Origin of the sequence: Paenibacillus sp. FSL K6-1330, assembly GCF_037976825.1 — a bacterium.
Taxonomy (GTDB): Bacteria; Bacillota; Bacilli; order Paenibacillales; family Paenibacillaceae; genus Paenibacillus_AQ.
Window position 1 is genome coordinate 779,384 of the sequence record NZ_CP150269.1, and the last position, 57,671, is coordinate 837,054.

General features: G+C 48.7%; 55 protein-coding genes, 1 tRNA gene, 1 pseudogene and 1 riboswitch (2 of these 58 running past the window's edge). Of the genes and pseudogenes, 39 read left to right on the top strand and 18 right to left on the bottom strand.

Annotation, left to right across the window (positions count from 1 at the left end; translation table 11 throughout):
- Together NYE54_RS03410 and NYE54_RS03415 are read left to right on the top strand one after the other, a co-directional pair.
- Positions 1-310, top strand: the 3' portion of a protein-coding gene (locus tag NYE54_RS03410) for a sigma-70 family RNA polymerase sigma factor (protein WP_339270030.1). It extends 221 nt beyond the left edge of the window; 310 of the gene's 531 nt are visible here — the last part of the coding sequence; its start codon lies beyond the left edge, outside the window; the stop codon is at positions 308-310.
- The gene (locus NYE54_RS03415) at positions 303-1,700 is read left to right on the top strand and encodes a DUF4179 domain-containing protein (RefSeq protein WP_339270032.1); all 1,398 of its coding nucleotides are present in this window, start codon (positions 303-305) and stop codon (positions 1,698-1,700) included. Before NYE54_RS03410 ends, NYE54_RS03415 begins: the two co-directional genes overlap by 8 nt.
- Before the next feature lie 116 nt (positions 1,701-1,816).
- On the opposite strand, the gene NYE54_RS03420 is transcribed toward NYE54_RS03415, so the two are convergent.
- From NYE54_RS03420 to NYE54_RS03430, 3 genes are all read right to left on the bottom strand, one after another.
- Entirely contained in the window at positions 1,817-2,263 is a 447-nt protein-coding gene (locus NYE54_RS03420; RefSeq protein ID WP_339270034.1) for a hypothetical protein, read from the bottom strand.
- A 146-nt stretch (positions 2,264-2,409) separates the two neighbouring features.
- Entirely contained in the window at positions 2,410-2,793 is a 384-nt protein-coding gene (locus tag NYE54_RS03425; protein WP_339270036.1) for a cytochrome-c oxidase, read from the bottom strand.
- A 176-nt stretch (positions 2,794-2,969) separates the two neighbouring features.
- The gene (locus NYE54_RS03430) at positions 2,970-4,130 is read right to left on the bottom strand and encodes a copper amine oxidase N-terminal domain-containing protein (protein WP_339270037.1); all 1,161 of its coding nucleotides are present in this window, start codon (positions 4,128-4,130) and stop codon (positions 2,970-2,972) included.
- A 235-nt stretch (positions 4,131-4,365) separates the two neighbouring features.
- Between NYE54_RS03430 and NYE54_RS03435 the strand changes: the two genes are divergently transcribed.
- Entirely contained in the window at positions 4,366-5,439 is a 1,074-nt protein-coding gene (locus NYE54_RS03435; RefSeq protein WP_339270039.1) for a lactonase family protein, read from the top strand.
- Positions 5,440-5,613: 174 nt separating this feature from the next.
- Here NYE54_RS03435 and sleB read toward each other — a convergent pair whose 3' ends face one another.
- Positions 5,614-6,273, bottom strand: coding sequence for a spore cortex-lytic enzyme (gene sleB / locus NYE54_RS03440; RefSeq protein ID WP_339270041.1), 660 nt, complete (start codon positions 6,271-6,273; stop codon positions 5,614-5,616).
- A 360-nt stretch (positions 6,274-6,633) separates the two neighbouring features.
- Here sleB and NYE54_RS03445 point away from each other — a divergent pair, with 360 nt between their 5' ends.
- From NYE54_RS03445 to NYE54_RS03460, 4 genes are all read left to right on the top strand, one after another.
- Positions 6,634-7,710: a sulfate ABC transporter substrate-binding protein gene (locus NYE54_RS03445; RefSeq protein WP_076322263.1), complete on the top strand. Its 1,077-nt coding sequence runs from the start codon at positions 6,634-6,636 to the stop codon at positions 7,708-7,710.
- A gap of 38 nt (positions 7,711-7,748) precedes the next feature.
- Positions 7,749-8,597, top strand: coding sequence for a sulfate ABC transporter permease subunit CysT (cysT, locus tag NYE54_RS03450; protein ID WP_339270044.1), 849 nt, complete (start codon positions 7,749-7,751; stop codon positions 8,595-8,597).
- A 13-nt stretch (positions 8,598-8,610) separates the two neighbouring features.
- The gene (cysW, locus tag NYE54_RS03455; protein WP_339270046.1) at positions 8,611-9,474 is read left to right on the top strand and encodes a sulfate ABC transporter permease subunit CysW; all 864 of its coding nucleotides are present in this window, start codon (positions 8,611-8,613) and stop codon (positions 9,472-9,474) included.
- A gap of 144 nt (positions 9,475-9,618) precedes the next feature.
- A complete protein-coding gene (locus NYE54_RS03460) occupies positions 9,619-9,840 on the top strand; it encodes a YezD family protein (RefSeq protein WP_339270048.1) in 222 nt (73 codons plus the stop codon).
- A 299-nt stretch (positions 9,841-10,139) separates the two neighbouring features.
- On the opposite strand, the gene NYE54_RS03465 is transcribed toward NYE54_RS03460, so the two are convergent.
- Positions 10,140-11,051, bottom strand: a complete 912-nt coding sequence (locus NYE54_RS03465) for a hypothetical protein (protein WP_339270049.1) — start codon at positions 11,049-11,051, stop codon at positions 10,140-10,142.
- A 149-nt stretch (positions 11,052-11,200) separates the two neighbouring features.
- Between NYE54_RS03465 and NYE54_RS03470 the strand changes: the two genes are divergently transcribed.
- Together NYE54_RS03470 and NYE54_RS03475 are read left to right on the top strand one after the other, a co-directional pair.
- Complete coding sequence (locus NYE54_RS03470; protein ID WP_339270051.1) at positions 11,201-12,184, top strand: alpha/beta hydrolase; 984 nt, start codon at positions 11,201-11,203, stop codon at positions 12,182-12,184.
- Positions 12,185-12,205: 21 nt separating this feature from the next.
- A complete protein-coding gene (locus NYE54_RS03475) occupies positions 12,206-12,958 on the top strand; it encodes a MerR family transcriptional regulator (protein WP_339270053.1) in 753 nt (250 codons plus the stop codon).
- Between the two features lie 391 nt (positions 12,959-13,349).
- Here the strand turns inward: NYE54_RS03475 and NYE54_RS03480 are convergent, their stop codons facing one another.
- The gene (locus tag NYE54_RS03480; protein WP_339270055.1) at positions 13,350-14,240 is read right to left on the bottom strand and encodes a hypothetical protein; all 891 of its coding nucleotides are present in this window, start codon (positions 14,238-14,240) and stop codon (positions 13,350-13,352) included.
- 365 nt (positions 14,241-14,605) lie between these two features.
- Between NYE54_RS03480 and NYE54_RS03485 the strand changes: the two genes are divergently transcribed.
- Together NYE54_RS03485 and NYE54_RS03490 are read left to right on the top strand one after the other, a co-directional pair.
- Positions 14,606-15,238 (top strand): NAD(P)-dependent oxidoreductase, encoded by a 633-nt coding sequence (locus tag NYE54_RS03485; protein WP_076322255.1) that lies wholly within the window; start codon positions 14,606-14,608, stop codon positions 15,236-15,238.
- 66 nt (positions 15,239-15,304) lie between these two features.
- Positions 15,305-17,047 (top strand): NAD(P)H-hydrate dehydratase, encoded by a 1,743-nt coding sequence (locus NYE54_RS03490; RefSeq protein ID WP_339270058.1) that lies wholly within the window; start codon positions 15,305-15,307, stop codon positions 17,045-17,047.
- A gap of 67 nt (positions 17,048-17,114) precedes the next feature.
- Here the strand turns inward: NYE54_RS03490 and NYE54_RS03495 are convergent, their stop codons facing one another.
- Together NYE54_RS03495 and NYE54_RS03500 are read right to left on the bottom strand one after the other, a co-directional pair.
- Positions 17,115-17,570 carry a hypothetical protein gene (locus NYE54_RS03495; protein ID WP_076322252.1) on the bottom strand — a complete coding sequence of 152 codons (456 nt, stop codon included), beginning with the start codon at positions 17,568-17,570 and terminating at the stop codon, positions 17,115-17,117.
- Between the two features lie 56 nt (positions 17,571-17,626).
- Entirely contained in the window at positions 17,627-18,535 is a 909-nt protein-coding gene (locus tag NYE54_RS03500; protein WP_339270061.1) for an SDR family oxidoreductase, read from the bottom strand.
- Between the two features lie 539 nt (positions 18,536-19,074).
- Here NYE54_RS03500 and ssuE point away from each other — a divergent pair.
- The 14 genes from ssuE (at position 19,075) to NYE54_RS03570 (ending at position 31,644) form a co-directional block, all read left to right on the top strand.
- Positions 19,075-19,620 (top strand): NADPH-dependent FMN reductase, encoded by a 546-nt coding sequence (gene ssuE / locus NYE54_RS03505; protein WP_339270063.1) that lies wholly within the window; start codon positions 19,075-19,077, stop codon positions 19,618-19,620.
- 60 nt (positions 19,621-19,680) lie between these two features.
- Positions 19,681-20,271, top strand: a complete 591-nt coding sequence (locus tag NYE54_RS03510) for an AAA family ATPase (RefSeq protein WP_339270065.1) — start codon at positions 19,681-19,683, stop codon at positions 20,269-20,271.
- Positions 20,272-20,558: 287 nt separating this feature from the next.
- Entirely contained in the window at positions 20,559-21,302 is a 744-nt protein-coding gene (locus NYE54_RS03515) for an AAA family ATPase (protein ID WP_339270067.1), read from the top strand.
- 311 nt (positions 21,303-21,613) lie between these two features.
- A complete protein-coding gene (locus tag NYE54_RS03520; RefSeq protein WP_237566273.1) occupies positions 21,614-22,039 on the top strand; it encodes a MarR family transcriptional regulator in 426 nt (141 codons plus the stop codon).
- Positions 22,040-22,121: 82 nt separating this feature from the next.
- Positions 22,122-23,540, top strand: a complete 1,419-nt coding sequence (locus NYE54_RS03525) for an MDR family MFS transporter (protein ID WP_339270070.1) — start codon at positions 22,122-22,124, stop codon at positions 23,538-23,540.
- A 311-nt stretch (positions 23,541-23,851) separates the two neighbouring features.
- Complete coding sequence (locus tag NYE54_RS03530) at positions 23,852-24,649, top strand: DUF817 domain-containing protein (RefSeq protein WP_339270072.1); 798 nt, start codon at positions 23,852-23,854, stop codon at positions 24,647-24,649.
- Positions 24,650-24,814: 165 nt separating this feature from the next.
- Positions 24,815-24,949 (top strand): hypothetical protein, encoded by a 135-nt coding sequence (locus NYE54_RS03535; protein WP_272914349.1) that lies wholly within the window; start codon positions 24,815-24,817, stop codon positions 24,947-24,949.
- Positions 24,950-25,080: 131 nt separating this feature from the next.
- Positions 25,081-26,022: a GNAT family N-acetyltransferase gene (locus NYE54_RS03540; RefSeq protein WP_339270074.1), complete on the top strand. Its 942-nt coding sequence runs from the start codon at positions 25,081-25,083 to the stop codon at positions 26,020-26,022.
- A gap of 211 nt (positions 26,023-26,233) precedes the next feature.
- Positions 26,234-27,085 (top strand): CPBP family intramembrane glutamic endopeptidase, encoded by an 852-nt coding sequence (locus NYE54_RS03545; protein ID WP_339270076.1) that lies wholly within the window; start codon positions 26,234-26,236, stop codon positions 27,083-27,085.
- Positions 27,086-27,103: 18 nt separating this feature from the next.
- Positions 27,104-27,712 carry a TetR/AcrR family transcriptional regulator gene (locus NYE54_RS03550; protein WP_339270078.1) on the top strand — a complete coding sequence of 203 codons (609 nt, stop codon included), beginning with the start codon at positions 27,104-27,106 and terminating at the stop codon, positions 27,710-27,712.
- 338 nt (positions 27,713-28,050) lie between these two features.
- Positions 28,051-28,452, top strand: a complete 402-nt coding sequence (locus tag NYE54_RS03555) for an Rrf2 family transcriptional regulator (RefSeq protein ID WP_076322244.1) — start codon at positions 28,051-28,053, stop codon at positions 28,450-28,452.
- Positions 28,453-28,688: 236 nt separating this feature from the next.
- On the top strand, positions 28,689-29,330 hold the full coding sequence (locus tag NYE54_RS03560) for a ThuA domain-containing protein (RefSeq protein ID WP_339270080.1): 642 nt from the start codon (positions 28,689-28,691) through the stop codon (positions 29,328-29,330).
- A 142-nt stretch (positions 29,331-29,472) separates the two neighbouring features.
- On the top strand, positions 29,473-29,943 hold the full coding sequence (locus tag NYE54_RS03565) for a DinB family protein (protein WP_076322243.1): 471 nt from the start codon (positions 29,473-29,475) through the stop codon (positions 29,941-29,943).
- A gap of 246 nt (positions 29,944-30,189) precedes the next feature.
- On the top strand, positions 30,190-31,644 hold the full coding sequence (locus tag NYE54_RS03570; RefSeq protein ID WP_339270082.1) for an MDR family MFS transporter: 1,455 nt from the start codon (positions 30,190-30,192) through the stop codon (positions 31,642-31,644).
- Between the two features lie 201 nt (positions 31,645-31,845).
- Here the strand turns inward: NYE54_RS03570 and NYE54_RS03575 are convergent, their stop codons facing one another.
- Positions 31,846-32,877 carry a ribonucleotide-diphosphate reductase subunit beta gene (locus NYE54_RS03575; protein ID WP_076322241.1) on the bottom strand — a complete coding sequence of 344 codons (1,032 nt, stop codon included), beginning with the start codon at positions 32,875-32,877 and terminating at the stop codon, positions 31,846-31,848.
- Between the two features lie 654 nt (positions 32,878-33,531).
- Positions 33,532-35,865, bottom strand: coding sequence for a ribonucleoside-diphosphate reductase subunit alpha (locus NYE54_RS03580; protein ID WP_098741781.1), 2,334 nt, complete (start codon positions 35,863-35,865; stop codon positions 33,532-33,534).
- Between the two features lie 193 nt (positions 35,866-36,058).
- A riboswitch (cobalamin riboswitch) is annotated at positions 36,059-36,292 on the bottom strand.
- Positions 36,293-36,648: 356 nt separating this feature from the next.
- Here NYE54_RS03580 and NYE54_RS03585 point away from each other — a divergent pair.
- Both NYE54_RS03585 and NYE54_RS03590 read left to right on the top strand, forming a co-directional pair.
- On the top strand, positions 36,649-36,954 hold the full coding sequence (locus NYE54_RS03585; protein ID WP_076322239.1) for an MTH1187 family thiamine-binding protein: 306 nt from the start codon (positions 36,649-36,651) through the stop codon (positions 36,952-36,954).
- 108 nt (positions 36,955-37,062) lie between these two features.
- Positions 37,063-37,134, top strand: a tRNA-Thr gene (locus tag NYE54_RS03590).
- Positions 37,135-37,250: 116 nt separating this feature from the next.
- Here NYE54_RS03590 and NYE54_RS03595 read toward each other — a convergent pair.
- Together NYE54_RS03595 and NYE54_RS03600 are read right to left on the bottom strand one after the other, a co-directional pair.
- Positions 37,251-37,458, bottom strand: a pseudogene (locus tag NYE54_RS03595) (tyrosine-type recombinase/integrase); the annotation flags it as partial.
- 109 nt (positions 37,459-37,567) lie between these two features.
- Positions 37,568-38,416: an ATP-dependent DNA ligase gene (locus tag NYE54_RS03600; protein ID WP_339270086.1), complete on the bottom strand. Its 849-nt coding sequence runs from the start codon at positions 38,414-38,416 to the stop codon at positions 37,568-37,570.
- A gap of 268 nt (positions 38,417-38,684) precedes the next feature.
- Between NYE54_RS03600 and NYE54_RS03605 the strand changes: the two genes are divergently transcribed.
- Entirely contained in the window at positions 38,685-39,566 is an 882-nt protein-coding gene (locus NYE54_RS03605) for a DUF4183 domain-containing protein (protein ID WP_339270087.1), read from the top strand.
- A 129-nt stretch (positions 39,567-39,695) separates the two neighbouring features.
- Positions 39,696-39,980 carry a DUF4183 domain-containing protein gene (locus tag NYE54_RS03610; protein ID WP_339273382.1) on the top strand — a complete coding sequence of 95 codons (285 nt, stop codon included), beginning with the start codon at positions 39,696-39,698 and terminating at the stop codon, positions 39,978-39,980.
- Between the two features lie 1,054 nt (positions 39,981-41,034).
- Here the strand turns inward: NYE54_RS03610 and NYE54_RS03615 are convergent.
- From NYE54_RS03615 to NYE54_RS03625, 3 genes are all read right to left on the bottom strand, one after another.
- Positions 41,035-41,580, bottom strand: a complete 546-nt coding sequence (locus tag NYE54_RS03615; protein WP_339270089.1) for a cupin domain-containing protein — start codon at positions 41,578-41,580, stop codon at positions 41,035-41,037.
- A gap of 506 nt (positions 41,581-42,086) precedes the next feature.
- A complete protein-coding gene (locus NYE54_RS03620; protein WP_339270091.1) occupies positions 42,087-43,895 on the bottom strand; it encodes a LamG-like jellyroll fold domain-containing protein in 1,809 nt (602 codons plus the stop codon).
- A 491-nt stretch (positions 43,896-44,386) separates the two neighbouring features.
- Entirely contained in the window at positions 44,387-44,590 is a 204-nt protein-coding gene (locus tag NYE54_RS03625; protein ID WP_339270093.1) for a hypothetical protein, read from the bottom strand.
- Positions 44,591-44,896: 306 nt separating this feature from the next.
- On the opposite strand from NYE54_RS03625, the gene NYE54_RS03630 reads away from it, so the two are divergent.
- A complete protein-coding gene (locus tag NYE54_RS03630; RefSeq protein ID WP_339270095.1) occupies positions 44,897-45,628 on the top strand; it encodes an N-acetylmuramoyl-L-alanine amidase in 732 nt (243 codons plus the stop codon).
- A 560-nt stretch (positions 45,629-46,188) separates the two neighbouring features.
- Here NYE54_RS03630 and NYE54_RS03635 read toward each other — a convergent pair.
- A complete protein-coding gene (locus NYE54_RS03635; protein ID WP_076322226.1) occupies positions 46,189-46,521 on the bottom strand; it encodes a hypothetical protein in 333 nt (110 codons plus the stop codon).
- A 246-nt stretch (positions 46,522-46,767) separates the two neighbouring features.
- Here NYE54_RS03635 and NYE54_RS03640 point away from each other — a divergent pair, with 246 nt between their 5' ends.
- The 7 genes from NYE54_RS03640 (at position 46,768) to NYE54_RS03670 (ending at position 53,342) form a co-directional block, all read left to right on the top strand.
- Complete coding sequence (locus NYE54_RS03640) at positions 46,768-47,394, top strand: DUF4352 domain-containing protein (RefSeq protein ID WP_339270097.1); 627 nt, start codon at positions 46,768-46,770, stop codon at positions 47,392-47,394.
- Between the two features lie 233 nt (positions 47,395-47,627).
- Positions 47,628-49,373, top strand: a complete 1,746-nt coding sequence (locus NYE54_RS03645; RefSeq protein ID WP_339270099.1) for an ABC transporter ATP-binding protein — start codon at positions 47,628-47,630, stop codon at positions 49,371-49,373.
- Positions 49,370-51,175, top strand: coding sequence for an ABC transporter ATP-binding protein (locus tag NYE54_RS03650; RefSeq protein WP_339270101.1), 1,806 nt, complete (start codon positions 49,370-49,372; stop codon positions 51,173-51,175). Before NYE54_RS03645 ends, NYE54_RS03650 begins: the two co-directional genes overlap by 4 nt.
- A gap of 143 nt (positions 51,176-51,318) precedes the next feature.
- Positions 51,319-51,876, top strand: coding sequence for a hypothetical protein (locus NYE54_RS03655; RefSeq protein WP_339270103.1), 558 nt, complete (start codon positions 51,319-51,321; stop codon positions 51,874-51,876).
- 188 nt (positions 51,877-52,064) lie between these two features.
- Positions 52,065-52,364, top strand: a complete 300-nt coding sequence (locus NYE54_RS03660; protein WP_339270105.1) for a phage holin family protein — start codon at positions 52,065-52,067, stop codon at positions 52,362-52,364.
- 113 nt (positions 52,365-52,477) lie between these two features.
- Positions 52,478-52,996: a DinB family protein gene (locus tag NYE54_RS03665; RefSeq protein WP_339270107.1), complete on the top strand. Its 519-nt coding sequence runs from the start codon at positions 52,478-52,480 to the stop codon at positions 52,994-52,996.
- Between the two features lie 190 nt (positions 52,997-53,186).
- Positions 53,187-53,342, top strand: coding sequence for a hypothetical protein (locus tag NYE54_RS03670; RefSeq protein ID WP_006208027.1), 156 nt, complete (start codon positions 53,187-53,189; stop codon positions 53,340-53,342).
- Between the two features lie 51 nt (positions 53,343-53,393).
- Here NYE54_RS03670 and NYE54_RS03675 read toward each other — a convergent pair whose 3' ends face one another.
- Positions 53,394-53,624, bottom strand: coding sequence for a hypothetical protein (locus tag NYE54_RS03675; protein WP_071222107.1), 231 nt, complete (start codon positions 53,622-53,624; stop codon positions 53,394-53,396).
- Positions 53,625-54,200, bottom strand: a complete 576-nt coding sequence (locus tag NYE54_RS03680; protein WP_339270110.1) for a hypothetical protein — start codon at positions 54,198-54,200, stop codon at positions 53,625-53,627. It lies immediately after the preceding gene.
- A 288-nt stretch (positions 54,201-54,488) separates the two neighbouring features.
- On the opposite strand from NYE54_RS03680, the gene NYE54_RS03685 reads away from it, so the two are divergent.
- Complete coding sequence (locus NYE54_RS03685) at positions 54,489-56,741, top strand: excinuclease ABC subunit UvrA (protein WP_339270111.1); 2,253 nt, start codon at positions 54,489-54,491, stop codon at positions 56,739-56,741.
- A 298-nt stretch (positions 56,742-57,039) separates the two neighbouring features.
- Positions 57,040-57,671: the start of an alpha-glucosidase gene (locus NYE54_RS03690; RefSeq protein ID WP_339270113.1), read on the top strand. Its footprint extends 1,045 nt past the window's final position; 632 of the gene's 1,677 nt are visible here — the first part of the coding sequence; the start codon lies at positions 57,040-57,042; its stop codon lies beyond the right edge, outside the window.

The window sequence follows — 57,671 nt, forward strand, 5'->3', positions numbered from 1 at the left end:
GATCCTGATTAACTGCTGCGTGGATGAGCAAAAACGAAAAAAGCGCATGGTTCCGGTTGAAGAAGTTCACAGCCGGGAGACGGCTACCGAGATGGTCAGCGATAGCAAGCTGGATCTGGAGCGTGGGCTCAGCCGCATGAAGCCTAAATACCGCCATGTGCTGATTTTGAAATATTATCAGGACATGACGATTAGTGATATCGCCAAGATTCTCGATGTTCCGGAGGGTACAGTCAAAACCCGGCTGTATCAAGGATTAAAGATGCTTCGGCAAAAAATCGAGCCAGGAGGTGCCATATTCCATGTTTGAGAAGGAAGAGCGAATGCTGAAGGAGATGAATAGGGACGCGGAGATCAGCGCAGCTGTTGTATCCGATGAAGCATTGGACGCGGCGGTGCGAAGCGGGATGCGAAGAGGACGGCGCACGCAGCGGGGCCGGGCACGAATGGCTACCGTCTCTGCCGTGCTTGTAACCGTAGCGGCTGCGCTGCTGTTCGTGGTATGGAGCGGGAACGAAGGGCTGGTGAATCCTCAAAAGCAAATGGCGGCTCAAGGGCCGTATCCGCCATTGACCGGGTTTGATTTCGGAGAAGATATTACGCTGAATACAGCCAACAAACACGGCATGATTCAGCCGGTGAATCAATCGGTGACCAAGGGGGATTATACGGTAACGGTGAACGGGATACTTGTAGGCTCCCAGCAGATGGAGGTGTTCTATACGGTCCAAAACCATGCGGAGAATCCCGCAGACTTAAAGAGGGTGGAGATGAAGCGCCGGGAATCCAGCGAATCGCTACCTTACAGTATCGGGTCATCTGGTGGAACTGAGATTAAGCCCGGCAAACTGTTCCGTTCACGATCAGACATTCAGATGGGCGAGAATCACCTTATACCTGAGGAACTGACGTTATCTTTTAGGATCGCCCCCTATTCGACGAATACGGTTTATGAATCCGCTACAGAGAACGAGCAGGTGCTCGATATTAACGTATCCGTTGATATGGAGACCGTTCAGAAGTATACCAGCACCGTTCCGCTCAACAAAATGCTGCAGATTGAGAGCCAGAGGTTCTATTTGAAAGAAGCTGTGTTGTCTCCTGTCGGAATCGTCTTGAAAGCGAACGTCCCGTCCAGTAATACGATGAAGGTAACCGGCTTATGGGATGTATATTTGGAAGCTGTGGTTAACGGCGAGAAGATCAGATTGAACAGTGATTCCGCATTCTTACCCGGTGCCGGGGGAGGGGATATGACTTACTTCTTCGACAGCAATATATTGGAGAAGCCAGAATCAATCACGCTGAAAGCAAGCGGATTCCAGGCGGTGGACCCCTCGAAGATGAAACTCGTGGTGGATACGGATAAGAAAGAGATCATCCGTTCACCGGACGGCGACCTTCGGTTCGGAGAGTACACGGGGCATACCCTGACATTTGAATACGAAGAACAGACTGACCGGCATATGGGCAGTGTGTCAATTGAGCCGGAGTTTGTGGATGGAGAGGGGAAAAAGCATAGGATCAATGAAGATGCTGGGGGGCTCAGTTCCTCGTCCCGATCCTCTTCGGATACCGAGGTAAGCCTCATCACACAGTATATCCACCTTAAACCCGGGGATTACCCGCAGCCGCTCACGTTTACGTTAAGCAGCTACCCTGGTGTCATGGAGCAGGCATTCGAGGTGCCGATTCAATAAATTTAGAGATGCTGAAAGCTCATCAGGATAACCACAACGCCGAATGCGATGGTCATTTTGCCGGCGCGAATAAGGAACCGCCCCCGACCATGTTGGCCGGAGGACGGTTCCTTTTTTCATTTATGATATCTTGTATCATGGGATTGATTACACGATTCCCTATGCTCGGTAGAGGAGCTGCCTTCAGGTCCCTTAGCATCCAGGAGTTCAATGAGCGCTTTGGGCACCCCGTTAAGCAGCAGCCACTCACGAAGCGTTTCGATGGCGCGGATATGGCCATTTCCTTCATCCCGCCAAGTCAGCAGCTCGACGACCTTGATGACGAGGAGCATCAGTTCCATTTTGTCATGCTCGGTTTGATCCGCGCGGATTTTTTGGAATACGGCTTCTTTCTCCCAATCTAGCAGGATCTCTTCCCCAATGGTTGGTCTCATGAGTGAATAGCTATAATCGCACTGCGGGCAGAGTACCGTGGTGAACTGTTCTGATTTGAACGTAACCCCGATATCCGCTTGGCACTGACGGCAGTGAAATTGGACTTCAATTGCTGAGTTTGTTTCCATGTCTATGATGCCTCCTTCGAAGAGAAAGGTATCTACTTATACCCATTAGTCGGTAACTATGACCCATCTTCCGATGAAAGAGGCGCATGAAACATGAAGAAGGAACCGTCAAATAGAGGCGATTCCTTGAGGATCCAAGCCTAAAATCAGCGTTTCCTTCTATGCGTACTTTTAACATGGGTAAGCACATTATATAGGAAAGCCAGAATGCCCAGCGTTACCAGAACGCCGCCAACAGCAATGACCGGCTCTACCGATTCCATACCGCTTACCAGCAGTGCGAGACCGATCATCATGACAGGCAGACCGATATTGTGCAGCCAGAAATGCACTTTGCCTGCGGTGGATTCTCCGGCTGCGGGGAACAGAACATAAATAACACCTGCAAGACCCAGGGATGCCCAGCCCAGAAGGTTGACGTGTGTGTGAACTGAGGCGTAATCGTAGCTGTGGGAGATCGACATGTACATGCCGAGCAATATCCCCAGTACGAAGTATACAGCGGCGATCTTGATTAATTTAACACCCATATAAGCCCTCCTCTTATGGATTACTACTATGATATATGTCAGCTATGGTGAAGTAGACCAAGAGGGAGGAAGATTTAATGAAGAACGATGTGTTTTATAGCCAGCAAAAAAAGAAACCGTGAACTCCCTCGCCGGGAAATTCACGGTTCATTTGTACGATTCGTTATGCCAGTGACCTATTCAAGCTCCAGCACATCATAGATCAGCCATTTGCCTTCGGCTTTCTTGAGCCAGTAAAGAGAGGTCGAACGGATGATTTCACCGTCTGCATCATCGCTTTCTTTGGCATAAACAACGGCGTCTTCCCCTTGGAAAAAGACCGTCCGAATCTCCTCGGACTTGATGTTGAAATTTACCTCATCAAAGATGCCTTCCGCAATGCTGGTTCGGAATATCTCGTGGTAGGCTGATTCCGGATGAATAACCGACATAAGCAGCGGACCATCCTCCTCATTGAAGCCCTTGGACTGGGTGTCAATGGTCGTCACGATGGCTGTTTGTTCCGCTACCGGCACTTCTGGACGAGCTTCCAGCAGTTCATCTCCGACCAAATATTCCGTCTCGTAATGGACCAGATCATAGATTTTCCATGCTCCCGAAGCATCTTTCTTCAAGAGATTCTCATAATGGAGTGTAGCATCCCAAGCAAAAGGTCCGCCGGTGCGGTCGAGGGTCACGCTGGTGTAGGCATGGATTGACGTTCCGGCTACCGTTACTTCCCATACATCAGCAGATACATGCAGATCGTTCTTAAATTGGCTCTGATAATATTCTTGCATTTCCGCAAAAATAGGAGATTTCGGATGGAAGGCGCTCATGACAGCATCCAGTTTCTTGGCACTTCCAGCTTCTTCAATTGTATGGTAAAGCTTCTTTACCTCATCGGTGGCTTTATCGATTGAACCCTCGCGGTCGATCTTGATGGTACGTGCCTTGGAGTCCCACTTCACGGGCAGTCCGGTGGCTTCAGCTACGAAACGAAGGGGAACCAGCGTGTTGCCGCCATCGGTGAATGGGGCAATCTGAAGCGAGGTTTTTGCACCATTGACATAAGCGGTTTTCTGTCCGATGGTCATCTGCAGCTTCTGATCGAGGTATGTACCCGTCACCTGTTTATTCGTGCTGTTCCAATTGACTTTATAATCCAAGGCCTGGAACAGAGGGCGGAATTGCACGAAGGTGACTCCATTCTTCATAATAGGCGCTGCCTGAAATTTGATTTCCTGGTTATCGAGGTAGACCCGGATATTCCCTTGATTCTTTGCCGGAGCTGCTTGCGCCGCAGTAGCGAGCAAGAACAGGAAAGCGATCGTCAGTAGGCTGATTTTTTTCTTCAATTGGCTGTCATCTCCTTCAACGAATGATAGAATAGAGTGGTAATTGTGGTAATCGTACATGATAAAACCAATGCTAGCAATACATTTCTTTATGAGTAATAATTGGTAGAGCAACGCGGGACGGCTTGCCGGATCGAATTGAAAAAAGGCGGTAAGCGCGGAGCCCTGATGGGTAATACATAATAAGAATTAGACCGGTTCACCGGATCATTCATTAGACAAAGGAGTGGATCACATGACAGCAGGACAGGAACTGATATTTTACATAGGAACCTATGGTTCGGAGGAAGAGAATCGAATTCATTGGGGGGCGATGGATCGAGGTACGGGCGAGCTGCGTATCTTAGGTGGTACGGCTGGAATAGAAAACCCTACCTATCTGGATTTCGATGATTCGATCTCTGTATTGTATGCAGCGAGCGAGAAGGGCGAAAGCGATGTGTCGGCTTATTCGGCCAATCTGGTCACCGGTGAATTAACGCTGCTGAACGTTCAGTCTACCGGCTCGTCCGGTGCATGTCATGTATCCCGTACATCGGACGGGAAGTATCTGCTTACGACAGGGTATAGTGATGGACATATATCGGTGCTGGCATTAGAAGAAGACGGCCGGGTTGGAGAGCTGGCCTCCAAGATCAAGCACAGCGGACGCGGCCTTCACGATGACCGTCAATCCGAAGCTCATCCGCATTCAATATTTGAAGACCCCGTCAGCAAGTATATCGTGGTCAGTGACCTGGGCATGGATGATGTGAACCTGTATCGGCTGGAGGAAGGCAAGCTGGTGACCCACCGCGAGATCAGTTTGCCGCCAGGCTCGGGCCCGAGGCATGTGTCTTTTCATCCATCAGGCAAGTGGGTGTATGGCACGAATGAACTGAACAGTACGGTAACGGCATATGCAAACGATGGAACATTTGGGGATTTGAAAATATTGCAGCATATATCGACCTTACCAGAAGACGTCGTGATGGATAACAACACATCTGCCCATCTGCTGGTATCTCCATGCGGGCGTTATCTGTACGCCTCCAACCGGGGCCATGACAGCATCGTTCAATATGTAATCGACCAGGAGACCGGTATGCTCCGTGCCGTCAACTGGGTGTCTTCCGGTGGTAAAACGCCGCGCCACTTCAATATCATGCCGGACGGCTTCCTGCTGACGGCGAATCAGGACAATGGTTTGATCGCAAGTTATCGGATCGATCCGGACACGGGCAACCTGGTTTCTACGGGTTATACACTAGAAGTGACGCGCCCGGTATGCATCTGTCCCGTGGAGAAGGCGAAAGCTAATAAACGTTAACGTATATAAAGAAGAAGCAGCTCGAAGACCCGAAAATGGGACTTGAGCTGCTTCTTTTGTTAAGCGTTCTGCCGGTAGCACTGACTAGAACGCGGTGTTCAATCTCCAACTAGCGAGGAAGCTGGCTGCAAGGTTATAGGAATTCATTGGTTTAAAGATTCATTCCATGAATCATTAATGCGCAAAGATATGATTGCCGATCTGCAGCACTTGCGGTCTGGACCAGATCCATTGGCTGGTTGCTGTTTTCGGATTGAAATAATAAAGGGATTCATAAGTCGGATCCCAGCCGCGAACGGCATCCAATGCGGCAAGATAGGCAGCCCGGTTCGGAGTCAACCAGTATTGTCCGTCATCTACGGCTGTAAAGGCCCCTTTTTGAAAGACGACGCCCCGAATATCATTCGGAAATTCGCTGGATTGAATGCGGTTCATGACAACAGCCCCGACGGCAACTTGTCCTTTGTAAGGCTCACCGCGGGCTTCGCTATAAATGACTCTGGCCATGACATCCATTTCGGATTGATTTAACGTATATTTTTTCAGCTGTCTCCAGGTTTGTGCGCCGGTAACTCCATCGGCTGGCACACCGTATTCTTTTTGGAAACGGGTAACGGCTGTTTTCGTGTTTGCGCCATATTTGCCATCCAGCGGCTGCGTGTAGAAGTCCAGCGTTTTCAGGCGATATTGAAGCTCCCAGACATCCCCGTTTTCATTGCCAGGCTTTAACACCGGAGCTGCCTCCGTCGTTTGGGCAAATACAGGCATGAACAGAAGAATACTAAGGAAAAGAGCAGAAATTATTTTTCGATTTGGCTTTGTTATGGTGATCAACTCCCTTTGGGGTAGAATTATAAGGTTGGAAGCGGGTTCATACAACCATCAGTAAATGGAAGTCCGCGTCGTGACTGCGTTCGTTGCACCAAAAATGGTTCTATGGTCCGTGTGGTCCTAAACTTGAAATTTTTTGAAAAAAGGTTTGACAGCAGGAGAGGGACTTATTACAATAGCAACATAACATACTAAACAGGTAGGAATTATAATGTATTGTTCTCACCGTATCGACGGAGGAACGCTCGAAGACTAAGAGCAGGCACGGTTGCAAACCGGCTTGACTCTGTTCTGATGAGCTTTCCTCCGTCTTTTTTTGCCATACGGCCTGTTTAGTAGAGAATAATAGGGGGAGTGATCCATATGAAAAAGGTGTTGAAGCAAGGGGTTCTCATCGGATTAACAGTGATGCTGACGGCGGCACTTACAGCTTGCGGTGCAGAGAAAACAGAGACAGTCGCAACCGCCAATGGAGACGCGCCTGCTTCGGGTTCAAGCAAGCCGAGCGTGGAACTGCTCAATGTTTCTTACGATCCGACCCGAGAGTTATATGACCAATACAATAAAGCATTCGCGGCGCATTGGGAGAAGGAACAAGGCCAGAAAGTAACATTTAAGCAATCGCACGGGGGTTCAGGCAAGCAAAGCCGTTCGGTTATCGACGGTTTGGAGGCGGATGTGGTGACACTGGCCCTCGGATACGATATCGATGCGATCCGTCAGGCCGGATTGATCAATGAAGGCTGGGAGAGCAAGTTTGAGCATAACAGTGCGCCTTATACCTCAACCATCGTTTTCCTCGTCCGCAAAGGCAACCCGAAAGGCATCAAGGATTGGCCGGACCTGATCAAGGAGGGCGTGGAGGTGATCACGCCGAACCCACAGACCTCCGGCGGTGCTCGGTGGAACTACCTGGCGGCGTGGGGGTACGCACTCAAGGTTAACAATAACGATGAAGCGAAGGCACAGGAATTTGTGAAAGAGCTGTTCACCCACGTACCGGTGCTGGACAGCGGAGCCCGCGGTGCGACAACCACTTTTGTAGAGCGCGGAATCGGGGACGTGCTGTTGGCTTGGGAGAATGAAGCTTATCTCTCGATTAACGAGCTGGGACCCGACAAATTCGAGATCGTGAATCCGTCCGTCAGTATTTTGGCGGAGCCTCCGGTTGCCGTCGTGGATAAGAACGTTGACAAACGTGGGACCCGCGAGGTAGCGGAAGCCTACCTGCAATATCTCTACAGTGAAGAGGGGCAGACGATTGCGGCTGAGAACTACTACCGTCCAACGCTTGCCAGCGTGGCTGACAAGTACAAGGAGAAATTCCCGGCTATCGAGTTGTTTACGCTCAAGGATGTGTTTGGAACATGGGAAGAGACACAAACGAAGCATTTCAATGACGGCGGCATCTTTAATCAGATTTACGTGCCAGGCAGCTGATCGGCATAACCGCCGAAGGCAGGAAAGGATGAGTGGATATGGCAGTACTCCCCGTACAGAAGCAAAGCAGAAACAATCGCAGCGTACTCCCGGGTTTTGGAATCGGCATGGGACTGACCGTCCTTTATATGAGCTTGGTTGTGCTCGTGCCGCTGTCGGCGCTGCTTCTCAATCAAACCGGACTAACCTGGGAGAAGTTCTGGTCGGTTGCAACCGATCCGAGGGTACTGGCCTCCTACCGGGTTAGTCTGACGACAGCGGCGCTGGCCGCATTCGCGGATACGATATTGGGGCTGCTGCTGGCTTGGGTGCTGGTGCGGTATGATTTCCCCGGCAAAAAATTGTGGGATGCCCTGATCGATTTGCCCTTCGCCCTGCCAACGGCAGTAGCGGGGGTGGCTTTAACCGCGATCTATTCCGCTAACGGCTGGATTGGATCGCTGCTGGAGCCGCTGGGGATCAAGGCGGCATTTTCTCCCTTAGGCATCACGCTGGCCCTCATGTTCATCGGCATACCGTTCGTTGTGCGGACGGTACAGCCGGTGCTGGAGGACGCGGAGCGGGATACGGAAGAGGCGGCTGCAACGCTCGGGGCACGCCGATGGCGCACGTTTTGCACCATCATTCTGCCGACCTTGATTCCGCCGCTGCTGACCGGATTTGCGCTTGCTTTTGCCAGGGGCATCGGTGAATATGGCTCCGTGGTTTTCATATCGGGGAATATGCCGATGAAGACGGAGATTGCGCCGCTGTTAATCATGACGAAGCTGGAGCAGTTTGATTATGCCGGCGCGACGGCGGTTGCCTTGATCTTGCTGCTCATCTCTTTCGCACTGCTGCTTGGCATCAATATACTACAACATTGGACACGAAAAACCGCCCGTTAAGGAGGGGATACTAATGGCTGGAACTGTACCTGCCGTTCCTGCAGCGAAACGAAACACGCCGTCCTCTCCGGCGGCAGCGGAGAAGCCGTGGGTGAAATGGACATTCATAAGCTTGGCTGGGCTTGTGCTGCTGTGGCTTATTGTGCTGCCTCTGATTACGGTGATGTCCGAGGCGCTTAAGAAGGGCTGGGAGGTCTATGTAGCCGCCTTATCCGATCCTGATGCTCTTTCTGCGCTTCAGCTGACTTTACTGGTGGCGGCAATTGCAGTACCGCTGAATTCGATATTCGGCGTTATTGCAGCATGGACCATAACGAAGTTTCGATTTAAAGGCAAAAATCTGTTGATTACGCTGCTGGATCTGCCGTTTGCGGTATCTCCTGTGATCGGAGGTTTAATCTTCGTGCTGATCTTCGGGCGGCAGGGATGGTTTGGCCCTTGGCTTGAAAGCCATGATATCAAGATTATTTTTGCCGTGCCCGGCATTGTTCTGGCTACATTATTTGTCACGTTTCCCTTTGTGGCAAAGGAACTGATCCCGCTGATGGAAGACCAAGGGACGGAGGAAGAGGAGGCGGCAGTAACGCTGGGCGCCAAGGGCTGGCAAATATTCTGGAGGGTCACCCTGCCCAATATTAAGTGGGGGTTATTGTACGGCATCATATTGTGTAACGCCAGAGCCATGGGCGAGTTTGGGGCCGTGTCCGTTGTATCCGGCCATATCCGCGGCGAGACCAATACGCTGCCCCTTCATGTCGAAATTTTGTACAATGAGTATCAGTTTTCGGCATCGTTCGCGGTGGCCTCATTATTGCTGTTATTAGCCGTCGTAACCCTGCTGCTGAAAAATTGGTTTACGCGAAAAAATGCCCATTGACAGTGGTTTCCAACCCATGCTAATGTTAATTCATACTATGTAGGTTGGAAAAGAATGAATAATGCACGCGTGCAGGTAAAATGTCACTTCGACTTGTGGGGATGAGTAATATATTTGGGCTTTGCCCGGTGAGGAGGCGTATCCATGGCTAAACCTTTAAAAGTGGATGAAATGTGGCTCGAACGCATAGCCAGCCTGCTGAACGACATGGAATTCGGTTCGCTGCAAATTGTAGTGCATGAGGGTCAAATCGTTCAGATGGAACGAACGGAGCGCAAGCGTTTCGAGAATACGGCCTCCGGAGCGGTCAAGACGTCAGGACCGTCCCGGGCAGCCGGCCAACAACGAAGAACGAATGCAAGATGATCCCTAAAGGGTTATCGAGTACCGAGAGAAGAATTCCCTTAGATGCCATAAGCACACTTTACCCAGTAGCCTTTGGGGAACACCCTGAGTGTTAACCGATGTAGACTATAGGAGTGTGCTTCGGTAATCATACGGGAATTCTTTTTTTTGTATGAACCCAGGGATCCAGGATTGTGGTAGGTAAGAGCGTAATATCGGGTAATGACTGCCTGCCGCACAAGGATTGCGAAGATATAATAACAGCCCGGCCGTTGAATTCGGCACGGGCTGTATCTCGTAATATTCATGTCGTTGTTACCTTATCTGGATCGCAGAGGGCTGTTAGTGATCTCTGGATCGCAGGAACCTCCCGTCTCATTAAGAGGGGCACTCTCTCCCGTAGGATGAAGGAATTGTTCCATTAGTTCCGGGTGTCCGGCATAGGGCCGTTCACGGCGCTTACGGGTGGCTGTAACCCGGAAACCCGCCAGATACAGCAAGCATTGGGTAGCCAAAACGTATGGTGAGGCCTCGTTCCAGATCAGATTAAACAGGGCTGAAGCTACAATCAGCAGATGCAGTATGGTATAGATCACACCATGCGTTCTTCTTCTGGAATCCATCAATAGTCGGTAGAAGGAGATTGTGGCAATCATGTTGGAGAGCCATAAGCACCATACCTCGGGGTTTGTCCAGGCAGGGGATTGCCTTAGTTCCTGGACGAGAATCGTCGTCCATAGGATCGCGGCACCCAGTGAAAGGGCAGGTACGGCAGGTTTCAAGAGCAGCCACAATCCCATACCCCAACCGGGTTTCTCGAGCCGCCCAACCAGTTCGTCGCGCTCCTTCATAAGTCTGTTGATCTCGCGGTCCAGCAGCTTGTGAAGCGTTGTTAATCTGGATTCATCACGATCGCTAAGAAAGGTATCAATCTGTTCGTGGAGCTCCCGCGTCAACAGGTCAGCGGATTTGCATTCCTGCAGAAGCCGGATCAACAGGTCGTCGGGGACAGCCGTTCGGGTCGGTCGATTGATGAGGGTTCCCAGTGGTCCGGCCAGTCTGGTATAAATCGTCAAGGATTGACGAATGCGAGCGAGTGAATCCTTCCGTGCACCCAATAGCCGGGATGCACTGTATATGTACAGGCCCGAAAATATTGCAGTGGCAAGAAGCACGGCCACGAGCGTGTCCAGTGAGCCCAAGATATCAACCATCCATTCCGTAAGGGACAAGCGGACCCCTCCTTCAATATTCTACCTTTCACTATTGCACAACAAGGGAGGGATTTCAAGCCGATTCGGTAACAGGCAGCTAGGGAGAGCATAGGGGGTTGCGTATAACGTTACGTCATATCCTATAGTCATCTTAGGAGGGGATTGAAGTGAAACGAAAAAAAGGATGGGTGATCTTAGGTAGCATTCTCATTGCGATACTAGCTATACTGACGGTAATAGGCTTTCTATTCAGAGATGAGGGGTCGTTAAGCGGTTTTATTACAGAGGATGGGCAGAAGGAATATGCGGTGGCTTATGATGAGGCGATGAATCACTTACCAGAACCGGTTGAATCGATTAAGGTTAATACCGATTTTGGCGTGGTGCAGCTCTACAAGTTCCGGGAGAGCGATACACCGTATAAAACACCCTTGTTACTGCTTCCCGGAAAAGGATCTGCTACACCCATGTGGGAGGCCAATCTAAGCGGTTTTTTAGAACACCGGCCTGTATATACCCTTGATTTGATAGGAGAGCCGGGTTTAAGCACAGAAACCAGACGGATTGAAACTGCTGCGGACCAAGCAGCATGGTTAGGGCAAGTGCTGGATCAGCTGCCGGAATCAGAGATCCACCTGTTAGGGCTGTCGTTCGGCGGGTGGAGTGCGGCAAATGTGGCGCTCAAGCATCCTGAGAAGATTCAATCGCTCATATTGCTGGACCCTGTCTATGTGTTTGGCCCCATTCCACTGAAAATGATACTGGTATCCATTCCGGCGTCTGTGCCCATGGTGCCCAAACCGATCCGGGAGAAAATGCTCAGCTATATATCCGGCGGGGCTGAAGTTGATGACAGCGACCCGACCGCCAAATTAATCGAAACCGGTATGCGGACATTCAAGAGCAAGCTGCCCATGCCGGAAGCCATCAAGCCTGAACGATTAGCTGAGCTGACGATACCGGTGCTCGGTATTTTAGCTGGACAATCGACGATGCACCATGCTGAAAAGTCGTATCAAACGGGGATGGATTCCCTGAAAGACCCTAATAGCGAGATGGTCGTATTTGAAGATGCCTCGCATGCAATTAACGGGGAATACCCTAAAGAGTTACTGGAAACGATAGAAGCTTTTTTAGCAAAAATCGAGTAAGGGACGGGAAGGGATGGGTTCATGGGAAGAAAATATTCCGTAAAAGAAATCAGTCAATTGTCGGGAATAACTCCGCGAACCATTCAGTATTACGATAATGAAGGAATTCTTAAGGCGGAGCGAGATGAGCTGGGACATAGAGTATATTATGATAAGCAGCTGTATGTACTTGAACAGATTATGTTCTATAGAGCCATCGGTTTCTCTTTAAGCAAGATCAAAGAACAATTGATCGTGGGCACGGGGGAGCAGGATATCGAGACCATTTTAGATTATCAGGAGTCAGTCCTTTATTCACAGAAAGAGAGCATTCAAGCCAAGCTTGACGGATTGCATGTCGCAAAGGAAATGATGAAAGAAGGGTACAACGTACCCTGGGAGCTGTTAGCCCATCTCATGCGTTCGTTGAATGAGGTCGATATGTCGGCTTGGAAAGAATACGAATTTTCGGAGGAAGACTCGCGGCTATTTCAAAAAGTATTTAACTCTGAGCAGGCGGCATTGGATTTTTACAATACGTTCCGAAAAATATCGCTGCAAGCTGCAGCTTATAAGGCCTCAAACGTTCCCGTCGAGTCCCGTTTAACCAGGACCTTGGCCCAAGAATGGCATCGGATGGTTCAACGTGTGACACATGGCGATGAACAGATTCATGCTGCCTTCTTAGCGGTCGATAGAAATCGGGATCAATGGAACGCTGGAGAGCGTCAGCTTGTAATGGAAGCAGAACAATATTTGCAGGACGTCTTGAAGCGCTATCCTGATCGTGAATGAGCTGCATTACAGCTCGGGTTCTGCTTCCTATGCAGGAAGCTTAAATCGTATTCTACTGTTTACACGGCTAATCGTTTTTTTCTTGGCAAACAATTTTTCCTCAAGGCAACATAAGAGACCGAGCCGCATATAGTATATGAATAAGACGGTAGCATCGAAAGAGAGGGAGGGGCCGGGGTGATGGAAGTGCAGGTAAAAAAAGCGCCGCTGCAACGCGCGAAATTGACGGTCGGTTATGTACTGCTTCTCATGTTGACGGTTTAAGAGCGATCAGGCCTTTACCCGGGTGGAGAGGATGAGTTCCTTCATCTAAAAATATAAAGATGGCGCCAGAGGAAACACCCTCTTGAAACGCCATCTTTTTTATTCCTATTATGAAATAATCGCGATGTTATCGATCGGAGTCATGTAATGCCTTCCAGTACCTGTAGTCATGAATGGCGAACCCGGAGAACGAAGGGTGCTTCTCCGCTTTGATACATACTTTGGACAACTGCTCTTCCATATAGGACGTGCCTTCCTCAAAAAAGGTAATATAAGCTCCCTCATTGCTCGATTTGGTCTCTACGGCAATCAGGGCTTCCTTGCCAAGTTCATCGGCTTCCTTAAGCTCGGCAGCAGCGACGCTGTAAATGTTATCTGCCTGATCACGATAGGCCATAATGACAACCTGGTCGAACTGCTGGATCATCCACCGACTGATCGACATCGACTGATCCGGCAGCTGGTAGCCATGCAGCCAGAATGTCATGTCAGAACCGATGGGTAGATTCATTGTGTGCGCTTCATGGACCAGATAGCGGACGCTCGCTTGCCATTGCTTTACCAAGGAGGGCTGGTTTGTTTTCCACTCGGCCAGCACATGTGGTTCGATATCGACATGAATGCCGGTGAAGCGCTCATTCGGAGCAGCGGAAGCCTGATATGCAGCGGTCCATTGAATGAAAGTTTCTAATCGATGACGCTCCGTTTCCAGCGCCCAGTTAGGCGCGCCGCCAAGGGCATGAACCTCGATCCCCTGTTCACCTGCTTGGCGGATAAAGCTGCGATAATATTCGGGCCGAACATCACGGTTCATCTGCAGATAGAGCACATTGACGCCTTGACTGGTGGCGAAATTCAGAATGTCATCAGCCGAATCTTGAATCTGCGGGGTATCCCAGAACCAGGTTGCCTTCTGGCGGGATTCGGCTGCAGCCGCATCAGGCTGAAGGGAGAAGCTGCTTAGCAGTAGACTGCTTGCGAGACAGAGGGCCAGCAAGTGGACGTATTTTATTTTCATTGTATGGATAATCTCCTTTACATTACGATAACGTCATAGAAAAACGACAAATTCCAGCAAACACACGACCTTAGTAATGCGAATTAAGTCATTATGCAATATATATACATTCATAAAAATGCATCTATGTATTCTATCGGTGAAAATAATATTGTGATACATAGGTCTAAAGATCTATTGTTTTGAGGAAAAATGAACGAGTGGAGTTTGAAGAGGTCTGTAAGGGGATAAGTAAATAGGAGGTGCGACAGCCCGGAACGGCTATAGTTGGCACTAGGTGTTTATAATACTACTTAAGATTCAGTAAAGAGCCATTCATCACCAGGGGTGATATAGTATAATTTCTAAGCGAAGGAGCGATGAACATGAAGGTAGCATTAATTGGAGCAAGCGGAACGATCGGGAGACGAATTACGGAGGAAGCGCTGCGCCGGGGGCACGAAGTCATGGCGGTATTGCGTAATCCGGATCGATTGGATTCAGAGCATGAACGATTAAAGAAAGTCAAAGCGGATGTCATGGACCCTTCATCATTAGAAGAGGCGATTCAAGGGCATGATGCTGTCATTAGCGCTTTTGGTCCGAAGTTCGGCCAGGAAGAGGAGCTCGTTGCAGCCGCACGCACGATTGTAGAGGGAACGAGACGCGGCGGCGTTACCCGTCTATTGATCGTTGGCGGTGCTGGCAGCTTGATTGCCGATAGCGGCGTACCGCTTATGGACACCCCGGAATTTCCGGAGGAGATCAGGCCGCTTGCCCGTGCGCATGCGGATGCTTACGACCTGTATAAGGAAAGCGATCTGGAATGGACGTATGTCAGTCCGGCGGCGATCATCGAGCCGGGGAAACGCACCGGACAGTTCCGGATCGGCATGGATCGCCTGGTGACCGATGATAGTGGAAGCAGCCGAATTTCGGTTGAAGATTTCGCGGTAGCCGTGATCGACGAGCTGGATGATCCGCAGTTTATTCAGTCCCGTTTTACTGTTGCTTATTAATAGAGGGACATCCTGAGTCGACGGAACGTTTGTGTAGGATATATCGAAGCAAAGGGGGGAGCTTGGATGTATGTTGTAACGTCTGAACAGATGAGGGCACTCGACAACCATACGATTCATCGAATTGGTATTCCGGCGATTGCGCTGATGGAGAATGCGGGTAAGGCGATTGCCGAGGAAGTTCTGAAGCTGTGCCTAGAGCGTGATAGAGTGAGCTGCTCCCTTTACACTGCAGGTGCTGTGACCGCAGGAAAGTCTCGGTCATTCATACGGGATGATGGGTGGCAAGAACGGCTCTCATTACCGGAGCATTCGGAAGTGGCGGAGGCTCCTACCGGGAATGATCATGCTCTGGTGATGAGCCGCCCGTCGCCTGTCATCGACGGAGAGGCTCGATTGCCCACCGCGCTCGCGGCGCAGCAGCACTGGCTCATTCTGGTGGGCAAGGGCAATAACGGCGGCGACGGGGTGGTCGCCGCTCGGCATTTGCGTGACGCCGGCATACGCGTCACGCTGCTCTATGCCGCCGAGCCGTCCGCGCTTACCGGCGAGGCGGCGGTGCAGCGGGATGCCGCGGCAGCGCTCGGCATCCCGGCTCTGGTCCACGGCCGTGAAGCCGTGGACTACGGCGCGTACACCGGCATCGTGGACGCGCTGCTCGGCACGGGCGCGACCGGCGCGCCCCGCGGCGCTTACGCCGCGCTGATCCAGGCCGCCAATGACAGCGGCCTGCCAATTGTGTCCGCGGATATTCCGAGCGGACTGGACGCCGATACCGGCGCGCGGCACGAGCCGTGCATCTCGGCCGCGGTGACGGTATGCCTCGCCTTCTTGAAGCGAGGCCTGGTGCAGTACCCCGGCGCCGAAGCGGCAGGCCGGGTGGTGGTCCGCTCCATCGGCATTCCGGCATCGCTGTGCCGGGAGCAGGGCGTCAGCACGCATCTGCTCACCCCGCATGTGCTTCGGACCGAGTTGGGCGCGGACGTGTCCCGCTACCGCTCGCCGGACGGGCATAAGGGCACCTACGGTCACGTCCTGACCGTAGGGGGAAGCCGTACGATGAGCGGCGCAGGCCTGCTCGCTTCCCGGGCAGCGCTTCGCGCGGGCTGCGGCCTGGTGACCTGGGCGCTCCCTGCAAGCCTGGTGCTGCCGCTGAGCGGAGCTGCACCCGAGGTGATGCTCGCACCCGCCACAGGCGAAGAGAGCGGTGGCTACTGGAATGAGGCCTCTGCGGAACGGGTGCTGGAACTCGCCAAAACCCGCGATGTGCTGGCCGTAGGTCCGGGGCTTGGCCGCTTTGACGGAGATGCCAGGTGGCTCCGCCGTTTGTGGGAAGAATGGGAAGGGCCGCTAGTGGTGGATGCCGATGCGCTGAATATGCTGTCCGCAGCCGGTGATTTCAGCGCCTGGGAGCCGCGCGGTGCGGCAACGGTGCTGACCCCACATCCGGGGGAGATGTCCCGGATGCTGGATATCCCTACCGCCGAGCTGCAGCAGGACCGGATCGGTGCCGCCGCAGGGTTTGCGACCGAGCACGGGGTTACCCTCGTGCTCAAGGGGGCGCATACCGTCGTGGCTTCGCCGGACGGACAAGCCTACATCAACCCAACCGGCACCTCCGGCATGGCGACCGGAGGCACCGGGGACGTGCTGACCGGCATCATTGCCAGCCTGCTGGCGCAAGGATATGCCGGTCCGTCTGCAGCCGCGCTTGGCGTGTGGCTGCACGGCCGTGCCGGCGAGCGAGCCGCGCGGCACCGGGGACATCCTGCCTCGGTCATCGCCGGGGATGTCATCGCAGCACTTTGAAGCGAAGAACAAGGGAAGGGCCCTCGGAGGGCCCTTTTTGCATGGAAGAAAGCTATGGGCACTTGAATCAGATCACCCAGCACAAGAGGGGAACGGCCAAGGCAAAGAACGGGGTGGCCAGAGAATTGCTGGAGAACGTATGCTTTCCCCACAAGAAGAGCAGCAGTGTCAAGGCTCCCGCTGCTGCGCGAAGCCAGAGCTGCTCCGGATTCCCGCCTGTGGATAAGGCGAAGAACAGAAAACCGACCGCTCCGTACACGGCGGCTTGTTTACCCTTATGCAGGGAAGGCAGGAACGAGAGAATGGCATCCGCTGCAAGAGACGCGGTCAGCGCGTAACCGTATACCCAGTGCTCTTGCGGCATATAGAGGCCTAACCATTCCGAAGCTTGATCAGCGCTGGAAGGCCACACCCAATCAAGCAGGCTCAGCAGCAGCACAACGATGCCGGCACTGGCGAGCTTGTTTAATGCATAAAACCCCATGTCCATCCGGGCAGACCGTTTGGGAATTTCGGTGTTCATTGTACACATCCTCTGCTCGTTATTCATAGAATTCTCAGATGCTTGCGACATCCATGCTAGCTGGTTACCATCTGCCCTCCGTTGACGTGAATAGCCTGACCCGTGACAAAAGATGAGCAGATGGATGACGCCAGGTAAACATAGGCGGGTGCCAGCTCGTAGGGCTGTGCGGCCCGCTTCATCGGTGATTTCGTTCCGAATACGGCGACCTCTTCAGCGGAGAAGCTGGATGGGATGAGCGGCGTCCAGACTGAGCCGGGAGCGACGGAATTGACGCGGATGCCTTGATCGACCAGCGAAAGGGCCAGGGATCGGGTAAGGGAAACAATGGCGCCTTTGGTTGAGGAATAGTCGATGAGCTCCTTTAAACCGTCATAGGCGGTAATGGAGGCCGTGTTGATGATCGACGCCCCGGATTTCATGTGGGGCAGCGCGGCCTGGATCATGAAGAAGAAGGGAAAGATATTCGTTTGATAGGTGTGATGGAGCTGTTCTTCCGTGATGTCCAAGATGCTGCGCTGCACATACTGGACGCCATGGTTGTTCACGAGAACATCCAGCTTGCCGAAGCAGGCTATCGTTTCGTTAACCACGGCTTCGCAGTTTTTTTTGTATCGCAGATCAATCTTCATTAAGAGGCATCGTCTGCCGAACGATTCAATCCGTTGTTTCGTCACCTCCGCATCCGAAGTCTCATATAAGTATGGGATGACCAGATCGGCACCTTCCTTGGCGAAGGCAATGGCGGCCGCTTTGCCGATACCGCTGTCTCCCCCAGTCACAATAGCGATTTTGCCATCCAGTTTACCGCTGCCCCGATACGCGGGATCTTCGCTGATCGGACGCGGAGACATTAGACACTCGAGGCCCGGCTGGCAGTTTTGATGCTGTGGAGGGAAAGCGAGGGGCTGTTCCTTGCATTCTGTTTTGGAGCCAACGTAGGGAATGGGTTGATGGGGATTCATTTCATTCCTCCTTTTAGGTTGTTATCGTTGAACGTCGATGCTTTATCTCTATGCATTCGCCTAGTCCGGGGTGCCGTTTGTGAACAGAATAGGTGAAAGGTCGTGCTTTTACGTGTCCGCGCTTTTGGGAATGGATGAAGAAGAGTGGCGAGGAATTGATCGCGGAATAGCGATCCAGCGCCGCTTTCGCTGCATCGCTATGAAGTATATGAACGGGATCATCACATTACCCAGGAAGTTTGGGGAGGAAATGAGCGTAGTGGTTCGCGAAATGCCAAGGTTCAATTGCCGGTGCTGCTGCATTGACAAAAGCGCGGACACATTGATACGATGATATTAATTCTGACAAATTTGCTCTGATTTATATTGGTAAACGTCGGATTTAAGAGCGACTGCTTATGGAAGACTTTGCGGTTCTTTGTAAAGTCCTCCTTTTCTGAAATGTTGGCTATGGCCGTCTGACTTTAAGTCGAGAGGATCTTACATAGCGATCGTATGAATGGATGGCGACACTATAAGATAAGCCGAGGTGAATGATTATGGCGAAAGCTGTTATTATTAATGGGAGTCCCACAGCCGGATCCCGATTGAATGCGATTATGGAGTATGCGGAGCAGGCATTGACTGCTGCGAATTTCGAGGTTAGCCGGATCGATGTGGCCGGGCTCCCGCCTGAGGATTTGATTCATACCAAGTTTGAGAGTGAACATATTGTCAAAGCGAACGGGCTTGTGGCCGAGGCTGATGCAGTGATTGTGGCAAGTCCGGTTTATAAAGCTTCGTTTACGGGCGTTCTGAAAACATTTTTAGACCTGATTCCGCAAAAAGGATTGGCCGGCAAAATCGTGCTTCCGATGTTCATCGGCGGCAGTCTCGCGCATCTGCTGGCGATTGATTATTCGCTTAAGCCCGTGCTTTCTTCGATCGGAGCCCGTCATATTCTAGGAGGCGTGTACGCGGTGGATGCCCAAGTGGCACGTACTGAAGATGGCGGATTCGATGTAGCGGAAGTGCTTCAGGAACGTTTGGCCTCCGCAATGGAGGAGTTAATTGAAGAAACCCGTTACCGGGCAGAACGTGTTTAAGAATGCCCGAGTGAACGACAGGGATATAAAACCGATAGAGATCATATGGAGGGATACCATTTGCAAAAGCTAGTGTTTTTTGTCGGCGTGGCCGGTACAGGCAAGACAACCGTAGCCAAGAAGCTTGCAGTCCGTATACCGGCTGCATTTCTCGATCGCGATACGGTGGGGGGACGCTTTGTTGAAAAATTCCTGGAAAGTAACGGACTGGATCCGAACGATCGCGACTCTTCCTTTTATAAAGAGAACCTGCGTGATCTGGAATATGACACGACCAAGGACATTTGCATCGAGAACCTGGGTGCCGGACAAAATGTCTTTATGATTTCTCCGTTTACCGCCGAGCTCAAGAATCGCGAATGGATTGAAGAAGTCATCGCATCGGCTGGATTAACAAAGAGCGACGTTGACGTGAAGGTCATCGTGGTCGCCCTCAAAGACATGGATTTGCAGAAGGAACGGATCGTTGACCGACAGACCGAGCGGGATCAGTGGAAACTGGATCATTGGGACGACTTCAAGAAGCGCGTCGATTTCGTTCCGGAAGTGAACTGGGACATTCCTCAGACGTCCATTAAGGTATTCGATAACAGTGGCGATCTGACGGAAGAGAAGGTCGAGGAGCTCTATCAATTTATCGTAAGCGAATAGCATATCGGAGCAACAGCATTCGATATCGTATAAAAAAGTGCGTCATGCCAGGTGCCAATGAGCCCTGTGATGGCGCATTTTTTGAGTATCGATGAGGCAACAAACAACTCCAGGGAATGCCCTTCTGTTTACGCGTAGGCACAAACAGGCTGCTCGTATTCAATCTTCAGGGAAACGTCCTATGCTTATGCTCAGATATAGGAGCTCTGGTCCTAATTGGAACCAATGCTGGAATGATATATAGTAGACTAGTAATTACAGGCTTCACAATCAAGGAGGGAAAGCGCTTGGATAACGCTGCTATGCTTGCCTATCTGCGAAGCGTTGTGTTAATGAGGGACCGTGTCCCGTCATTTCATGAATATCCTTTTAATTTGCCGGCTGTTGCGGCTTTGGACGGGCTCCATTTTCATCCGAAGGTCACTTATATCGTGGGCGAGAATGGTATGGGCAAATCCACGCTGCTGGAGGCGATTGCCGCGGCCCTCGGGTTTAATCCGGAAGGAGGCACCATCAATTTCTCTTTTTCTACGGCGGAGACGCATTCTGTGCTGTATCAATATATCCGTACGGTTCGAGGAGTCCGGAAGCCGCGGGACGGCTTCTTTTTCAGGGCGGAAAGCTATTATAATGTGGCCTCCGAGGTCGATTCGCTGGGGCTTTGGCAGTCCTATGGCGGAAAGTCGCTGCATCATCAATCCCATGGGGAATCCTTCTTTGCGACGTTTCTGCACCGCTTCGGCGGCAAGGGGCTTTATATCATGGACGAGCCGGAAGCGGCGTTGTCCCCGTTTCGCCAAATGGCGCTGCTCAGACGCATCCATGACCTGGTCCAGGAAGACTCGCAGTTTATTATTTCCACGCATTCGCCGATTGTTATGGCCTATCCGGATTCCGTCATCTACAAGCTGACTTCCGAAGGGGTGGAAGAGTCGAGCTTGGAGGAAACGGATCATTACATGATTACGAAGGAATTTGTGAATCGCCGGGAAGCGATGCTTCATGAATTGTTTGCAGACGATGAGGATTAGCCATAATATAAGGGTTCCGAAGGCATATGCTGCTTACCGGGACTCTTTTTTGTATAACGGAGGATTTAGATTAGGTGAATCATTTTGAAGGACTACCTTGAGGGGAGGTTTTTGAAAGGTTTTTTCTTTATGGATTAAAGCAGCAGAATTCCTTGTAATAAACTTTGAAACATCTAAGTAATTCAACGATAAATCATGAATTAAGCAGGGAATCCGGAAATGAAAACATGAAAATGGTGTTTACAAGTTAGAATCATTGAACTAAAATAAGATCGAGGTGAAATGCTCTGGAGAACGGAAGAGAAGCAAGCGTGGAGAGACTCATGGATATGTACCGTGAGTTATCGGATAAAATGACGAGGCATCGCGTCGTATCTTTTTTGAATCACTTGAGAAAGAACGATTTAACGATGAATCAATATAAGATTTTAAGTTTGATCGAGCAGCAGGGTCCGCTGCTTCCCAACCGGTTGGCTGAGCATATGGAGCTTAAGGCTGCAACAATCACGTATTTGGTGGACGCTCTGGGACAACGAGGATTGGTGGTTCGAACGCCCAATCCCAGTGATGGACGAAGCCATTATGTCAATCTTACGGCAGAAGGCCGGCAGCTTGTGCTCGATGCGCGCAGCGAGGGGGATTATGCCGTCATGGAATCCTTCAAGCAGCTGGATGAGGATGAGGCGGATAACCTGTATATTTTACTGCGATTGCTTGGCAAAAAATTATTTCCATAACCCTAGGACTGTACTCTTCGAATCCCGCCTCCAGCTCTGTTAATCAGATCCGGGCGGGGTTACTTTGTTTAGGAGGCTTCATGTGAATACACAAGATAAATCTTCATTTTGGCTTATTATGAGCGCTATCTTTTTCGGTAACTTTCTGGCGGTGCTCAGCATCACCACCATCAACGTGGCCTTTCCGGTCGTGATGGAGCAGTTCGATGCCACGCTGAGCACCACCCAATGGCTGATGGCCGGGTACCTGCTCGCCACGGGAATTGTGGCTCCCATCGTAGGCTACATGGGGGACCAGCTTAGTTATAAGAGGCTGTTTGTCCTGGCATTGATGGGTTTTACACTCTCGTCGCTATTATGCGTCGTAGCCTGGAATATCGAGACCTTGATTGCGTTCCGGATTACGCAAGGTGTGTTCGGCGGGATGATTATCCCGATTACGATGACGATCATCTACCAGGTATTTCCCCGGGAACGGCAAGCCTATGCCATGGGGCTATGGAGCCTGGCCTCCATGCTGGCACCGGTGATTGGGCCGACACTTGGCGGATGGCTGGTGCAATATTTTGGCTGGAAATCGATTTTCATTCTAAATATTCCGATCGGCCTGATCTCGATTGTCATCGTAAGCAAATTCATTCCTTTTTACCGACTGACCGGGAAGAAATCGTTTGATTTCCTCGGATTCTTGACAGTGGTGGCAGGCAGTTCTCTTTTGCTGCTTTCCTTCAGCCATGGTAACGACTGGGGTTGGGGATCCTGGAAGACCCTGTCTCTACTGATCTCCGGAGTCTTACTGCTGCTGTTCTTCGTTAAGTGGGAGCTGCGGATTTCATCCCCGTTATTGCAGCTTAAAGTATTCAAATTCCCCCGATTCCGGTACAGCTTGATCCTGAACTGCATCGTGACAATATCCCTGTATACGGGAACCTTGCTGGTGCCGCTCTATTTGCAGACTGTGCTGAAGCTGTCCCCGATGGATACCGGCCTGATCATGCTGCCGGGCGCGATTGTCATGGCAGCAGCGTCGCCGCTTATCGGTAAATTTTATGATCGGATCGGCCCATTCCGGCTGGTGATCACGGGAGTTCTCATCATTGTGGCGGCCACGCTCGCTTTCAGCGGAATCGGCACCAACACCTCGGTTATGTACATTTCCTTACTGCAGCTGGTTCGCTGCCTTGGCATTGCTTTATGCAATATGCCGTTAACGAACGCAGCGATGAGTGCGGTGTCCAGCGAATATTCAGGTCACGCATCGTCCATCACGAACTGGGCACGACAAGGGCTTGCTTCATTATCGATCGGCATATTCAGCGCACTGGTGGTATCCAGAACATCCTATTACATGGGAGCGGGGGCTTGGACCCAGCGTGCCGCAACAACGATGGGCATTGATGATGTGTTTATGATCGGAACGATGGTGGCTGTTATTGCCGTACCTCTTACATTTTTGTTACGGGTCAAAAAGAAAAAATCGGTCCACCCTGTCGCCCTCTGACCCAGCGTTCATCGGCCATGCTGGAGAAGATGATCCTTCGGGCTGTTGAAGCTTAGCGCAAGACAGGGTAACTCGAAAGGTATCAAGCGATTGAACGGGGTTGGTTGAACTGCATCATTGGCGTCATGCACAACCTCAAGTTATAGTCAAATAGGACGTTAACCGATGAGAGGGCAGCTGAAGGGCTGCTCTCTTTTTTTGCTATACACCCGTCAATGGATTGGACGAATTATGACAATGCTGTTCTTTTATTGAATTCGCGGTCTGTGGTAGGGTGAAGTATACGAATGTGCAGGTGGTAGGAGGAGCTTATGGAATTTATACGGAAGCTGTGGATTTTCGGTTATCAGCAGGCCTTGTCCTGCATATTTCCAGTGATTATCTTCGGCGCGCTGGGACTGACCAAGGTGATTGAAATTCCCGGTTTGGCGCGGTATGATCTCATCCTGCTCATATGTGTACTGGCACAAATCGGGATGTTGGTGAGCAAGCTGGAGACATGGGATGAGCTGAAGGTCATCTGTGTCTTTCACATCATCGGTTTGATGCTGGAGCTGTATAAAGTGCATATGGGCTCATGGTCTTACCCGGAGGAGGGCTGGAGCAAAATCGGCGGCGTCCCGCTGTACAGCGGCTTTATGTACGCCAGTGTAGCCAGTTATATATGCCAGGCATGGCGCCGAATGAATTTGCGCATCACCGGCTGGCCGCTGCCTGTGCTGACCGTGCTGATCAGCGCAGCGATCTATGCCAACTTCTTCACCCATCACTACGTGTGGGATGCACGCTGGCTTCTCACGGCATTGTTGTTCGTGGTTTTTGGCAGAACCATGGTGTATTTTGATGTGGACGGAAAAACCCTGCGGATGCCGCTGGTGCTGTCGTTTCTGCTGATTGGCTTTTTCATCTGGATCGCTGAGAATATTTCTACGTTTCTTGGGGCCTGGACCTATCCGGGTCAGGAGCGGACATGGAGCCTTGTGCATATCGGCAAAATCAGCTCGTGGTTTCTGCTGGTGGTGATCAGTGTCATTATTGTGGCTCAGCTGAAGCATCTGAAACAGGGCAGAGGACCGGCCAAAGACAATCCGAAGGGAACGGTCATGTAAATCCAGTATAGCGAATTTGACCATTCATTCGAAATCATGTATCCTATGGCTAATTAAGGTATGGAAGACTAACGTTGCGACTCGAGCTGTAAGGCGAGAGATTTTTTATGAACATAGATGTTTGGAACAGATGAACCGCGCGAAGCAGAAGGGAGGAGTATTCACATGAAAAAAAGATCATTGGCGTCTTTGGCAAAAGGCATGGGATACTCCACCGCTGTTTTCTTTGATCCGTCCGATAATGGGAGAAGTGTGTCCAAAATCGGATATTCAGCGATCAAGGATCCTTCCATTCGGTAACCGGATGAGGATGCAGTGGAATTGAACACCACAGGTCGCTTGCTTGTGGTTGCATAGATCGGCATGTACACCACAGGTGCGCTGTGGTGTTTTTTTGTATTTCTAATGTTTCAAACAAAGGAGAGGATACCATGTTTATGCAAGGGAAACAGATTTATGTCAAGTCGGTAGAGGAATCGGATGTAGAGGCACTGCTGAAGCTCGAGAAGGATAACCGGGACTTTTTTCAGCGGTTCACGGGCTTAAGGGAAGAGAGCTTCTACACCCATCAGGGTCAGCTTGAGCGGATCCGAAAGGCCATGGAAGCCAGCAAGGCAGATCAAGGGTATGTTTATGTGATTGGACTGCAGGACACCGGAGCGACTATCGGCGAGATTATGCTGACCGAAGTGGTGCGGGGGAATCTGCAGAGCTGCTGGATCGGTTACTTTCTGGACCAAGACCACAACGGAAAGGGCTATATGACCGAAGCGGTTCAATTGATTGTGAAGTTTGCCTTTCAGGAATTGAAGTTTCACCGAATTGAGGCGGGTGTGATGCCGCACAACCTGGGCTCGATCCAAGTGCTTTTGAAAGCTGGATTCCATAAAGAAGGCATTGCCCGGAAAAACGTGAAAATCAACGGGACATGGGAAGACCATCAGACGCTGGCTATTTTGAATGAAGCCGATGAGGAACAGCCGTCTCCAATTCAGCGGTACAATCCGCCAGGTATCGCCCCGCCGATCGGGCCTTATACCCATGTAACCAAGGTTCCGAGAGGGGCTGAGCTGTTGGTCTTCTCCGGTCAGGTGGGAACCGATAGGGAGGGGAACTTGCCGGAAGATATGAAGCAGCAGGTGGAGAATACCTTGGCGAACATTGAGAGGTTATTGGCAACGGAAGCGATGTCGGCGGATCATATCGTCAAAATCAACATTTGGGCGGCTCAGGAGGTCGACTGGGATCACTTCCACCAGGTATGGGAGAAATTCAACGGGGGGAAGGCGCCGGCTATGACGATGGCCTACGTACCGGCACTGGCGATGCCGTCCATTCAGGTAGAGATCGAGGTATGGGCAGCGAAGGGGTAAAACGACCAGGAGGATAGATCGAATCTTCAGCTAATTGGTTTATTCAACAAAATTAGCTGCTGATCAAGCAAAGAAGTGATGGTTTTTATAGGCAACCACGCAATAACAAGCGTCAAAATCTTTGTTCATTGTTGACAGACATATATTGGGTATGTATATTGTAATTACCGACTATTTAGTCGGTAATTACAATGAGAGATGGGTGCATGTCATGGAAAAAAAATATGGCCTTCAACCGCCGATACCATTCAGCTTCAAATCTGTAGCAGGGTTCATCGTTATTTTTATTATTTGGCAAGGCGGCACTTTATTATGGTTAAATCTTGTTAATGCTTTGATTCCCGCTACTCGCTCAGGATTACCTAGTTTAATCACACTTTATTTGTCTTTTTTATTCCTTATTCTCGGCATCTTCCTTGTCACCAAATATTTCTTCAAAATTCGTTTTAGAACATTTTTGTTTGAAGGTAAAAGGCCCGATTTCCGAAAGTTTGCGATTTATTTCTTGTGGTATTTTATGGCGCTTATTTTGTATTTGCTTGTCGATATCGTCGTGCATCCTCAAGCTTTTACGCTTCATTTTGACCCGCTTCCATGGTTAGGTGTACTCATTGTTACCGCTCCTTTGATTTTGGTTCAAAGTGCTGCTGAAGAGATTTTGTTCCGAGGTTATATGTACCGTATGTTTAGATCATTAAGAGGCGGTGTATTCTGGTCCATTTTCATCACTTCCCTAATTTTTGCCCTGATCCATGGTTTTAACCCCGAAATGCTAAACTACGGGATTTTTGGACCGTTGTATTACCTGCTGGGGGCATTCTTTCTGGGAATCGTTGCCTACCACACCAATGGTCTGGCTGCTCCCATCGGGATCCATTTTGCTACGAACATTTTTAATACATCCATTTGGGGGTATGGGTCTTCGACATTGGAAAACATGGGGCTGCAAAGCATTGTATACCGCCACACGCTAGATATGCCGTTTGCATTCTTTGGGATTTTTGCTATCGTTATCTCATATGGTGCTTTTCAATTTTTCAAGTATAAAAGGAACCGTTCATAAGGTTCCGGGAGGAGCTTTATGACCAGAAGACGATTGCCGGCAGAAGAAGCAAAAACGATTATTTTAAACCATGCCAAGTTGTTATTTATCGAAAAAGGTTATGATCGAGCTACAATGGACGACTTATGTGCATCGACACAGATGAGTAAAGGCAATTTGTATCATCATTTTAAAAATAAAGAGGTACTCTTTCTCCAATTGCTTACCCAGCATGCCGAAGACATGTCACAAAAGTGGCTTCGTTCGGCCGAGCAATCCACGTCTCCCAGCGAACAGTTGCTTGAAATGGCTGATTTATTCGGACGAGATTGTGAAAGTCCCTTAATCCAAGCACTCGAAGAGTATGCTAAAACACTTTCAAGCGAATCCGAAGCATTGGCTACATTGAGAGAGATCACAGAAGTAGCCTATCGTGCGATTAGACAAGTGCTGCAAAAAGGGATCGAGCAAGGCGTTTTTATTAATGAAGATATCGAAACGTTGAGTTTTGGTGTGATGTCCACATTAGCTGGAGCAACGCAGCTCTGCCTAACGATGCCAAAATTAAGCGGGGACGAATATGCAGCCCTGCATGTCAATGCGATCAAGCTGCTTTTAAAGGGAATATCGATTGATGATCCCAACTGAAAAAAGAGAACACACTTGCTGAAAAATATTCATTGCTCGGACATCGATGGTTGATAGATGTGCATCGTAGGCTTTCTTTACCCATGCGATCTACTAGGCACTTCCCCCATCGATCCGGGTACAGCTTTTTTAGCAGCCTTCGGCTCTGCCTGGCGAATTCATCCGGAGTGGTGTCTTCAATGACGTGGCTGTTTCTAAACCGGTCCTTTAATTGCCCACTCCTTTTTCTCCTGATGAAACTTCGTGAGATTCCAAGAAAAGCGCATGTTTTATGCTTGACGTAATGAAACGTAATAGTTATTATAGATCTGCAAAGTCCTTAATTGAGGTGATGTTGAATGAAGTACTCCAAGGCTACCGATTATGCCCTCCATACGATGCTATTTCTTACTGCGGCGACGCCCCAAAAACCAATAGGTGTACAGCAGTTGGCGGAGCGACAAAGTGTCTCTCCAACCTATTTGTCCAAAATACTGACCAAGTTGGTGAAGGCGGGCATGATTGAATCGATAACGGGGGTGAATGGCGGCTATCGACTCAAACGAAATTGGGAAAATATTTCGTTCCTAGATATTATTCATGCAATTGAAGGTTCGGCTTCCTTGTTCGATTGCAGTTTCGAACATGGACCAGGATGCCCGATTCAAAAGGTGGTGTTATCGGCAGAAGAGAAGATGGAAGAACAGTTGAGAAATCAGAAAATGTCGGATCTTGTGCGGGAACATAATATAGTCATATGACACTTCTTTTTTTAAAGTCAATTAGTGACAACAAGTGTCTTTAAAATCTACAATATCGATTTATAACTAACCGGGGTGGCTGTCCTACATGAGCCGCGATTTGGATCAAGAAGCGGCCGTGCCGCCGGATGTGTCTGCCGATCGCATCATGAAACTTGTGATGGACCAAAAGGCGTACCTTGGCGAACAGCATGAAGGACAAGAGTGACCCTGGCAAACGGGAAGGAGAGGAGACCATGAATATGAAAGCAATTGCGCTTGGACAATACGAGGGAGCGAAATATCATCCTTTTACGAATATTGATCACGAATTACAAACCATATTTGAACATATGGACATGGACGTTGAATGTACGGATGATTACGCCGTGCTTCAGGAGGATAAGCTGGAGGGCTATGATCTGTTTATATCGTACGCGGATTTTTCGGATCTGGAGATACCCGAAGATCAGGCACAAGCGCTCATATCCTATGTGAGAAACGGCGGAGGACTGCTAGTTATCCACAACGGTATCTCGCTGCAGCAAAGCAAAGAGCTGGAAAAGTTAATCGGCGGCAGGGTTACGGGACATCCGGAATATACGTCACTGCCAGTTCGATATAATCAAGGGAGTCACCCTATTGTGGAGAACTTAAGCGATTTTACGATAGATGAAGAACCGTTTCGGTTCGAGCTGAGTCCGCATGAATCGGCGGTTATACTTGCCGAATATGTGCATGATGGCCAGCGGTGGCCTGCTGCGTGGGCACACACATATGGCTCTGGCCGCGTGGTATATCTGATGCCGGGGCATCATCTTCCATCTTTCCAGGTAGAATCCGTGCGTAAGCTGATTCGGAATAGCGGAATGTGGGCTGCACGGGGGAGAGTAGAGTAGAGATTCGACACACTAATTTTATATAAACGTGCACCACTATTAAAGTGGTATTTTTTTATTGCGCCACGCATGGCGATTAACTAGGTGGTGAAATCCACAATTTAACCCATACGTATCTTATCATCAAAAGGGGAGCGAGAAGATGGATGTATTCGAAAGCCAGTATGAATTGATCCAACGTACAAGGGAATCATTATTTAGTTATTGCGAAACTATGTCCCCCACAGATTATGTTAAAGAAGTTGAAACCTTAGGCGGAGTTTCTATTCGCAGTCTGCATGCTCATGTAGCCGATTGTTATAGGGTATGGTTGGGGAGTCGTGCCCTTGGTCAATCACTTCCCAAAATAAAACCAGAATTCGTTGACAATGTACAGGAAATGCGTGAAGTTTTTAAGAAAACGGATGCCCTGGTTCATGAATTTCTGAATGAATTTAAAAACAAATGGGACCCTACCATTCCAGCATCCTGGCAGAGTAGCAGCGTAGAGTTAACCGAATTATGGCTTTTTACGCACACCATCACCCACGAATTTCATCATAGGGGGCAAATTGTAAAAATGGGCAGGCAACTCGGGTATATCCCGCCGAAAATGAACCTCGTTAAACCTTAGTGATCGTCATAGAAATACTTTCGGAAATGAAATCGAAAAAAATATTACTTTTAAGATGCCCGATTCAAAAGGTGGTGTTATCGGCAGAAGAAGAGATGGAAGAACAGTCGAGAAATCAGAAAATGACTGATCTTGTGTGAGAAATGAATATAGTTACATAACAAGCAATTCTTTTTTTAACTAATTAAAGACAACTGATATCTTTAAAGTCTATAATATTGGATTATTACGAGGAGAGTGGAGAATATGCAAGCAGCGACGCTAGAAGCACAGCATAATGCGGTGCAAAAATATAAAGTTATTCCAATCATGGTTTCCTTACTATTAAGCGGATTTATTGGGATGTTTAACGAGACAGCTTTAAACGTAGTGCTCAGCGATTTAATCAACCAGTTTCATATCACCGCCGCAACGGCCCAATGGCTGACAACAGGTTACTTACTGACCCTCGGCATATTGGTTCCGATATCCGGGTTGTTTCTCCAATGGTTTTCAACCAGACAATTGTTCACGGCTTCGCTCTTATTGGCTTTACTCGGCACAGCGGTGGCGACCGTTTCCCCAGGATTTGAGTTGCTCATGATTGCACGGGTCATTCAAGCTGCGGGCGTAGCAGTCATCCTGCCGCTGATGTTTCACACAGTGCTTGTCATTGTTCCACCTGAGAGGCGGGGGACGACCTACGGGCTGATCGGGCTTGTCCTTGTGGTTGCGCCTGCTGTCGGCCCTACCCTTTCCGGTCTGTTGATGGAGCAGCTTAGCTGGAACTGGATTTTCGGATTGACCCTTCCCGTTTTGGCGTTTTCTCTTCTGTTTGGAATGCGATATATGCAAAATATATCGACGATTACCAAGCCGAAAATAGATAGCTATTCGCTTATCTTATCCACGCTTGGCTTCGGCGGAATTGTATTTGCTTTTAGCAGTGCAGGGGAAGGAGAAGGAGGATTTGGAGCGCCCAAGGTCGTGATTCCGATGATTGTCGGCATATTGGCGATTTTGATATTTGCGGTACGGCAATTGCGAACGAAGCAGCCGATGATGGATTTGAGGGCATTCAAACAGCCTATGTTTACGGTTGGCACTGTTATGCTTATGATTGCCGTAATGGTGATGATGGCAGCCATGATTATGTTGCCCTTGTATTTGATCAGAGGCCTCGGCCTTAACGCTTTTTCGGCCGGACTTGTTTTGTTGACCGGGGGGATTGTGAACGCGATCACGCAACCGATTATGGGCAGAATATTCGATAAATTTGGGCCGAGATGGGTTGTTCCCGCGGGTATGGCCTTGATATCCGTCGTTCTCTGGTTTCTCTCAGGAATTACGACAACGACGACAATAACCCAAATCATTGTGCTTCACACCTTTTTGATGATCGGGATCTCCATGGTCTGGATGCCTTCGCAGGCGAATGGACTGAACCAATTGCCTCCTTCACTTTACCCGCACGGTAGCGCAATTATGAATACGGTCCAGCAGGTAGCGGGTGCGATCGGCATAGCGGTTGCGGTAAGTATCATGTCTGTGGGCATGAGCAGCTTTCTGAAGCAAACGGCAGACCAGGCGGACCCTGCTAACGCCGCGCTTGCTTTGACAGAAGGGATACAACATGTTTTTGATATTGCTGTTGTCGTTGCGATTGCAGGTTTCATCTTTTCTCTTTTCATGAAGCGTGTTCACATATTGGAGCAGAAATAATCCTCAATATTTGAAATTTGAAAATCAACCAGCGCGGCCAGCAGTTTCAGCGGGACGGAACCGATCACGTTCAGAAATGTCACCTTCATAAATGATGACACATTATTGTATTACATTTTATTGTAGGCGATCATATGATATAAAAAACCTCCGAGATCCCTGGTAAGGGAATCCCGGAGGTTTGTGTATTTGGAGAGGTTTTTATAGATCGTCAAAACCGTTGTCGTCGCCAACTTTGCCGTAGTTACGGGATTTAGCTTCGAAGAAGTCGGTCTTCGTCGCGTTAAGGGCTTCATCGGAGAAAGGCTTGATCCATGGCATGCAGTTAACGTCCACACCTTCGTAAGCTTTTTCCAGACCCATCATGGTGATGCGACGGTTCGCGATGTACTTGATGTAATCGCCCAATTCGTTCAGATCGATGCCGCGCACATTGCTGAGCGTGTAGTGGGCCCAGTTGGTTTCGAGCTCGACGGCACGGTCAATGGTGCGGTACAGGTAGTCGATGTTCTCTTTGGAGTTCAGCTCAGGGAAATCCTTGAGCAGCTGCTTGAACACTTCGGCGAAGAAGTAGCAGTGCTGGTTCTCATCACGCTGAATATAGGAGATCATCTGGCTGGTTGCCATCATCTTCTGGTCACGAGCGAGGTTGTAGAAGAAGGCAAATGTACTGTAGAAGAAGATGCCTTCCAGGATCAGGTCCGCGACCATCGCTTCGAAGAAGGATTGCGGCGACGGATTGTCACGGAAGTTCTGGTAAATGTTCGAGATGAACTGGTTGCGTTCCAGAAGTACCGGGTCATGCTTCCAGTATTCGAAGATGTCCTTCTGCTCTTGCTCCGATACGATGGAGGATAGCACGTAGGAATAGGATTGGTTGTGAACCACCTCTTGCTGACCGATGATAGCGGAGATGGCTTCGAGTGACGAATCAGTGAAGTAACGCTTCACGTCGCTGACAAACATCGTCTGCATGGAATCCAGAACAGCGAGCAGGGAGATGTTGATCTTGAAGGTACGCTGCTCTTCAGGGTCCAGGCGCGGGAACTGCTGCGCATCCTTGGACATCGGAATCTCGTCCGCGATCCAGTGGTTCAGCAGCAGGACTTTGTACAGCTTATACATATGAGGCATCCGAATGTCGTTCCAGTTCAAGATCCCGGAGCATTCACCTTCAATGACGCGAGTGGAGCGGTTGGGTGCTTCGGTATTAAATATCTTTTGCATTTGCATGCCGATTTTCTCTCCTTGTATATCATAGTAGGGCGGAAGGTTGAAGGGATCTGCTAGCCTATTCGAGGGACGGGTATCCACTCTCCAGCCGCTGTTGTCCGCCCTTTGCTTGAATGTATTTTTAAGGTTGCAAAGGGCTCCCAAAGGCGGACGTAAACTCTTCCGATTGGATACCCTTACCCTTGTAGTCTTTTATTAGAAAGCATATTCAACATTGCTTACAGCCGTTCGATGTGAGCCAAACATGCAGCGACTCCCAAAGGGAGAGCGATCCCAGCAGGCAGTAACTCACCAATCGCACGAAGTAACTCACAGTCTCTGCGCCGCATGAGAAGCGATTCCCAAGGGGAGAGCGATCCCAGCAGGCAGTAACTCACCAATCGCACGAAGTAACTCAATGGTCCCTGCGCCGCATGAGAAGCGATTCCCAAGGGGAGAGCGATCCCAGCAGGCAGTAACTCACCAATCGCACGAAGTAACTCATTAGCTTCCGCACTAAATTCCAGCGTTCCCGAAGGGAGAAAGCGTTCCTAGCCACTAAAGTAACGTAGAAGCGCCTCATTCAGAACCTAAGCACCTTGCGGGTGTCCAGAGGGCAGAGCCCTTGGGGCCCTCCCTTGGAAGGGAGGGTTTGGGTGGGTTCGAAATTAAAGGTTAGCTTGCACACGACTCGCACTCTTCAATCGTCAGCGCACGGCTGCGTACATAATAAGTGGACTTGATGCCGGCTTTCCAGGCATGCAGGTGCAGCTCCAGGAATTCCGAAGCCCGGATATCAGGGCGGACGTACAGGTTAAAGCTTTGCGCTTGGTCAACGTGACGCTGACGGGCGGCAGCCATTTTGATGGACCAATGCTGGTCAATCAAGAAAGCCGTTTTATAGTACCAGATCGTTTTTTCGGACAGATCCGGAGCCGGGTTAGCCACTTTGTAAGTGGTTTTTTCTTCATAAGACAGAAGTTCGTACAATGGATCGATGCTCGCTGTGGAACCCGCGATGATCGATGTGGAGCCGTTCGGCGCGATGGCAAACAGCCATGCGTTACGGACCCCGCTTTCTTGTACTTCTTGCTGCAATTCGCGCCATTGTTCGGTGGTTACGAACTTGCCTTCATGCTCGCCGTCGGTGTAACCGCGGAACGTGAAGTACTCGCCGCTCTCCCAGTCGGAGCCTTTGAATTTCGGATAGTGGCCTTTTTCCTTGGCCAACTCCATGCTGGATTTAACGAGCAGGTAGTTGATGTGCTCATACAGATTGTCGTTATATGCAACGGCTTCGTCGGATTCCCAGCGGATACCTTCCAGCGCCAGCAAGTGATGCAGACCGAAGGTGCCGAGACCGACCGCACGGTATTGGCTGTTGGTATATTGAGCTTGCAGAACTTCAATATTGTTAATGTCGATAACGTTATCCAGCATGCGAACCTGGATCGGAACGAGACGCTCCAGCACACCAGCAGGTACAGCACGAGCCAAGTGGATGGAGTTCAGGTTGCAGACAACGAAATCGCCAGGGATTTTGGAAATTACGATCCGGGTTTGGCCGTCTTTCGTAACCAGCTCCTCCTGCTCAACAACTGTCGGAGATTGGTTCTGCATGATCTCCGTGCACAGGTTGGAAGAGTAGATCATGCCATGCGCAGAGTTCGGGTTCGCACGGTTGACCGTGTCGCGGTAGAACATGTACGGTGTACCCGTTTCAAGCTGGGATTTCATGATGCGCTTCATAATGTCGATAGCTTGTACCGTAATGCGCGGCAGCAGCGGGCTCGCCACGGCTTCAGCATACTTTTGACGGAATTCGCCTTCGCCTTGTCCTTGATCATAGAAGTCTTCCAGGCCCAGCGGACGGCCGTTCTCGTCTTTCCAGCCCATGATTTTCTTCACTTCATGCGGACAGAACAGGCTCCACTCTTCACGTGCTTCTACAGCTTCCATGAACAGGTCAGGCAGACATACGCCGTGGAACACGTCATGTGCTCTCATGCGCTCGTCACCATTGTTCAGCTTCAGATCCAGGAAGGACAGAATGTCTTTGTGGAACACATCCAGGTAAACCGCGATAGCACCTTTACGAGTTCCCAATTGGTCAACGCTAACAGCGGTGTTGTTCAACTGGCGAATCCAAGGGATAACGCCGGAGCTGGTGTTCTTGTGACCGCGGATGTCAGAGCCGCGTGCACGGACTTTACCGAGGTACACCCCGATGCCGCCGCCCATTTTGCTGAGACGGGCGATATCCGTATTGGAATCGAAGATTCCTTCCAGGGAGTCGTCCACGGTATCGATGAAGCAGCTGGAAAGCTGGCCGGCTACTTTTTTACCTGCGTTAGACATGGTCGGCGTAGCGGCCGTCATATACAGGTTACTCATGGCCCAGTAGGCTTCTTTGACAAGGTCAAGACGCTTGTCAGCTGGCTCGTTGTGCATGAGGAACATCGCGATGACCATGTACCGTTCTTGCGGAAGTTCCATGACGCGACCGTCAAAGTCGTTTGCCAGGTAACGCTCAGCCAGTGTCAACAGCCCGATGTAATCAAACAGCAGGTCGCGGCTTGGATCGATGCATTCGCCGAGTTCTTCGATTTGTTCTTTGGTGTAGCTGGTCAGAAGATCCTCGCGATAAATGCCTTTCTGTACAAGCTCTGTAATGAGCGGGTAGAAGGCACCGTATGGTTCTTCCGGGTATGCTTTGTATCGGCGGTTGGTGGCCGCTTTTTTATATAAAGAGGTCAGAAACGAACGCGCAGCTGCAAACTTCCAATCCGGCTCCTCTTTGGTTACAAGCTCAAGGGCGGACATCGTGAAGGCGTTGCTGATTTCTTCGCCGGTAACTTGCTCACCGCGCAATTTGGCATTGACGCCGCGAAGCAGGCGCTCTTTATCGAGCATGTCCAATCCTTTTAGAGTCCGGTCGGCATAGACGGAGAGACGAATTTCATCAAAGGCGAGCTGACGGTTGTTCGGTTTAACTACGAGCTGGGGCATGAATAAATTCCTCGCTTTCTTCGGGGGAAATATGAAAAAGGACATCAAAAAAACATTTTCTAAAACCCGCGGGCAGGCTTGAAAATGTCCGTGCGCTGTGATTCGAAAATGACGTTTGCCATAAGCCCATGAATGGGCATGATGTTATGTACAGACGCAAGCTTAACGAACACTTACCTAAAACCCCGTAGGTTGGTGTCTGCTGCATATAGGCAGGTCTCCTGACTTGAGCTACTTCCCTCGGCATTGCCTCCCCTGAGACCTTGATCCGGTTCCTCGGTGGCATATGTCGTATGTGGATGGCTGATAGATCATAAACAGCCTTAGGCCCTTACAGTGGCGGGACCGTGATGGATTTACACCATGCTTCCCTATTAAGCCGGACTGCCTTATAGGTTGATCCGGCACCTACATACACTATATTTGGTTGTTGTTAATCTAATTTAACCCAATATATTGTGTTTGTAAACTATATTCTTAAAATTGAACGCAAAAAGAATTATAGCAAACGAGCGGCCATTGTGCCAGTTAAGAAACTGCCAAAAGGCCATAACATTTCCTGAATTGTGACCAAATGCGACCTTTTCTGCGCAGATACCACGTATATTATCGTTTTGACAAAATAGGATATATTCGTACGGACGAAATGAGGAAGATACACCATATCTTGTATGAAGTTACAGACAGACGGACTTTGATATGGAGGGTCAGAATTGATATGATAACTGTATCCGGGAGTTTAACATTCCATATAAATGAGATGCAACGAGGGAGGTATTCAAGATGGCTATAGCGGAGGTAACGGTGATTCCGATCGGAACCGCAACAACGAGCTTGAGTTCTTATGTTGCCGAGATGCAGCGTATATTGAAACAACAGGATGGAATATCCTATGAGCTAACTTCGATGAGCACCATCATCGAGGGAGAGCTTAACATGATCTGGCGGGCGATTGAGGCTTTGCATGAAGCGCCTTTTCTGTCCGGTGCGAAGCGTGTATCGACTTCCGTGAAGATCGACGACCGCAGGGATCAAGTCTCCTCGAGCAAACAGAAGATCCAGTCCGTGCAGGAGAAGTTAGGCGGGTAATACCGCCAGTTACGGAGGATATTTCCGTAAGAATAGGACTTGCATTTTGCTGCTGAAGTATTATAATAATTTTTGTTGTTTCGTGAGGAATATCATCGAACCACATTTGCTGGTGTAGCTCAGGGGTAGAGCAACGCACTCGTAATGCGTAGGTCGGGGGTTCAATTCCCTTCACCAGCATCTTTACAAAGTCAATAATGGCGCGGTTTTCCGAGTTTTTTCGGAATCGCGCCATTATTGTTTAATAACCTACACATCTAACATTCTTCTAAGCTTTAGTCGAGCAAAGTGGGTTTTTAGTCCTCGATTTGGTTCCCTAAGATTGAGTCACCGATTGTATTAAGAACAGCTTCTTGTAAGTTGGGTAGTACGTGGGAATACGTATCTAAGGTTACATTAATAGAAGAATGGCCTAGACGTTCCTGAACGATTTTGTATACCTGCTTTTAGAAGAAGTGTAGCGTGGGTATGGCGGAGATCGTGAAATCGAATCCTCGGAATTCTCTTTATTTTGTTGGTGATCATTACAAGTGCCTTCGTATAAGACTCCCCGAATAACAAAGACCCTACCTGCAAATCCTGGTGGGGTTCTTTCACATAAACGAAATTTTAATTAATAGTTGAGTTCCGTTAATACTGGCGTTCGCAACATCCCCGATTTGAACCAGTTTCTATATTTCACCCGCCCCTGGATCATCGGATTCAAATAAACGAATTTTTTATCCTCACCTGTGACAAGGAATTGACTCTTCGAATAAAACTCTTTCCTGGTTGCCTTTGTAACATATTCGACAATCCCAGCCGACCGAAGACCACCAGACTCATTCTGAACCGCGGCAAGTAATCCGAATTCGTTTTTTCGATACCCGGTTAGGATCACGTTAGTATACGACCAATTAATAACCTTCTGCCAGGCTGGTGATCGGCTGCTTACATATAGACTATTCTTTCGTTTGCCGACCATCCCTTCAAGTTTTCGGTTCACCATCTGTTCAAATAAAGCTTCGCCTGCGCCTTCCACGAAGGGAATGACGCCAAATTGCTGATTTGGCATTTTTATGCCGGCAAGGATCTCTTTGCGCTGCAGCAGTGGCATCTTCCGAAGGTCTTGCCCTTTGTATTGCAATATGTCGAACACAACAAACGTAACTGGAGAAGATATGGTCAGCTGCTTGATGCATTGGTCCTTACTTGCTTTAAACCGGACCATAACTTCCTCAAAGTCCACGCCGTCGGGACCGGCACATGCTACTTCACCATCCAGAAGGATGTCATCATCAAACGGAACCAAGAGTTCAGGGTATTGTTGTGTACATTCCGTCTCATGACGAGTATAAAGCCGGATCCGGCCGGACTGTTGGGAAAACAGGAGCCTGTGCCCGTCAATCTTTGGTTCGAATATATAGTGCGAATCTGAGAAAGGAGCTGGCGCTGTTGCGAGTAGCATCGGTTCAATAAACATAAAAAACACCTCGAAATAATTATAACGTTCAAGGATATGCTGATCAGGCGGTAAGTTATGTCATAACAGATAGCGGCGCTGATTTTTGGGCTCAATACTTAAGTATAACGAAATAGGATATCCCTAAATAAAACGCCTATTTTTTATCTGGAATGGTTCCGGTTTGTTTGATACAAGTTATTTGTCCACCCCCATGGTGTGCATTTGACATATAGATATGACTATACACACAGTTATAAAGTCTAAGAGAAGGTGGCGAAAATGAAGGGTGGCAGCTAAACGAAAGTACAAATGTTTAAAGGCAAAAAGAAAATACAAATGTACCAAAAGAATTAAAAAAACAGTTTTTCTTAAGAAACTCCTTTGTAAAAGGTGCATATCAAAGTGGTGTTTATTAAATAGAAGAAAGCAAAATCTTCAAGCTCTAATTAACCAGAAAGCCTTACAAGCTGCAATACAGGAAGCTAAATCCAAAATGAAAGCTGAGTTAGCTAAATTGTGTGAAATGCAGAAATCCCTAAGCCAGCCAGGTATTCAAGGGATTTCAGGTCCGCAAGGCCCACAAGGACCACAAGGAGAAAGAGGGTTGGATGGATCACAAGGTCCTCAAGGACCGCCAGGGCAACAAGGACCACAAGGAGAAAGAGGGTTGGATGGATCACAAGGTCCTCAAGGACCGCCAGGGCAACAAGGACCACAAGGAGAAAGAGGGCTTGATGGATCACAAGGTCCTCAAGGACCGCCAGGGCAACAAGGACCACAAGGAGAAAGAGGGCTTGATGGACCACAAGGCCCACAAGGCCCACAAGGCCCACAAGGCCCTCCTGGAGAAGTAGTCATTCCTGAAGTTACTGTCACTACTGCAATTAACCGTTATTTTTATGAACCAGAAACAGATCTGGATCTAACTATGTCAGCTATGATTCCAGCCGGTCAATTCACGAACGATATGGGAGCCCCCGTGGTGGAATTCTTGGCCCTTGGCCCAAACAGCTTTAACAATCTTTATATAAATGGAATTCTTCAGCTCAGTAACTCGTACGATGTAAATTCGCTCAGCTTATTTTTTCCAGCCCAAAGTAGCACAATCTATGCAGGTACTCCGATCGTTTTAGAAACAGTAGAGTTAACGGCTAATGTTATTGTCTAGCAATTTTTGGTAATATGCCTGCGCAATCCCTGAACTCTTGCATTAAATGGATAAGAGGATCAGGCATGCTTTCAAAGATTTCAGCTTGAGTTTCAGCATGATCCTCAACAAAGAAGGGAGGCGATGAAAATGCCAATAGTACCACCGTATCAAAACAGTAGAAGATTCACTTCTACAGTTGGTGCTGGAACGGGAACAGGAGCAACATTCGCAATTGCAGCCACAGCTTTTATCAATGATGTAGGAACAGCTGCCACGGTATTTCCGAGTACGTTCAACTATTACAACCTTTATGTGAATGGTATAATGCAAACGGCTGATGTTTCTTCTGTTACAACAACGACGATTACCATCCCTGGCGGAGATGCGTTAGATCCCGGAACACCTCTTGTAGTTCAATTCGTTGTCTCTTAAATGTTGGTATATTTGCTCTTATCCAAAAGCCCTGCTCTGTTTTTAAAGGAGCAGGGCTTTTTCTAAATACAAAAGGGGATGATCTTCCCAGATAGTGCTTTCTGAAACAAAATGCACTATTACATTGTGGCTGTTCGATGAGTATGAAGATAGAGTTAACAGGTATTATCGTACTGATCCACACGTTCAGACGAGAAATCAAATTGTCTTTAGCTGAAGGTGAATGGCAATGGATAAAGATTGATGAAATTGTTTCTGCTCACTAGAAAATTGCCCGCTAGCATTTAGCTGACGGGCCTCAGTCTTCTAACAGAACTTCTAACAAATCTTCTAACGGCCAAGAAATACTTCAAGAACCTTAAACGGATCTAGGCTTATAAAAACCAATAACTAAAAGGCTTCCGGAACCCAGTAGAACCTTGCCGAAATCTACAGTATCGCACTCGTAATGCGTAGGTCGGGGGTTCAATTCCCTTCACCAGCATCTTTATAAAGTCAATAATGGCGCGGTTTTCCGAGTTTTTTCGGAATCGCGCCATTTTTGTTTAATAACCTACACTTCTAACATTCTTCTAACCTTTAGTCGAGTAAAGTGGGTTTTTAGTCCTCGATTTGGTTCCCTAAGATTGAGTCACCAATTGTATTAAGAACAGCTTCTTGTAAGTTGGGTAGTACGTGGGAATACGCATCTAAGGTTACATTAATAGAAGAATGGCCTAGACGTTCCTGAACGATATCAGTTTTATACTCATCAGCTTCGGAGAGCATTCGGCTTGATTCAGGATGACGACTCGAGGAAAGCTGTAGACTATAGATATATGTAAGGTTATTCATATAAAGAGACGAAGCTGTTCTTTCGGCATGGTCTGAGTGACAGCACTATTCGTCGGAAGGTAGCTGAGAGCACAGAGAGCATGGCCAACATGCTTAAGCTCATGGGGTTCTTTGATCAAGATAATGTGGAATTTTGAAAGGGGAATAAATACAGCGGCTAACTGAGATGTCAAAACCCCAGTTTGCCGCTGTTTTAATTTTAAAGGTTTTATCCTTTATTTTACCTAGCAGACATGGCATCTGCTTTGGTTTCTTGAACCGTGCCATATGGATGCTCTGGAGGAGCATAGATCACGTATACTTTTAGTGGTACATTCCCCATGTTGGTTACATTGTGCCATTTTCCAGCCGGTATCATGATTGCATAGTCATCATAGGCCATTTTTTGAAAATCCAAGTTATCTTTACTATCACCCATTTGAACAAGTCCTTTACCTTGTTCAATTCGTATGAATTGATCAGTTGTAGGATGAACTTCTAAACCAATGTCATCTCCAACATTAATACTCATTAGTGTCACTTGAAAGTGCTTCCCTGTCCATAAGGCGGTTCGGTAAGTATTGTTTTGTTTAGCTGCTTGATCAATATTCAACACAAGAGGCCTTTGTCCATAATCAGTTAATTTCATATTCTCATCATTACGATGCCAATTGTTATTGTTCCAACTCGAATAACGAAAATTCAAATTATCGCTCCAATTTTGGTTATTCCAGTAGTTATGCGCAGGATTATACCCTTGGTAAGGGTGGCATGGATAACGGTACATATTCAATCTCCTCTTCATGGTTTCGTAATTTTCTATCTATCCTATGCAGTAGCCTATATAGAGGAGACAACAATGGGCTGGAGCCTATGGCTTATAACAATATTATCGACCGTTTTTTGGAAATGATATTTTTTCCTTTAAAACGGCTCTTAACAAGATATCTGGTCGCTGGGATGAAGGAGCGCTTTTCCTGGTTATTGGAAGAGTCATCCAGATTATCCTCCGGCCAAGGAGGATATGCAAATCGATAGGGAAAAAACAATTATTGTTAAACTTTCTTGTCTATTCGTCTAATAAGTCCAATATCGTACCAGCATTAATAAAAATTGCCCGCCAGCTTTTAGCCAGCGAGCCGTAGTCCTCTACCAGAAACTCTACCCAAATCAGGAACCATTGATCATCTCAGCAGAAGTCATTCAAAAATGTCTGGAAGATGAAATCATCATAAAAACAAGCAGGTAGCGCTGCAAGCGCCGGGAATCATCCCGGCGCTTGCGCATGTCTAACTATTGTAAGAAATCTTTCTTGTTCAGCGCATGATCGACGATACGAATTTCGCTGATCCATCCGTTAAATACGCCGTCCAGCTTATTGGCATATTGGCTCGCGCCGATGATCCACGGTTTGCCGGTCGTGGCGATGCCCTGCGGCTTTGTGTCGGGATTGCGCAGTACTTCTACACCGTCGATATACATCTTCGTCGATTGTCCGTTGTTTACCAGCGCGATATGATGCCAGCTGTCGTCCATTTCCCACGACCAACTCGTTTGCTCGCTTCCGTAATTAAGCGGGAAGGACGCCCATTGAATCTCCCGTAAGCTTGACACAGCTAACGTTGCTAGCGGAGCGTCGGCGTCACCTTCTTTCTTGCCGACGTCTTGTCCGGTGCCGTACCGTCCCAGAATGCCCATCCAGGAATGCTTGTCGGCGTCAAAGTCAGGCCCGAGCTTCACGACCGCTTCAATCGTATATCCGTTCGGGAATGTCAGTGCATTGATAGGCGCTTGATCGGATGTTTTCAAATACGAGCCTCTCTTTTGCGACTTGTTGTTGAAAAAGCGAATGCCCGAATTGCTTTGGGGATTTTGCGCATTTCCTTTGTACCAGATCAGATCGCCTGGCTTGGCGTCGCCTTCGTCGATACGGTACAAATCGTTGCCTTTGCCGGAAAGATCTTTGACCGCTGCTCCCTTGCCAGTCACAGCTTGCCCTTCAGCGGCCGAACGGTTGTCCATTTGCCAGTAAGCGACCGTACCTTCTACTTTTGGCACTTCTTTATTGACGGAAATGATGGGCTGGAACCCGGAGAACCGTTCTTCAAAATCCATCGCGACTGTAAAATCGTTAAAATCGTCTACTAATTTCTCCTCATCAAACGCGGTTCTTTGTTTCTCCGGCATTCCCATGACCCATGGGGAGAAGGAGGATGTATGAATGCGGTTCTTGTCCATATCGAATTCAAGCGTTCGTAACATTCCGTTGCCGCCGTGAAAGGCGCTCTGATAATCAACGACCATCATAACAACGTCGTGACCTTTGTTATTTTTCTTGACCGTATGAGCATAGCCATGATGATGACCGTTTACGGTGAGGAAGATTTGATCGTTCTTCGCAATCAGTTTGTCCCATAGAAATTGCCCATGATCTGTCATGACGGCTGATTTTTTGTCGTTGGAAATGTTCAGCAGTTGGTGGGTGAACATCATGACCGGGTACGTAGGATGTTTGTCGATTGCCTTTTGCGCCCACTTCAACGTCTCTTCGGATGCTCTCCAATCCAGGAAGAGTGCCATGTACTTTTTCCCGGACCCTTCAAAAATATAGTAGGAATTAAATCCGTCCTCCGAATGGCCGGTAAAACCCGGGATGTTTTTCATCCGATCTGTCGAAAAATAGTTCAAAAACGGTTCCTTGGCTAAATCCCGTTCGTTATCGTATTGCTGCGAGTTGAGCACATCATGGTTTCCTGCCAAAAAGCCGTATGGAAGCTTGGCTTTATCGAATACTTTCATCGCCTCGTCGGCGTTGCGCCATTCGTATTCTTCATCGGCGCGATCAACCAAATCACCTAAATGTGCGGTGAACACAATATTTTCTTTTTTCGCGTTTTTTGCGATCCAATTCGTTTGCGACAGCCAAAGCTCGTTTTTGTAACGCGCATACTTTTGCGTATCCGGCAGTATGGCCATTTTGAAGCTATTGTCGCTATCTGGTGAAGTGGCCGGACTTGCGGACGCTTGAAAGCCCGACAGCAGCCCCACAATCATCGTCGCTGGCAACAGCAGCGCGAGCAATTTCTTGAATTTCTTTTTCATTCTGTCATATCCCTTCATCGATGTAATGTGATAGGGACATTGTACGGAATATGTATTACCGGGATGTTAGGAGAGAAACGGATTTGTGTAAAGTATGGAAAATGGTCTGTGCTGATTAAATTGCCGTTGGCTTCCAGTGTGGATCAATCGGCAGTATATCGATCATGGGAATCGCGAGCACCCGGCCACTAAGCTGTGAAGGAGTGATCAAAGAGTCATAAGGAGAATGCCTAACACTAGAAAAAGGGCTCCTAAAACGATCCAGAGAAGCCCACTGGATTTGATATATTGAATGTAGTCCGAGCTTGGCTCAGACTCGTGTTTTACCTGCCAACTCTTATATAACGAACCCCATGTGGGTTTGCGTATCCTCAATAGACCACGTATTAGAAAAACAACAGCGAACAGGATAAGTGTAAACCCAGACATATAACCAGCCCCTCATCAATGGCTTAATGAAAAAGTTAAATGCGAGTAATACATATTACACGTTAGAAAAAAGTAGATGACCCTAAAAGAGCTAAAATAATACCAAAACTAACAACAAATACTCCGAGAAACTGCATTTTTAATATATCATTATCATCTATTTCATGGTATTCATCCCGATTCATGCGGATTGCCATTTCTTCAGGATTTCTGAATATTAATAGACCAAGCCAGATATTAATGGCACCGACGAACATGGTAAACATAGAATCAACCCCTTAACAGACAATACGCAAATCCCAATTTTAGGTTCCATTAAATGTAAAATGCAGGGCTCGTATCTAAACTCAAAAGGTGACTAGAAACCGATCTAGGCCGCTCAATATAGGCACAAGCAAACACCGAATGTGCTAAACAGGAGTATCTTATATATATACTCGTCCTTGCAGTAGGACTTACAGTTGCTTGCCTAATATAACCATTGAAACATTAGTTGGAAGCAATTGTTGCAGTTGCCTTCGCTGTAATGGATCACCGGGCTATTCAACAACCTACAAAGGCGGTGAATGATCGTGAAAAAGGTTTGGATTGACGCAGGGCATGGCGGGAAGGATTCCGGAGCAACCGGAAACGACCTGCAGGAGAAGGAAATCGTATTAGCGGTGTCTCTTGCTGTGAAGAAACGATTGGAATCGGAATATGGCGATGTCCAAGTACTACTCTCCCGATCCTCGGATGTGTTCCTTGAATTGGCTGAACGGACCCATAAGGCAAACGCTGCTGGCGCCGATATCCTAGTTAGCATCCATTGTAACGCGGGTGGCGGTGCTGGGGGCTTTGAGTCATATCGATATACCTCGGCAAGCTCGGCTTCGGTAAAATTGCAGAACGTTATGCACACGGAAATCATGAGTACCATTAAATCCTTCGGTGTCATCGATCGGGGGCAGAAGGCCGCTAATCTGCATATGGTCCGTGAATCTAAGATGCCTGCTGTCTTAACCGAAAACTTGTTTATCGATGTGGCGGCAGATGCAGCCAAGCTTAAACGGCAGGATGTGATTGATTCTATTGCGATCGGTCATGTGAATGGCATTGCTAAATATTTGGGACTTCAGAAGAAAGAGGGGGGCGCTACGGAGGAGGATAAGGTACATGTCATCGTAAACGGGAAGCAAATCGCGGACGGCAAGCTTGAGAATGGCGTGACCTATGTGCCGCTTCGGGCTATCGGTGAGGCGTTAGGCGCCAAGGTTGTCTGGGATAACAAGACCAAGACGGCTACAGTTACAACAAAGCCATAAATTATTAAGACCTTACTGGCTTGGACGCTGGCAGGGTCTTTGTTTTGTTTACCAAGTATGCATTTCTAAAACTCAATATTTTAGTAGTATCCGAATTCATTAACAGAGCTTCCCGATTAATTCAGGGAGTGGGGTTATTCGTTGGTATAAATTACAGGATTGGAAATATTAGTGTAGAATAATAATACATGAAGGAAATCATTGTAGCTGCAGTAAGTACCTTTTATGGAGGTTACCAGATGGCATTATATGATCCATTTGCAGATAATTAGATGAACCCAAAAGAATGGATAATTCAGTAGATTTGCTTCCTTCTTTATTAGCTGTCGTAGGACATAAATCGTCAAACCATCTTTCCTAGTTCAGCCTAATTACAATACCATCAGAAACCTGAAACAATTTATGTCCCTTTAATCATAATTTAAGCTTCCATTAATATTTGGAGCATATGATAAAAGCACCCCTTAAAAAATATATCAGAAGCCCCTCTAACATCGGTTAGAGGGGCTTCTTTGGTTATCTTCCCTCGCCTGCGTACAGGCGGATTTCTGATTGAATATTTAGAATCCCAGCCATTTCGTGATATAAGCGGATACGGCTAACTCCTGAAAATCCTGCCAGCTGCGAAATGGGGTATGTTCAACGATAAATGGGTTAATCGTATGTCCTTGTATGAATTCGTCAAACTCTTCATCTGTGCTTCCCTCATAACCTGCGGCTTTCAGCAAGTGACCGATTGAAGAAAACTTGGTATGTCTTTGAATAAATGATTCCGAGAACAATTCTTCCACGGGCACTTCTTGTTTCATGTCCGAGAGCCTTGCGGCATTTTCGCGAATTTCTGATAGCTTCTGTTCATCCAGTCCGTCTAATCCACTGATCCCAGTATTCATTATGCCCACCTCCAAAAAGTTGCACGTCACTCTATTATACATATACGAGTATGCTGAATTATTGGATTCGCTTTTTTTTGAAGCGGGTATTGACTTGTTAGTTTTATAGAGGAAGAGAATAGGGAAATTCGTTATACTGAATGGTTTAAATCTTGCATAAGAAAATGTCGAAATGTTAAGAAAATAATAGAAAAATCATATATGGTATGATAATGTGGTATATATTACCTACACGGAGGTCAGTAAATGAGAACAAAGTTTGGTTTGATTTTGATGATTTGTGCAATTTTAGTTATTTCGGCATGCGGAAATAATCCTACGAGCAGTGACTCCGCCAAGCAAGACGAAAGTGTCAATGCAGCTGGGGAGACCGTTAAGGATGAGCCGAGCAAAGAAGCAACAACAGAGCCAGCCAAAGAGGAGCCAAAAGAGGAACCAAAAGAGGAACCAAAAGAGGAACCAAAAGAGGCTTCTAACAAACCTGGAGAAAAATTCACCTTAGGTGATTGGGAAGTTGTACTTGATTCGTTTGAGTTTGATCAAAAAGTAAGTGCAGATATGTTTTCGTCAAGTGCTGATGAAGGCAACAAGTTCCTTATTCTAAATTATACAGTCACCAATAATGGTAAAGAGGCAAAGGATTTCACATCAATCATTGGTGGCGTTAATATGAAAGCCATATTTAAAGAGGAATATGAGTATAACTATACGGTAACCATGATCGATGGCGATCTGGGAACAGGCAGCATCAAGCCTTTGGCTACGAAATCCGGATTTGTTGTCATAGAAGTACCCGATGGCGTAGCTGATTCTAAAGAAAGCTTGGTCATCAAGCTTGAAGATCAGGACAAGGCACAAATCACATTACGATAACACCGAGAGAACGACCGATGCTATATTCTAAGCACAATAAACGAACGCCAGCTCTGCATAGATGCAGAAGCTAGGCGTTCGTTTGTCTTTTCTTAGTACATATTATAATTATTCTTTACCTAGGAATGACTGTGGATATCATGTAGACTGGTAATGATTTACTGCCGCCATGCCTTGCTTTATGGGGAGATGGAGGGTCTGTACATACTTGCTTGCATATGGGGGTGGGCACTGTGCCCAAACAAGAAAAGGTTTCAATGTCATGGCTGCTGCGGTATTTAAAACCGGTTAAAGGACGGCTGATACTGCTGATCATGATGCTGCTGACGTCGACAGGTTTGCAGCTTCTGAATCCGCAGATTGTCAAACGGTTTATTGACACGGCAGCCGAAGGCGGCGTTATAGCCACGCTGATTCAACTGGCGGGATTGTTTCTGGTCGTGGCTGTTTTTAATCAGCTGATTACCGTGGCTGTCAGCTATATGGGGAACGATATTTCATGGCGCGCAACGAACCGGCTTCGCGGCGATCTTTTGAAGCATTGTTTACGGCTGGATATGCGATTTCATAATGTGAAAACGCCAGGCGAGATGATTGAGCGGGTTGATGGCGACGTGACGAATATTTCGAACTTCTTCGCGATGTTCATCGTGCAGGTTATCGGAAGTTTTGTGCTGCTCGCCGGCATACTAGGATTTATGTTCACAGTCAATCTGCCGATCGCGATCGTCATGACGGTGTTTACACTGCTGTCTATTTTGTTCATGGTGTTCATCCGGAATATGGGCGTCAATTCTTCGAAGAATGAACGGGAAGCCAGCGCTTCGCTGTTTGGCTTAATTGAGGAACGCATCGCTGGCATTGAGGATGTACAGGCGAACGGCAATGTGCCGTATGTGATGAATCGGTTTCATCGCATGATGCGCAGCGTGTTCCTGAAAGGAAGAAAAGCCTGGATGCTTCGCGTCGTCCCTTGGAATACCACGGTGATTCTGTTTGCCCTTGCAGTTACCGCTGTCCTGCTACTAGGGGTTCGTTATTATTTGATCGGTGAAATTACGCTAGGGACCCTCTTCCTAATCTATCAATATACGCAGATGCTGAATGACCCGATCGAGATGCTGGGTGACCAGGTGCAGGAGTTCCAAAAGGCAAAATCCGGCATGCTGCGTTCCAGAGAGCTGCTGTCCAATAAGAGCGAGATTGTAGACGGAGAACAAGAAGAGCTTCCGGAGGGAGCGCTCGGTTTGGAATTTGAGGGGGTCAACTTCAGTTATAACGAGGATAAACCGGTGCTAAAAGACATCAACTTTGAGGTCAAACCAGGCGAACGCCTGGGTATTATCGGACGTACCGGCAGCGGAAAGTCGAGTCTCAGCCGTATTCTGCTTCGACTGTATAACATCGACAGCGGTGTGATCCGCGTTGGGGGGACCGATATCACGAAGCTGAAGCTGCCTGCGCTTTACCGCCGGGTGGGGATGGTCACGCAGGATGTACAGCTGTTTGATGGCTCGCTGCGTGACAACCTGACGTTGTTCGATAAGGGCGTGTCGGATGCATTTATTCTGGAAACGACGGAGCGTCTGGGACTTCGGCAATGGATCGATGCGCAGCCGGAAGGTCTGGATACTCATCTGACAACAGGCGGAGCATCGCTATCCGCGGGGGAAGCGCAGCTATTCGCTTTAACCCGGGTATTTTTGACGCAGCCGAGCCTGGTGATTCTGGATGAACCGTCCTCACGCCTAGACGCCGCAACGGAAATGATGCTGCAGACGGCCGTGGATCAGCTGATGAGCAGTTGTACGGGCATCATCATCGCGCACCGGCTGGCTACGCTGGAGCAGGTGGATAAAATTATGGTGCTGGGTGACGGACGAATTCTGGAATTCGGAGCACGGGAAGCACTTGCACAAGATCCGGCATCGTATTATGCCAGACTGCTGATCACAGGCAGAGAGGAGGAACTGGCATGACCATCACAGGTTTTATAGGGCGCCTATTTCGTTTCAAGCCTTCATTATTTTTATTCAACGGTCTGTTGTGGTGCATATTTCATTCCTTGCCGCTATTGATCGGACTTGGGATGCAGTGGTTTTTTGACCGGGCTACATCGAATTCGACGGATTATGTATGGCTGGCCGTTCCTTTGATCTTTATTGCCGTAGTAAGGGTTGCGCGGGTGGGGACGTTCTTTGCGGCCTTTTATCAATGGGTAACGTATATTTACCACATTCAGGCCATTCTGCGCACGAACATGCTAGCTGGGATCATGCGCTGGCCGGGGCGGAATTTGCCGGCTTCTCCAGGGGAGGCGATGAGTCGCTTCCGCGATGACGTGGAAGAAGTTGTGGAATACGTGGAATCCTGGGTGGATTTCTGGGGGCGCCTCGTTTTTGCCCTCGTCTCCGTAGTCATTATGGCAAGCATTAACTGGAAGATCATGCTGGTGGCCGTGCTGCCGCTCGTAGTGGTCACACTCCTGAACAATCTGTCCGGCAACCGCGCGCGTCGTTACGGGCTAAAGAACCGGGAAGCTACGGGGCGCATTACAAGCTTTATCGCGGAAACCTTCGGTGCGGTTCAAGCCTTGAAGCTCGGGCAGGCCGAGGATCATGTTCATGAGCGCTTCATGAAGCTGAACGAAGACCGCCGGCAGGCAGCGCTGAAGGATAATCTGTTCAAACAATGGATGCGATCCTTGAATCAGCATGTGCTTAGCATCTGTACGGGACTAATTCTGCTGATGTGCGCTGCTGAAATGCAGGCCGGGCATTTTACCGTCGGGGATTTCGCTTTGTTTACGTCTTACCTGGCTAATATCGGCTTCAGTATTTCCTTGTTCGGGTATATGGTGTTCCAGCACAAGCGGCTGAAGGTTTCCTTTGACCGGATGCGCTCGCTGTTCCGTCCTGGTGAGGAAGACCGGATTATTGAGGCACGGGAAACGTATCTGAACGAAGAGCCGCCGGAACTGCCCGTCATTCACAGAGAACCGGGGGAGAAGCTGCAGGAGCTGGAAGTCAAGAATTTATCATATCATTACCCGAATTCGGAGAATGGCATATCGGATATTAATTTCCGCTTGGAGCGCGGCAAGTTTCTGGTGGTGACAGGACGAATCGGAGCGGGGAAATCGACGCTTGTTCGGACATTGCTGGGTCTGCTGCCGAAGCAGGAAGGGACGATCCGCTGGAACGGGGAAGAGGTGGATCCAGCAACCTTCCTTATGCCTCCTCGGGCGGCGTATACACCGCAGGTTCCTAGGCTGTTTAGTGATCCCTTGAGAGAGAACATTGTTCAAGGGAAGAAAGAGCGGACGGAGGAAGCTCTGGAACGTGCCATCCGTCTGGCCGTCATGGAGAAGGATATCGAGAATCTGGATCAGGGACTGGAGACGTTGGTCGGTCCGAGGGGCGTTATGCTGTCGGGCGGACAAATCCAGCGGGCGGCTACGGCACGCATGCTGATTACGGGCGCGGATTTATTCATTTTTGATGATCTGTCCAGCGCGCTGGACGTGGAGACGGAGCAGCTGGTATGGGATGGGTTGTTCAAGGAGCGGGACGTCACTTGCATCGCGGTATCGCATCGCAGGGCAGCCCTTTCGAAGGCCGATCATATCATCGTCATGAAGGATGGCCGGATCGAAGCGGAGGGCAGCTTGTCCGAGCTGCTCGCAACGAGCGAAGAGATGCAGCTGTTATGGCAGGGCGAGCAGTCCGCTGTCGAGGCTGAAGCCGTCGTAAAGGACGGAGCTGAGGTTAGCAAGGTATAACATCAAGTTTGGTTTGGAATTGGGGATGTTAGAACAGATTTCGAGCAAGGCAGTTTCCGTTGGTATGGAAGCTGCCTTTTTTTTGTATAATATACATGGAAAATAATGGGTCAATCATTCTGATGTATCAGGGGGAGTTCTATATGAAGAATCGCAAATTCTTGGTAACCTTCGGTTATAACCTGGACCATAGCAATATCGATTACCTGGTGTCAGATCGCCTGTCCCGCCATAAGGGCTGGATTCAGAAGGATTACTTCCATCCGGTGCTGCACAAAGGGGCTGCGTGTATTCTAAACTACCAGATCATCGACACGAATGTTGCCAGAGTCTCGCAGCGGTATTACTTGGATGATTACCACGTCACGGAAGCCCAGCTGCAAGGCTTTCTTTACTCGTTAAACAAGCTGAAGGGCACGCATGTGTTATGCAATCCCACGAAGCAGGGACATCACTGGACCGTCATCGACGAAGTCGAGTACAGCTGTTATGCTTATCAGACATTGGATGGAAGGGATCTCCGTTTTATAGAATACGATAACGATGCCAGGGCGGATGCGAACATGAAGAAGGGGATACCCCAGATTCCCGAGCATCAGCATTACCTAACCTTTCCCTCAGACTGCAGTCAAGAAGAGAAGGATCGGCGGTTGACCGATTGGTTCAAAGGGATAATAGAAGCGGGCAGGCAGGAGCCTTAAGAACCGCGCCATTCATATTGGATAGTCACTGCGTATTTCCTCCACCCGGGAATAACGTAAATTTTTGCTGCGTCTGCTCATCGTCAAACCTATCGAAAATTCCATTTCGCAGATTCTATTATTTTACTTACGAGAATAAGGATATAAATACAAGCCAATCGATAGGCTCGAGGAATAGGATGTAGAAGATGAATGGAAAGGGTGGGTTTACCATGGAATGGAGCGTCATTTTTCAATTGATCGACCCGCGGCTCTTCATGGTCGTTGCTGCCTGTTGGGTAATCGGATATGTGCTGAAGCAAACCCCCAAGGTTCCGAATTGGAGCATTGTATATCTGGTTATAGTCGTATCGATTCTGTTCACGACCGGCTTGATCGGCTGGAGCGTGGAAAATATCATTCAAGGCATACTCGCAGGGGCGTTTGCGGTATTCGGGCATCAGGCCGTTAAACAAACAGCAGAGGCGATTGCGACTAGAAAGAAGTAAGAACGGCTGAATGACCCAGGGTGGTTTTTGCCTAAACCGAACTTTACCTGGCAGTCTGCCGCTTGAGCCTGTTATTCTTAGGTTCAAGAGATGATGTAAGGGAGCGTGAAGATTTGCAGAGGAAAACGTTGACGGTTGAGGCATTGCCTGGGTTTGAGCCGGAGATTGGCCGGTGGATATGGGGACTTGAAGATGTGCGGCGAACGATATTGAGACGGCTGGAAGGGATTCGGCATGAGTTTTTGAACCATAAGGTGGACGGTCGGCAGTCGATCGGTTCACTGTTGTATCATATCGCTTACATTGAAGCGGACTGGCTGTACGCCGAGGTGCTTGAATCCGCTTGGGACCCGAAAATTAAGACATGCTTTCCCTGGGATCACCGTACCGAGGATAACAGTCTTTCTGAAGTGCCGGATCAGTCATTGGAGGAACACCTTCACCGCATGCAGAGAGTACGTCATGAATTGCTTGCCCATTTCAAAGGCATGGACCTCTCGGACTGGAGGCGAGTCAGACAACTGGAACCGTACGATGTGACGCCCGAATGGGTCATCTATCATCTGATTGAGCATGAATCCCATCATCGTGGACAGATATTTCAGCTGTTAAGAGAGTTGGAACACGCATAAGGATCGATTGTCCACTCAAGTGAAAGTGGGGCCTTCGCGGCTAAAGCCGGAGCCTTTTGAGACTGCTGCTATACATGTTAAAATTGCCCAGGGCAGGGAGCTTTCCTTGCTCTTTTTTGTATATCCTGCAACGATTCAGCATGTCAAAACGTAATAAGCAGATAAAGAGCACGGTATCGGAGGAGATAGGATGAATAATGAATTTTACGTGGGATGGGGAACGCTGGCGTTAATTAATGCCGGATTGGCTCAAGGAAAAAACAGAACGGGATTAAACTGGTTTCTGCTATCCCTGTTGTTAGGCCCGCTCGCAACCCTGTTTCTTGTTCTGTCAGCTAAAAGATGATTTGAGTAATAAAAGAGCCGCCTCCCGGCAAGGGAAGCGGCCTTTATCGTATTACATCCGTTGAAACATAGCGGTGTCACGGCTGTAGTGTGTCAGATAACCTGTCTCTTCGTTGCGGATGCGGACGACATCCGGTGTATAGCATTCAATGTAACCTCGCTCGATCTCCACGTATACGCTAGCGGGATCCTCTTCCCATACGGAAACAACCGTTTCCGACAGTGCGGCCGCGAAAAAATGGATGTCTTGCGATAGGTACCGACTATTGCGGTCTGTATTCATTTATTTCATATCCCCTTGATGGTTAGAATCAGATAAAATACGGTCAACTAACTTGTTCATTCCCTTCCAGGAATCCTTCAGAATAAATTCATGCTGAATATGCGCGTTCCACGGACGCGGAATCAGAATGGTTTGCTTTCCGGCTTTTCTGGCGGCAATCGCATTATGGGGACCATCGTCAATCAGAAGATCGAATTCCACCAAATCCTTGCGCTTGGCCACGAAAAAATTCTCGAACGGAATAAAAGGCATATGTCGCTGCAGCCATCTCCACTTCTCGGGCACCGAGGAGGGACGGGCTGCGGTAACAACAATAACGTCATAATCATGCGTCATTCTGTGGACTTCGTCAATCGTATATTCATCAAATATTTCAAGTTCTTCATATAAGCCCGGCTTTCCGAAGAAAAACTCTTCTGAGCAGTCAGGATGCCAGATTTGGTGCAGATTATAATCGGTAATCTGATCCAGCGTCAGCTGAGGATCTTTGTACTGCAGATTGTGATAGTGAATGGCCTTGGGTATGAGATGGCAGATGGTATCATCCATATCGATGGCGACTATTTTTTTGCTCATATCGTCATTACTCTCCTGTAAACATGAATTCTAAGAAACGATGATGTTCCGTAATTGTAAGGGACAGGATGCTTATTGGCAAACCGGAATCAAAAATGGGAGGGTGTAACATTTTATCTCCCCAAACTCTTATAAACTAAGTATAGCATTAATACGGTCAACAACCTTCCTGATATTTACCGGTTGCGGGAATAACTTAATAATAGAGACCTTCACCCATTATGACAGTACATGTCATGATTGCCCTTTTATAATAGGAACACTACAGGGTATAAGGGAGGAGCGGCCATGGCGCAAGAATATATCAACATACGTGGAGCCAGGGAGAATAATCTGAAGAATGTTTCACTGCAAATTCCAAAACGAAAGATCACGGTCTTTACCGGCGTATCGGGCTCGGGCAAATCGTCCATCGTGTTCGATACCATCAGTTCAGAAGCTCAGCGATTGCTGAATGAGACGTTTACCGCTTTTGTTCGAAACCGACTTCCACGGCATAGCCAGCCGGACGTCGATTCTATCGAGAACTTGTCGACGGCCATCGTCATCGACCAGAAGCGTTTGGGGGGGAATTCACGGTCCACGCTAGGCACGATCACGGATCTGTACGCCATACTCCGTCTGTTGTTTTCCAGGGTGGGACAGCCATTTGTGGGATACTCCAACGTCTTTTCTTTTAACGATCCGCAAGGCATGTGTCCGGAATGTCAGGGAATCGGCAGGAAGGTTGAGCTGGATCTAAATAAACTGCTGGATACGAGCAAATCTTTGAATGAGGGAGCAGTCCGATTTCCTATTTTCTCAGTGGATAGCTGGTATATGAAAAATTACACCATGTCCGGTTTCTTTGATAACGATAAGAAGCTGGCCGACTATTCGGAAGCGGAATGGGATCTCTTCCTATACGGCAAGGAGGGAAAGGTGACGTTTCCGTCCAAGGGTGGACCGGTACAGTCTGACTTCGAAGGTCTCGTGTTGAAGTTCAACCGGCTGTACATCCAGAGAGACAGCAGTGAATTGTCCGAACGCACCTTAAATCACGTCAAAAATTTTATTACGCATGGCACATGCCCGTTATGCGAGGGGACACGGCTCAGTCAAGCGGCATTAAGCTGCAGAATCAACGGGTATAATATCGCCGAGTGTGCGGCCATGGAGATTGGGGAGTTAAGAGAGGTCATCCTGAATATCAAGGAGCCTGTGGCTGCCAGTATGGTGGCCAGTTTGGCCGAGCGGCTGCAGCACTTGATGGATATGGGGCTGGATTACTTAACGCTGAATCGGGAGACGACCACGCTCTCCGGAGGTGAATCGCAGCGGGTGAAGATGGTTAGGCATCTGGGCAGCAGTCTGACGGACATGATGTATGTTTTTGATGAGCCGAGCGTTGGTTTGCATCCCCGGGATGTTCACCGCCTGAACGACATGCTCAGGAAGCTTCGTGACAAGGGCAACACGGTGCTGGTCGTGGAGCATGACCGCGACGTGATTGAAATTGCCGACCATGTGGTGGATGTGGGACCGAATGCAGGTACCCGGGGAGGGGAAGTTGTCTTCGAGGGTACGGTTGAGCAGCTGTGCAGCCAAGACTCTACGTTAACCGGGCAGTATATGAAACGCTGCATGCCGATGAAAGAACAGTTCCGGGTACCGACAGGACAAATGCGGATTACCAATGCCAGTCATCATAACCTGAAAAATGTAACGGTGGATATCCCGGAAGGCGTGTTAACCGTGGTCACGGGCGTAGCGGGGTCAGGCAAGAGCTCGCTGATTCATCATGCCTTCCTGTCCCAGCATCCCGAGGCTGTCGTCATCGACCAGTCCGCCGTCAGCACCTCGATTCGTTCCAATCCTGCTACCTATACGGGGATCATGGATGACATCCGGAGCATGTTTGCCAAAGCTAACGATCAGAGTCCATCCCTGTTCAGCTTCAATTCCAAAGGAGCCTGTCCCGACTGCCACGGTCTCGGGTTCATCTATACGGACCTGGCGTTTATGGAAGGCATCAAGTCTCCGTGCGACACCTGTGATGGCAGACGCTTTAAGGATGATGTGCTGCAGTATAAACTCCATGGAAAAATGATTACCGACGTACTGGATATGACGGTGCTGCAGGCACTCGATTTTTTCGAGAAAAAAGAAATCAGACGGCGGCTGGAGGCCCTGCACGATGTCGGCTTGCACTATCTAACGCTCGGACAGCCGCTAAGCACCCTGTCAGGGGGCGAAAGCCAGCGCATCAAGCTGGCCAGCGAGCTGCACAGACAGGGAAAGATCTACGTGATGGACGAGCCGACAACGGGGCTGCATATGTCAGATGTCGGGCATTTGCTGGACATGATGAATCGGCTCGTCGATAACGGCAGCTCGGTGATCGTGATCGAGCACAATCTGGATGTAATCCGTCAAGCGGATTGGATCATCGATCTTGGACCCGAGGGCGGCAGCAGGGGAGGCAGGGTCATGTTCGAAGGAACGCCTGCTGAACTGATCATGGCGGAACAATCGCTGACTGCAAAGTATGTACGGGGTTAGCGGGAGATCAAAGAAGTGGAGTGAATGGCGGGTACTTACCGGAGTCTGACCAAACCCATGCAGTATGTTACATGGAGCAGGCACGAATTCATTTCCGTAGTTGTTTCATAGTGGACTTTATAGTGGCCGTGCCGCATATCCCCGCGGCACGGCTATTCTATGGTTGTTAGGCTTATATGATCGCTTAAACGGCAATACTGTATGCTGCGACAGACTAAGTTGGTTAATGAAGTACGTGTAATGACTCGGTCTGCATTCCTAATAAGCAGCATCTTTATTGTAAACGGGGGATACGACAATGCAGAAAGTATGGTGGAAAGAAGCCGTTGCTTACGAGATCTATCCGCGCAGTTTTATGGATTCGAATGAAGACGGCATCGGAGATCTGCAAGGGGTTATATCACGCCTGGATTATTTGAAGGATCTCGGGATTGATGTTATATGGGTATGCCCCATCTATCGATCATCCAATAGCGACAACGGTTACGATATCAGTGATTATCAGGATATTATGACGGAGTTCGGATCCATGGCCGACTTCGATCAACTGCTGGCCGAAATCCATAACCGCGGCATGCGCCTTATTATGGATCTGGTGCTCAATCACACCTCGGATGAACATCCGTGGTTTATTGAATCCCGTTCCTCAAGGACTAATCCGAAGCGGGATTACTACATCTGGCGGGATGCGAGGGATGGGGCCGAGCCGAACAATTGGGAATCCATCTTTACTGGTTCCGCTTGGGAATATGACGAGTTAACGGATCAATATTATCTCCACCTCTATTCCAAGAAGCAGCCTGATTTAAATATGGAGAATTCTGCGGTCAGGGATGATCTGGTCAGGATGATCCGTTGGTGGCTCGATAAAGGGATTGACGGTTTCCGTGTGGATGCGATCACCCATATTAAGAAACTGCCGGGTTTGCC

Bases quoted from the DNA above. Each gene is read 5' to 3' on its own strand.
- NYE54_RS03555 (WP_076322244.1), top strand. From the start codon at position 28,051: ATGAAGTACTCCAAGGCTACCGATTATGCCCTCCATACGATGCTATTT.
- NYE54_RS03570 (WP_339270082.1), top strand. From the start codon at position 30,190: ATGCAAGCAGCGACGCTAGAAGCACAGCATAATGCGGTGCAAAAATAT.
- NYE54_RS03535 (WP_272914349.1), top strand. From the start codon at position 24,815: ATGAAAAAAAGATCATTGGCGTCTTTGGCAAAAGGCATGGGATACTCC.
- NYE54_RS03420 (WP_339270034.1), bottom strand. From the start codon at position 2,263: ATGGAAACAAACTCAGCAATTGAAGTCCAATTTCACTGCCGTCAGTGC.
- NYE54_RS03600 (WP_339270086.1), bottom strand. From the start codon at position 38,416: ATGTTTATTGAACCGATGCTACTCGCAACAGCGCCAGCTCCTTTCTCA.
- NYE54_RS03615 (WP_339270089.1), bottom strand. From the start codon at position 41,580: ATGTACCGTTATCCATGCCACCCTTACCAAGGGTATAATCCTGCGCAT.
- NYE54_RS03550 (WP_339270078.1), top strand. From the start codon at position 27,104: ATGACCAGAAGACGATTGCCGGCAGAAGAAGCAAAAACGATTATTTTA.
- NYE54_RS03485 (WP_076322255.1), top strand. From the start codon at position 14,606: ATGAAGGTAGCATTAATTGGAGCAAGCGGAACGATCGGGAGACGAATT.
- NYE54_RS03490 (WP_339270058.1), top strand. From the start codon at position 15,305: ATGTATGTTGTAACGTCTGAACAGATGAGGGCACTCGACAACCATACG.
- NYE54_RS03640 (WP_339270097.1), top strand. From the start codon at position 46,768: ATGAGAACAAAGTTTGGTTTGATTTTGATGATTTGTGCAATTTTAGTT.
- NYE54_RS03650 (WP_339270101.1), top strand. From the start codon at position 49,370: ATGACCATCACAGGTTTTATAGGGCGCCTATTTCGTTTCAAGCCTTCA.
- NYE54_RS03565 (WP_076322243.1), top strand. From the start codon at position 29,473: ATGGATGTATTCGAAAGCCAGTATGAATTGATCCAACGTACAAGGGAA.
- NYE54_RS03445 (WP_076322263.1), top strand. From the start codon at position 6,634: ATGAAAAAGGTGTTGAAGCAAGGGGTTCTCATCGGATTAACAGTGATG.
- NYE54_RS03680 (WP_339270110.1), bottom strand. From the start codon at position 54,200: ATGAGCAAAAAAATAGTCGCCATCGATATGGATGATACCATCTGCCAT.
- NYE54_RS03585 (WP_076322239.1), top strand. From the start codon at position 36,649: ATGGCTATAGCGGAGGTAACGGTGATTCCGATCGGAACCGCAACAACG.
- NYE54_RS03460 (WP_339270048.1), top strand. From the start codon at position 9,619: ATGGCTAAACCTTTAAAAGTGGATGAAATGTGGCTCGAACGCATAGCC.
- NYE54_RS03475 (WP_339270053.1), top strand. From the start codon at position 12,206: ATGGGAAGAAAATATTCCGTAAAAGAAATCAGTCAATTGTCGGGAATA.
- NYE54_RS03425 (WP_339270036.1), bottom strand. From the start codon at position 2,793: ATGGGTGTTAAATTAATCAAGATCGCCGCTGTATACTTCGTACTGGGG.
- NYE54_RS03500 (WP_339270061.1), bottom strand. From the start codon at position 18,535: ATGAATCCCCATCAACCCATTCCCTACGTTGGCTCCAAAACAGAATGC.
- NYE54_RS03545 (WP_339270076.1), top strand. From the start codon at position 26,234: ATGGAAAAAAAATATGGCCTTCAACCGCCGATACCATTCAGCTTCAAA.
- cysW (WP_339270046.1), top strand. From the start codon at position 8,611: ATGGCTGGAACTGTACCTGCCGTTCCTGCAGCGAAACGAAACACGCCG.
- NYE54_RS03670 (WP_006208027.1), top strand. From the start codon at position 53,187: ATGAATAATGAATTTTACGTGGGATGGGGAACGCTGGCGTTAATTAAT.
- NYE54_RS03625 (WP_339270093.1), bottom strand. From the start codon at position 44,590: ATGTTTACCATGTTCGTCGGTGCCATTAATATCTGGCTTGGTCTATTA.
- cysT (WP_339270044.1), top strand. From the start codon at position 7,749: ATGGCAGTACTCCCCGTACAGAAGCAAAGCAGAAACAATCGCAGCGTA.
- NYE54_RS03685 (WP_339270111.1), top strand. From the start codon at position 54,489: ATGGCGCAAGAATATATCAACATACGTGGAGCCAGGGAGAATAATCTG.
- ssuE (WP_339270063.1), top strand. From the start codon at position 19,075: ATGGCGAAAGCTGTTATTATTAATGGGAGTCCCACAGCCGGATCCCGA.
- NYE54_RS03675 (WP_071222107.1), bottom strand. From the start codon at position 53,624: ATGAATACAGACCGCAATAGTCGGTACCTATCGCAAGACATCCATTTT.
- NYE54_RS03415 (WP_339270032.1), top strand. From the start codon at position 303: ATGTTTGAGAAGGAAGAGCGAATGCTGAAGGAGATGAATAGGGACGCG.
- NYE54_RS03655 (WP_339270103.1), top strand. From the start codon at position 51,319: ATGAAGAATCGCAAATTCTTGGTAACCTTCGGTTATAACCTGGACCAT.
- NYE54_RS03610 (WP_339273382.1), top strand. From the start codon at position 39,696: ATGCCAATAGTACCACCGTATCAAAACAGTAGAAGATTCACTTCTACA.
- NYE54_RS03575 (WP_076322241.1), bottom strand. From the start codon at position 32,877: ATGCAAATGCAAAAGATATTTAATACCGAAGCACCCAACCGCTCCACT.
- NYE54_RS03560 (WP_339270080.1), top strand. From the start codon at position 28,689: ATGAATATGAAAGCAATTGCGCTTGGACAATACGAGGGAGCGAAATAT.
- NYE54_RS03435 (WP_339270039.1), top strand. From the start codon at position 4,366: ATGACAGCAGGACAGGAACTGATATTTTACATAGGAACCTATGGTTCG.
- NYE54_RS03660 (WP_339270105.1), top strand. From the start codon at position 52,065: ATGAATGGAAAGGGTGGGTTTACCATGGAATGGAGCGTCATTTTTCAA.
- NYE54_RS03620 (WP_339270091.1), bottom strand. From the start codon at position 43,895: ATGAAAAAGAAATTCAAGAAATTGCTCGCGCTGCTGTTGCCAGCGACG.
- NYE54_RS03530 (WP_339270072.1), top strand. From the start codon at position 23,852: ATGGAATTTATACGGAAGCTGTGGATTTTCGGTTATCAGCAGGCCTTG.
- NYE54_RS03580 (WP_098741781.1), bottom strand. From the start codon at position 35,865: ATGCCCCAGCTCGTAGTTAAACCGAACAACCGTCAGCTCGCCTTTGAT.
- NYE54_RS03480 (WP_339270055.1), bottom strand. From the start codon at position 14,240: ATGAAAATAAAATACGTCCACTTGCTGGCCCTCTGTCTCGCAAGCAGT.
- NYE54_RS03495 (WP_076322252.1), bottom strand. From the start codon at position 17,570: ATGAACACCGAAATTCCCAAACGGTCTGCCCGGATGGACATGGGGTTT.
- NYE54_RS03635 (WP_076322226.1), bottom strand. From the start codon at position 46,521: ATGAATACTGGGATCAGTGGATTAGACGGACTGGATGAACAGAAGCTA.
- NYE54_RS03540 (WP_339270074.1), top strand. From the start codon at position 25,081: ATGTTTATGCAAGGGAAACAGATTTATGTCAAGTCGGTAGAGGAATCG.